Origin of the sequence: Microcoleus sp. N9_A1, assembly GCF_036701795.1 — a bacterium.
Classification (GTDB): Bacteria; Cyanobacteriota; Cyanobacteriia; order Cyanobacteriales; family Microcoleaceae; genus Microcoleus.
On sequence record NZ_JAUBRI010000056.1, the window covers coordinates 1 to 43,990 of the forward strand.

The window sequence follows — 43,990 nt, forward strand, 5'->3', positions numbered from 1 at the left end:
AATTAATTACGACATTGAAAGAGAAGAAAAAGCCGTCGTAGAACGACGGGGCTTCAGACCCCGCTTTTTGGTGAAATTTAAGATAGAATAAGATTGATTGAACCGCAGAGGGCGCAGAGGGCGCAGAGGGAGAAGGAAAAGGGCAAAGAAAGAGAGGGAATAGAAAGAGAACTTTATCTGGTTTAATACAAAGTGGTATAGACAACGCACTTTTAGTTTATTGCAAAATGGATTCTATTCAACTTACAGGAATTCGCTGTTACGGATATACGGGCTATCTGCCGGAAGAGCAAGTTTTGGGGCAGTGGTTTGAAGTGGATGTCACACTCTGGGTGGATTTATCGCAAGCGGGAAAAAGTGATGATATTCAACATACTCTTGATTACCGCAGCGCAATTACTCTGATTCAAAAGCTAGTCAAAGACTCGAAGTTTTTATTAATCGAACGCCTAGCAGATACTATTGCTCAAGCGCTTTTAGAACTACCGTTAGTCGAAAAAGTTAAACTACAACTCTCGAAACCTGCTGCCCCCATCCCTGATTTCGGGGGTAGAATTACTCTAGAAATTACTAGAAGTCATTAGTTCTTAGTTCTTAGTCCTTAGTCATCAGTCTTTAATCTGCATTAGTTTGTCGCTAATGACTGATGACTGATGACTGATGACTATTGATGAATTACCACTTCAGCAAATTAAATTCTTCCATGTCTACGGTATTGCGGTTGCGGTAAATCGCCAAAACAATTGCCAAACCGACTGCAGCCTCAGCAGCCGCTACCGTGAGTACAAACACCGTAAATACTTGACCTTTAATCTGTACGGAGTCAAGATAGTTAGAAAAACCCATCAGGTTGAGATTGACTGCATTTAGCATCAACTCGATCGACATCAACACCCGCACTGCATTTCGGCTGGTAATTAAACCGTAAATGCCAATACAGAAAAGTGCAGCAGCTAATAACAGGAAATACTGGAGTTGCAGTTGCATAAGTTTTTCTAGTTTTTCTCGATCTAAATTACTACAAAACAGGCAGATAGGGGAATTGCGAACAGAAACCGGGTTGATCGCCAGACGGTGCGCAGTGCGCACCCTACGAAGAAGTAAGTAGGTAAGCGCAAAAAACCATAGTATCTGGTAGGGGCGGGTTTAGCTAAAAATCTATGATACAAGCCAGAAGATGAAGGCAAAACCCGCCCGACTCATTTAATGTTTATTTGTACCCACCTACTTAGGTGCAAAGTACACATTACACTTACTTTGTTTCTGCTGAAGAAACATCGCCGGCAGAAACTAATTCGCGCGGGCGTTCTGGCAAACTAAAAGCTGGTGTTTCCGATTGCTTCATGGACAATTCATCCGGGAAGAAATCGCGGCGCGCCAAGACAATTGCTCCCACCATTGCCATTAACAAAAACACTGATGCTAACTCGAAAGGTAGCAAGTAGTCTGTAAAGAAGTGTTTGGCGATGGTGACAATTGAACTTTCGGCGGGTGCTCCCGTCGTTGTCACAATCGCCCAAGGAGTAGACACTACCATCGTACCCAACAGCGCAAACAAACCAGCACAAACCACTGCGGTTGCTACTTGACGTACCCAAGCGTTGGGAATTGTGCGGAACTCTTCTCGTTTGTTTACCAACATGATGGCGAACAAAATTAAGACGTTAACTGCGCCAACATAAATCAATACTTGCGCTGCTGCTACAAAATCCGCATTCAGCAACAGGTACAAACCGGCAATGCTGGTAAATACGCCGCACAGCAAAAATGCTGAGTAAACGATGTTGGAGAACAGGACTACTCCTAATGCTCCTCCAATCATCATTACTGACAGGATGCCAAATGAAACAAGTTGAACCCCTTCGGCTAGATTCACAATTTTAAATCCTCAATCATTAGTTTTCTATTGTTGGTTTTTACTCATTAGTTAGCAGTCATTAATTATTGGTTATTTCAATGACTGATGACTGCTGACTAATGACTAATTACTTACTTTTCGACAATTTCCTCTGGGCGGAGACCAGCACGGCGATCGGTGTAGGAAACTTCATGAGGGTCGATCACACCTTTCGGCAAATAAGCGAATTCCCGCAGCGGTGTCACCATCGGATCATCTGTAACCTTGTAGGGCAAACGTCCGAGAGCCACGCTATCATAATTCAACTCGTGACGCTCGTAAGCGGCTAACTCGTATTCTTCTGTCATCGACAAACAATTAGTCGGACAATATTCTACGCAGTTGCCGCAGAAGATACACACACCGAAATCGATACTGTAGTGCTTGAGTTGTTTCTTCTTAGTTTCTTTGTTAAATTCCCAATCCACCACAGGTAAATTGATCGGACACACCCTAACGCAGACTTCGCAGGAGATGCACTTGTCAAATTCAAAGTGAATTCTGCCCCGGAAACGTTCCGAAGGAATTAGTTTTTCGTAAGGATACTGCACCGTAATCGGCCGGCGTCTCATGTGGTCAAAAGTCACAGAAAGCCCTTGACCGATATACTTGGCAGCTTGAAGAGTTTCTTTGGCGTATTCGCCTACTTGATTGAGGAATTTTAGCATTGTGTTCTCTCTCTGTACTTAAGTTTTTGGTAATTACTAATTAATAATAGGTAATTGGTTAACAGCTTATTTGTGTTAGCTATTGCCTTTTACCTATTATCAATTAACCGCCAAAAGCAAAGGGAAAGGCAAGCTTCAAAGCTGCGGTTAATAGCAAATTAACTAAAGCAACGGGAAGCAAAAACTTCCATCCCAAATTTAGCAATTGGTCGATCCGAACTCGCGGCAGAGTCCAGCGCAGCAGAATTGCCAGAAACAGGAAAAAGTAGGCTTTCAGCATGGTCATGGTAATGCCCAGCAAGCCGGTAATTACCTGCAACCAAGGAGTTGTCTCGCTCAATCCGAGGGCATTACTGATAACTCCGACGGGAATCGGGCATTCCCAGCCGCCGAGGTACAAAACTGCTACTAGCAGGCAAGAAAGGACGAGGTTAACGTAGGAAGCGATGTAGTACAGAGCAAATTTCATGCCCGTGTACTCAGTCTGATATCCTGCTACCAATTCTTCTTCTGCTTCGGGAAGGTCGAAGGGCAACCGTTCGCATTCTGCGAGGGCTGCAATCCAAAAAATGAGGAAACCGGCGGGTTGTCGCCAGACGTTCCAGCCGAGGATGCCGTAGCTGGCTTGTTGCTGTACGATGTCGATCGTACTGAGGCTGTTGGACATCATCACCACTGCCAATACTGCCAAAGCTAGGGGAATTTCGTAGCTGAGGGATTGAGCGGCTGCTCTGAGTCCGCCGAGGAGGGCGTATTTGTTATTAGAAGCATAGCCCGACATCAGCAAGCCGATCGGCTGAATGCTAGAAAGAGCAATCCACAGAAATATTGCTGTCCCCATATCGGCGATGAGCATATGCTCTCCGAAGGGCACGATCAAGTACGACAGAAACACTGGAATCACGACAATGACCGGCCCGAGGGTGAACAGCAGCGCGTCAGCTTTTGCCGGTACAATGTCTTCTTTGAATACCAACTTCAGACCGTCGGCAACGGGTGCGAGCACTCCCAGAGGGCCGATAAATTCGGGGCCAATCCGCTGTTGAGCGGCGGCGGAAATTTTCCGTTCCAGCCAGACGCTAGTCAGTACCCCGAATACAGCACCGACAATCATCAGTACCATCGGCAAAGGTAGCCAAAGCACTTGGGCGATGTCCGCCGGTAAGCCCAAATCGATCAGGGCTTCTACGAAACTTCCTTGTAAGTCAATTCCTGGGTTCATGTTTCCAGCTTTTGAGCGATCGCCATATAATTTTTCACCTGTCCTTCGTAGGAGTAGGCTTAGAGAGCGGGGTTTTTGTAAAGATTTTTAATGCTTTACCGCCTAATAGTATATCGCCCGACAGCCTCGCAGAACGCACGGACGGGGTAAAGTTCTAATTATCTGAGATCCCAGTTTGGCTAATGGGTGGGTAACTTATGGTTGACTGTTGACTGTTGACTGTTGATGGTTGACGGTTGACGGTTGACGGTTGACTGTTGACTACCCGTGGTTGTTTAGTTCTAGACGAATAAATACCAAATAAACCTGGTTTTTATGCGTTTCTGCGTGCTGTAACGAAGTTTTCTCGCAAAAACCCGGTTTCTGACTACCCATGCGTCCAGGGACATATAGCCCAAACAAAAGGGCTCGCGAGTTAACTCGCGAGCCCTTTTAATTTTGTAAAGTGGCTTTCAAATGGCTTAAACCATTGATTTTACGTCACCTTTTTTATGGAACTGGGCAGAATCGAACTGCCGTCCAAAATGGGTATTTACCTTCCGATCGTTCACAGGTTTATCCCCTCTAATCCTTGGGGCGGGAACCATCTTTATCCCAAATGGGGGGATTTTCTAGTGATTGCTTTCCCGGCTAGACGACTAGAAACGTTTAGCTAGGGCATCCGTTGGGGGTTGTTATGCTGCCTTTAACGGAGTTAAGCTGCATACACTCTGAACCAAGCTAGAGAAGTTTTTAGGCTACAGCTACGGCTTTGCGAGCGAAAGGAACGATGTTGTTCGCATTTACTTTTTTGTTTGAGCCGATATTAACGAGAGTGGACTCCCTCTCGACCTGCATCACGGAGCAGCTTTCGCCACCCTGTCGAAACCATTACAGCCCCTCGTGTCCTCTTATCATAGCGAATATTTTGTTTAACGTCAATCGATTTTGGATTGAAGATTTTGGATTGGGGATTTTGGATTGGGGATTTTGCACAAGTGGTCGATCGATACATTCACCGCAGATTTCAGGCGGATAAACACTGATTGACGCAGATAATTTCAGTCTGACGCACCGAACTTAGGTCGATCGTCCTGGATTAATGCAAATTTTCGTCCCAAACGCCGATGTAAATCCGATCGCGCTCGTTGCGTTCGATCGTACCTGAGAGCGAACCCTTCCTAAATGTAAACTGATTTGTCCGGCGCTGCTGCACATCTCGGAACCCCTGCAAAATCTCCCGGCTTGCGCCGCCCACCATCCCGTTTAAGGCGGTTTTGACTACCAAATCGTCCACCGACGGGGCAAAAGAACCCTCTGTTTGCACTAATTTGTCGGAATCGCGATCGTAAATGTAGCCGAGAGTAATTCGGTTCGGCAATATTTCGTAAAGTGCGGTGCGAGTATTGGGCCAATAGCCCCGGCCTTGAGAGTCCGTGGGTTGTCCCAATTCCGCTAAAATCTGACTTTCCGGCGTACCAACGGCATATCCGGGGATTGCGGGATTCCTCCGATTGCTGGTTGTCGGTTGTTCGCTGGGTGCGGGCGATCGATCGGGCGGCAACTCTTTATCAACAAGTTTTTCCGTTGGTTCTTCTAGGGGTTGTGTCCCCGCGCCTTCCCCTGCCGTTGTTGGAGCTGGGGCTGGTGTTGGCGAGAAAGGAGTTTCTGCTGGGGCGGGAGCAGGAGTTTCTGCTGGGGCGGGAGTTTCCGCAGCAAGCGGCGGAGTTTCTCTGGGAGTTGGAGTTGGAGTTGGTGTGGGTGCGGGAATTGGTGCGGGACTCGATCGCGCGTCTGGATCTGCAGGGGCCGAAGTGCGATCGTCCTTCGCTACAGGTGCGGGTTCGGAAGGTTGCCGGTTGAGGAAAACCCTAGCAACACCGACCAAACCTGCAACTAACAGGGCGATCGCCACGAACCCCAAAATCCACCAAATCTTGCGGTTGCTGCCCCCAGAAGACACCACAGCAGGCGCTGTTCTCACATTTGCAGGCGACTGAGCGCCATGTCCCGGCATCACCGCCACCGTCGGCCCAGTGTCCGGCGACTGCCCGCGCAGCAGACCCAGCCACTCATCCACGCTACCAGGGCGATTTTGAGCTTCTACAGTCATCCCCCGCATCACTGCTTGACTGACAGTCGTACTTAACTCAGGCCGCAAGTCGCGGGGTGAAGGCATCGGCTGGCTGGTACGGAGAATTGCAGCCACTGGCACTTGTGCTGTCAGCAAAGTGTAAAGCGTCGCCCCCAGACCGTAAACATCTGTGGCGGGGGTATATTTTCCTTGGGCGAAATACTGTTCTGGCGGCGCGTAGCCGTCGGACACCATATTAGTGTGATTTTGGGTTGCACCTGCTGTAAACTCGCGGGCAATGCCGAAATCGATCAGCACGACTTCTTGGGTACCTTGGCGCAGGAGAATGTTTTGTGGCTTGACATCTCGATGCAGCAAGCCTTTTTGATGAACTGCTTTCAAAGCAGCGCCAATTTGAGTGATGTAGAGAATTGCTAGATTTTCTGGGAGGGGATTGTTTCCACCGACTACCTCGGCCAAATTCTGACCGGCTATGTAGTCCATTACCATGTAGGGCTGCCCGTCTTCGACAAAGAAGTCGCTGACGCGGACAATATTCGGATGGATGCAGGAAGCCAACCGCCTCGCTTCGTCTTGAAACTTGCGATCAAATTCGGCAAAATTTGGATCGCGCCGCAGAGATTCGTTGAGGGTTTTAATGACTACAGGCTGTCCTAAGTAGCGGTGATTGGCGCGGAAGGTAATCCCAAAGCCACCCCGTCCCAGTTCTTGTTCGAGGGTGTATTTTCCACCTTGTAAACTTTTGCCGATTAGCGCATCCATAGTTTCGGGCGATCGCACATCAAATAATATGGCTGATTATGGCACGTATGGTCGGCCTAGTTACCAGTCTCAAGGGCGATCGCAATCCTCGATCGGCGTTGCCATTCCTTCTCGAATCGATTCCCGCATTCCCGGTACTGAGAGAAGATACAGTGTTTCCTGTACCGATGCCCAGTCAGATTCAGACAATAACACTGCATTGCTAGTTTGTCCAAGGGCGATCAGTTGATGCGACTGACTCATGGATGCGATTAACTGCTGCAACTGCTGTTGAGCTTCTTTGATTGATTGCGATCGTAATCTTCCACCTGTCTAAATACACTTTTCTAATTCGATATGGGCTGGCTATAGACACTGCTACAACTGCCCTAGCAATCTATCGTAGTCTGTGTGCGAACCAACCCAAAACCAGATTACAGTGTCTCCATCTAACTGACCAACTGCTCGATAGTTTTTGCTAATTCGGGCCGAGTAGATTGGTAAGTCGGGATGCACTTTCTTGAAACGCAAGCTTGGATGACTTGGGTCTTCCTTGAACTGGCGATACGCCCCGCGTGTCTGCTGTTGAACTTGTTCGGGTAAATCAGCAAATAATTTACGGAACTCGGTTGTAGTGCTTGACTTCACAATGTTTCTGGATCGAGTTCTTGGGTTTTACCTGCATGATACTCAGCCATTGCGGTTGCTGCGAGTTTAGCAAGAGCATCGGGGGAACGGGAGAATGCTTTATCCCAGCGCATATCGTCTTCAAGTTCTTCCAGAATCATTGAAGCGAGGGCATCTTGCTCGCTGGCAGACAATGTTTTCAACTTCGCGATCGCACGTTCAAGTAACTCAGTCATGGCTACCACACTTTTACAATTAAAATGACATCCTATCCATCATCGCTTGTTTCAGGCAAGTTGAGCGTAGATCACTGATTGACATCTTGAGCCGCCATCATTGCATTGATGTGGGTAAATATACGATCTAATTCCCCAATGGCATCTAGTTCCGCTGCCTCTTCTGCTATTAGTTGATCTGCTTTTTTCTTCTCTAACAATTGTTCCATGCGCTGCTGGAGCGATTCACTAAATTTGAACAACTTCCACCGATCGACTTTTTCAATGCAAATTTCATGGATTAACGAGGAGGGTTTGTTGAGAATTGAAACCATTGTAGGCTCCCAGCTTCGGGTTTTAGGTAGTGACTAGATTATAGCTTTTATTCAATCTGCCATATTTAATGCTCCAACCGAGAGCCTTCAAATTACCGCCAAAACCAGTGACTTAAACAGCCAAACGGCGTTATAGTTCAAGTCGGATGATATTCATCCCTGCTTATTTGCCATCGCCATATCTTGCCTTCTTCAGGATCGTCCACCTCTGCAATGAACTTCATTCCCACTTTTTGCAACACGCTATTCGAGGCATTTTTTTCAGCTAAAGTGTGAGCGATGACTGCTTTCACCTCCTCGTGAGCGAAAGCATAATCGATCATTCCCTGTGCCACCTCAGTTGCAAATCCGCGATTCCAATATTCGGAAGCAATTTCATAACCTATCTCTATAGTCCCAGACTCATCAGGTGAGCCTTTGAAACCTCCGTTGCCGACAAGCACTTCATTTTTTGGATGAATAAAGAAGTAGTTGCGCCAGTCAGTTGGAGGCAGATTGGATTCGCAAGATTCGTCAGCAGGGAGGGAAAATGCTTCCGGGAAATGAGGCCAGCTATTAGGCACTACGACATTTAAAATTGCTGCAAGCTCGCTTTTACTTCGTAAGAAAGCTTCTATGTGAATCCTTTCGACGGCAAGTAGTTGAAGATTCTTAGTTTTAATCATTTTTCTACCTTGTTTAACAAGTATGAGATCACACTATAGACGCTATCGAAATGCTGTTCTCGGAACCCTAGCGAGTTGGTACGCGCCGCGACTGTCCAACAATTGATATTGATTTGGCTGCAATCCTAATTGCACAAATTTTTCTGGATATCCCAGCACCAAAATAGAGGGAAAAATTGGATTTTTAGCTTCCTGAATGTAGTTGATCGCCTTATTGACAGCTCGGTAGTAAGTCACCGGCTCTTCGGTGTAAAAAACCAGACTTGGTTTCCAGAAACCAACCATAATAAACTCTTCCCCCGGCAGTTTTTGTTGAACCGCAACCTGCGCTAACTGTCTCAGAGGTAACTGACGGTTGATATCCACCAATTTGTAGGCGGGAGTAAGACCAAAGATGATAAATGCTACTAAGCCGATGAAATTAGCAACCAAAATCCAGCGCTGTTTTCGCTTCCAGAGCAAAAGCCCGATCGCCAATGCAGCAGTTATCCAAATCGCACCGCCCACAATCAGCAATCCTGACTGCTGAAGTGCTTGGGGAAAATTGGGCATTGCCGGGTCGTCTCCCAGCCAGTTGTAGGAGTAGAAAGTTGCTCCGGCTACAATTAGTAAAAATACAACATTGAAAATGTATGTGACTAACAGCCCTCGCGGTAAAGAATTCGGTTTTTTTTCTAACTTTCCCGGCCTGTTTTTGGGTTCGTTACCTGCAATAATATCGCTCCACAGCAGCGTCACCAAAATGGCAGCGGCGGGCAGTAAAGGCAATACGTAACTGGGTAATTTGGTGACGGCGATCGTAAAAAAGCCAAAGATGCAGCCGAACCAAAATAGGGCAAATAAACTCAACTGAGCCGATCGCGGTTGACGGCGCCAGTAACTGCGCTGCCAAAAACGGGTACGGGCGATCGCCACCGGCAAATAAATCGACCAAGGTGCAAAACCAAGCAGCACTACAAAAAAGTAAAAATACCAAGGCGCTGAGTGCTTGTTGACTACTTCAGTAAAACGCTGAAAATTGTGATAGCCGAAAAAACTGTCAATATAAGTTTGACCGTTGTCTAAAATAACCAGAACGAACCAAGGCAGGGCGATCACCAGAATAATCAAGATTCCCGACACCGGACGCATTTCGCGCCAAAGTTGCCGAAAATTTCCTAAATACAGCCCGAAGCTGCCAATAATCAGCGCTGGTATGACAATTCCCACAGGCCCCTTAGCTAGAATTGCTAGGGCAATTAGTACGTAAAAAGTCAGATACCACTTATTGGGAAATCGGGAAGCGGAAACGGTAGAAAATTCTGCTTTTTCTCTCTGTTCTTCTAGGGTGTAACCGAGGAAAAATGCCAGAAGTGCCGAACACATACAGGCGACTAATAGCATATCTGAAACGCCAGTCCGCCCCCAGGCAATAGTTTGGGGATTTAAGGCGATTAGCGCCGCACCAATCCAAGGAGTAGAAAGAAAGAGGGGGGGAGTGGGAGAGGGGGAGAGGGGGGGAGTGGGAGAGGGGGAGAGGGGGAGAGTGGGGGAGAGGGGGGGAGAGGGGGAGTGGGGGGGAGTGGGAGAGGGGGAAAATATTCCCTCGGACTTCTCCGTTACATCCATTACATCCGTTACATCCGCTACAGAATCCGTTGCCGAACTTTCTTCTGTCTTCCATAAGGTATAGAATCCGAGGCAAGTCAGGGCGATCGCGCACAAAGCCGACGGCAGACGTACAGCCCACTCGTTAACTCCCAGAGTGCGGTAAGCCACCGCCATCAGCCAATAAATCAACGGCGGCTTGTCAAACCTGGTTTCGCCGTTAAAATAAGGAGTGATCCAATCCCCTGTCACAGTCATTTGACGGGCGGCTTCGGCAAACAGCGGTTCGGTTTCGTCAACTAAGCCGATGTTGCCGAGATTCCACAAAAAAGCTACGAAGCCGATCGCGCCCAGCCACAACAGCGACAGTAACAAAGGTGCTAACGGGCGGTGCCTGCGATATTCTGACAAATTTTTAATAACTTCCTTCACCCAAACTTCCTGCGATTTTAGATTTAAAATTTTAACTCGCATAGAAGTCTACCGAAAAATTGCCTGATCGAAACTTAGAATTCGATCGCACCCGGTTCAACTCAAATCTGCCACCATTCTCAACAAGACCTCAGAAACCGGGTTTCTCCACCAAAATCTCCACCCGCAACTCACCAAATCGACCTAATCAAATGCAAAATACGGATCGCTAAAAAGCTTGCTGTGTATGCCTTATTCTTTTTTACTTCTTCCTTCTACTTAAACCTTCACGGCTGCAAAACTAATTGCCATTCTCCGGCTGTGCTGTTCCAAGCGGGCGAAGGTGTCTCCCCAGCGACGTAAGGCCCCCAGTAGCGGCGAGAACCATCCTGAGCAAAAACCACCAGAATGTCTCCCCGTTTGACTTGTAACTTGCCCTCCGGCAGGGATAGCATTAGTCCCTTGTCGCCTCCTTCCCCCGGTGCAAAATCCCAGTGCGCCGGTTTGCCGTAGGGTTTCTCAGCTTGCCGTTTCGACAGCAGGGCCACTCGCACTGGGTGTTCGCTGCGGTTGCTGACGCGCAGAATGCCGGCGGCTTTAGTATTTGCAGGGATTGAGGAAAGCAATTCCTCCTCTGGATCTGGGGGGGTTGGTGTTGAGTCGGGTTTGGGCTCGCTGGCGGTGTCTGCAGAAGCTGTCGCGACCGGGGAAACGGGGGGTATTGGGGGGAGTGCGGTGGCTTGTGAGGGCCAATCGCTCGACTGATTTGAACCGTTGGAGATAGTGATTTCAAAACGTCGTAGAAACATTCCTGTAATTAGGACGATCGACACTCCAATTACGATCTGGTAAATTTTAAGTTTCATAAATTTTAGGCTTATAAGGATAGACGGCACCGGCAATTAGTCTTAACTATTTTTAATGTAAAACCAGGGTCTGCTGTGCCACAAGATACAGTTATACTTAATTACTTGAGCGTTCTCGGCTATAAGTCCGCGATCGCTCAATACCATTTTAGATGTTAAATTTGAGATTTTAGATGGCGACATACTGACACCGATAAGGATTTGAAGTTGGTCGTGAGGGTCATTTGTTTACTCACCCGTATAACTTTTAATACCAGTTGAAAAAAAGAGTGCCACTATAGGCCCGTACTCCCAACCCCAATATTCATCAGTCATTCCGCATCTCAAAGCTCAAATCTTAAATCTCAAATCGTATAACTTTTATGCAGAATACCCGAATTAACAGATTGCTTGACGTTCTGGGCGATAGCTTCGGAGGCTGGCTGAGCAATCCTTGGCGGCGGATTTCGCTCCTGATAATTAGCCTGCTGTTCGGCACTTTTTTGGGAACTGCTCTTTCGACGATCGCCGGACAATCTGCGGATTGGGATATTATCGCCGCAGCGCTGTTGGTATTGTGGACGGAATTGGTGAGCCTGCTGCTTTATCGTTGGCAGCGGCCAGGAACCAGTTATTTGTGGCTGGAAATGCTCCAAGCTCTGAAAATTGGTGTTACTTATAATTTATTTGTGGAGGCTTTTAAGCTTGGCTCTTAACAAGTGTTGACTTATAGGGGCTTTGCTTTCGAGTGTGCGCCCGATATTTTTAAACAGATGGATCGATCGAACTTAAATCCTGTAGAAATTTTAGAAGCATGGATAGCTGGCGATCGCCCGCTCAGGAAGATCAGCGCCGGCGAGTTAGAATTGCTGGCAATTTGGGAACTTGCCGATGATGTGCGATCCTCTTCGACGGCTTCGCTAACGCGCGCTTTTGGCATTACCCCTGACAATGTAGCCGATGTTGTCCGCCACAAAACAGATTTATTCTTGTCTCTGCTTGACGAATTGCATACTTTCCCGCTCAAATCAAGTGTTTTTCTCGAAACTTTGTGGAATCTGTGGCTGCCACTGGCGATGCAATTATCGACTGAAAAACAAAGTTTAAAGCGTCCTCTAATTCAAGGAATTTTAGGAGGACAAGGAACCGGAAAAACGACTTTATGCCAAGTTTTGAAGGTGATTTTGGGGAAAATGGGATATTCTACAGTCAGCCTTTCTTTAGACGATCTTTACAAGACGTATGCCGATCGCCAAAAACTCCAAAAAGCCGACCCGCGTTTGATTTGGCGCGGCCCCCCCGGCACTCACGATATTGACTTGGGAATCTCCGTTTTAGACAACTTGCGCGCTTCTCCAACTTCCGAATTAGCCGTAGTTGACCATCCAAAAATAGAAATTCCCCGGTTTGACAAATCTGCCTACGGAGGTGCAGGAGATCGAAGTCAACCCGAAATTATTCCCGGTGCGGATATTGTACTTTTTGAAGGTTGGTTTGTCGGCGTGAATCCAGTAGCTGATGCCAGATTAAACGAATTTTTGGCGGCTGCGCCATTTCCGATTTCCACAGAATGCGACTGTCAGTTTGCGCGCGATATGAATGCGAAGCTGCACGACTATCTGCCGCTGTGGAACCGATTAGATCGGTTGATGGTTTTGTATCCCCAAGATTATCGCATTTCTCAAGTGTGGCGCAATCAGGCGGAACAGGAAATGATGGCGGCGGGGAAGTCGGGAATGTCAGAAGCCGAAATTAATCGGTTTGTCGAATATTTCTGGAAAGCGCTGCATCCCGAGTTATTTATTAAGTCGATGGTTGAGGAGGGCGATCGCGTGGATTTAGTAATTGAAATTTTGGGCGATCGCACTGTCGGCAAAATTTGTCGGGCGATCGACTTAAAATTAAGCGATTAGGCATAGTTAAAATTAACACTTTAAGGACACAACAAAGTTGTGTCCCTACTGTATTCCAGCGTTTAAGGACACAACTTTGTTGTGATCCTACTGTATTGCAGCTTATCCTGCACTCACTTGAGAATTCAAGACTTATGCAAAAATTGGTTTTACGCGCGAATTATAGGGTAAGGCGCGCCATAAGCACCCTACAATACAGAGGTTTTGCATCGAGGATGAAGAATTTCTAAATTAACTGCCGGAAGTACCAAGATCGATCGCTTTCTGGATCAAATCGTCGGTAACATTGCCCGGTGTACCAGCAGGCGTAATGTCCTTAGCCATCGAACGAAAATCAGCGGGATTACCGCTTGTATCTGCTGGCTTTGCGATATCTTTAGGAGCGGGAATAGGAAATTTAGGTGCAGTTGCAGCGGCGGCAGCTTGAGCGCCGGCACCCGTGCGATCGATGTCACTCACGCTGAATTCTTTTGAAGCTTCGTAGTCTGCTGATACATCAACGGTCGGCAACTTTTGTTCTCCAGCTTCCGCGCTTTCGGTGATCTGCTGAGCGTCAAAGCTTTCAGTGTTATTTGGTTCTGTATTTATTTCCGACATAGCCGACTCCTTGCTAGTTTTATTTAACAATTCACTTTCTCAATCCTTACTTAAATCCCAGGCTTTTTCATCTACCCGCAGATGTATCTTTGGCTTCTATCTTAAGGATGATTTATTCTAGGATGGCGGCTCAAAATTACACCTGTTTCCGAAAATAATGCAACTTTAGGAAAGCTCCCAACCCATACATACTAAGCCATTCCCCATTGTTTAATCTCAAATCTAAAATCTCAAATCTAAAATCGTATTACCTCTCGGGGATGGTGACTTGTACTTACAAATCTTGATATTTGTATATTCTGGAAGCATTTTTAAGGAATTTTGTTTATGAACTCACCCGCCGCGACCAATCCTCACTCTCTCTCCAACGACACTCAAAACATCGTTCAGACAATCAACGGGTTGGGTACAGATGAAAAACTGGCGCTGCTCTACTTTGTTTATGAAAAAATGGGAGATTCAATTACACCAGCCGCTCCCACCGCCGCCGAACCAGAATTAGCTCCCATGCTGCTTGATGATTTTTACAAGCTTTCGGCTGACGAACAACTGAATATAATGCGAGGTATTGTCAACCGATCCGACACGCCGTATTCTCACGCTTACGGAGCTTTAACTGCTAACAATCAGTTGGTTGTTTGGTATGCTTGGGCTATTGGTATGGGAGAAACAATTGTCGATATCCCCGAAGGATATGAGGCAACTGAGGCTGTCAATGGCGTGTTGGGTCAAATTGAAGGTCTTGATTTTGAACAGCAAATTTCGGTGCTGCGCGACGTAGCTAATAATATGGGCTACACCGATGTTAAACCAATTGATACTCAGGCCCAAGTAGGGAAAACTTCTAGTCTTTAGATCAGACTCGGCGGTTCAAACCGCTGCTGAGAGTCAAACCCAGCCTGCGGATCGACTGAGCTTCGCCCAACGTCATCCGCAGACTGAAGAATAAAGGAGGGATTAAAACCAGATTTTATATAATTAGCGGACATAAATAAACCTCATTATGTCCGTCGGCTTGTATACTAAATCCGGTTTTAATACTTGCTTTTTTTTAGTTGCAATTAGTATAGTATGTCATGGCGAGCGATCGCGAAACAATCGCTCGCCATGACTATTACATCACTCTTGAGATCAGCAATTTGCTGTAAATATAATACCAGTTTAACAAAGTCTTGCTACAGTACATTTCAAAAGATGTAGGGGTAGTGCTAAGAGTGCATACCCCGGGCTCATGGGGGCAACCACGGGGGGTTTCCCCCTACAAGAATTACACAAATGATTTAGGATTGCTATATATAGCCCTATTTTTCAAAAGTGCTAGAAAAAAGGTTTTCAGTCATCCCGTGAGTTTTTTAGGGTAAACTTTTCGCGGGAATTCCATCCGAAATATCGAACCTTTTTTGGGTTGACTTTCGGCAGTAATTGTACCGTCGATCATCTTGGCTAAAGAAGCACAAATAGCTAGTCCTAAACCGGTGCCTGGATATTGGCGAGTTGTGCTTTGGTCGCCTTGGTGAAACTTGTCGAAAATGTGGGGAATATCCTTTTCACAGATGCCGATTCCTGTATCCCGAACGGTGATAGTTAGCCGATCGCAATTTAATTCCCGCACCTCAATGCAAATGCTGCCCTCATGTGTGAATTTAACCGCGTTGGAAACGAGATTGACCAAAATTTGCCGCAGGCGCAACTTGTCATTAACTATCAACTGATCCCGCAAGCAGACGCTGACGGACATTGCCACGTTCTTATCGGTGGCTTGATTTCCGAATTCGCGGGCGACATCCATTACTAAATGCCCTAAATGAAATTTTTCAATTTTTAATTCTGTGCGGCCACTCTCGATTTTGGAGAGGTCGAGGATATCGTTAATTAGCAGTAGCAGGTTTTTGCCGTTATGTAAAATGCGCCCCACCATTTCTGTTTGCTGGGCACTCAGCAGTTGTTTGTGCTGGCGCAGCAGCAATTGGGAAAAGCCGATAATCGAATTCATGGGAGTTCGCAATTCGTGGGACATGATGCCCAAAAATTGCGATTTTAACTTGGCTGCTTCTAGCAGTTGCAATTTTTGCTGTTGAATGCGCCGACCCTGATTTTCCAGCTCTTCCTGCTGGCGAATTAGCAGCTCGTTTTGCAAGTCTAAAAGCTGTTCCTGCTTTTTTAATTTTTCCATCGCCAGCGCGTTGTTAATCGCGATCGCAGCTTGTTTTCCCATCACCGCCAGCAGTTGCTGAGTATGCCCGTCAATCGCCCTGCTGTCTTTCCCGTTGCCGATGGCCAACACACCCAAACGCCCGCTTGGCCCCGACTCGATCGCCGCTGCACAAGCCGCCGCCGGCAGCAAGCCGTCGCCACACTCAGACCGACACAGTACAGATTCTCCAGTCGCAAATGCTTTCCACAGCAGCTTGTTTTGCACGTGCGGGGTTTTGCCCTCACCAAAGTTTTCCGTGCCCCCGACAGCGGTGAGTTTGAGGCCGCTGCAATCGTACTCCAGCAGAGCAACTAGGCAAAATTCCGCTCCTGCGATCGCCTCTACAGTCGCATCCGCAATGCCTTGCAACAACTGGCACAAGCTACCCACGCGCTGGCTCAACAGATTTGTAAATTGATCGATCGCGTGCAACTCGTGTTCCGCGTCCCTTACCGTCTGGGCTTCACACAAATTTTTTGGTGTAAAATTGTCTTCCGAGGGCCCTTGATGGCGCCAAACTTCTGGTTCTGCTTGGGGTTCGGCTTGAGTTTGTTTGATCGTGTCCATATCTATGTAGGTTCCCACCCACTCCAAAACTTCCTGACTGTCGGGGTTAGCAGGCGCTCCTCTGGCCAGGTTCCAGCGGTAAATGCCCTCTCGCGTCCGCAGACGAAATATAATTTCGTAACTTGACGGCGGGAACTTAGAACTGTGCGATCGCGCCAATAGACGAGGGCGGTCTTCTGGGTGGACCTGCGCCAGATAGCCGAAACCCAAAGCTGCTGCTGCTGGTACGCCCGTGTAATCCTCCCAGCGCTGATCTAAATAAGTCACCCAACCGTCGGCCTTTGTTTTCCAAACTATGTGAGGATTTGCCTCCCACAGGCGATCGTCCTGAGTTTCGCAGTCGCAAACTTGCGGTTGGGGGGATGTTACTTCAGATTCTTTGTGTAAGATTTCCGAGTCGGAAAACTCCGAGTGAAAAGACTTATTGCCGTGATAGTGAGTCATAACAGGTTGTATAAATAAGCATTAGACTTGAGCCCTAACACTGGCTAAAGACTCGTGCGGCTAGCTTTAGTGATTTTGACGGTCAAAGTGCATCAAAACTTTTTATACTTTAAATGTATCGAGGTAGTGGTATCTTTACCTCTATCAAGGGGCGGACAATAGCATAATTCAGTTAAACTGTTAAAGCATCGAGAGCTTACCTGTCCCGATCGGGTTCGTGCAAGCATCGCCGCAAAATAACTTAAAAATTAACTTGCATTCTTGGCCGCTACATGAGTATGCTTAAAAATGATGTGCGACCTGTAAAACCCTAAATCAGGACACATTCTCAAATTTGCTCAGTTAGGCTGAGTCAATTGACGATATTTTTAAGGTTTACTGGACTATTGGAAAAAAGATGAGTAAAATTCGCGTTGCTTTGATAGAAGACCATGACCTGACAAGAGTCGGCATCCGCACAGCTTTACAACAGCGTGACACTATAGAAGTTGTTGGCGATGCAGCTAACGCTACAGACGGATTGAAACTGCTTCAGTCTTCAAAACCTGACGTGGCAATTGTAGATATTGGCTTGCCGGATTTTGACGGTATTGAACTGACACAAAAGTTCAAAAAATCGATATCGGAGTCCGATCCGGATACAAAAGTTTTGATTCTGACTTTTCAGGACAATGAAGAAGAAGTTCTGGCTGCTTTTGCCGCCGGAGCTGACTCGTTCTGCATGAAAGATATCAGCTTCGATCAGTTGTTAGACGTAGTAAAAGTAACTCACGAAGGTAACTCTTGGATTGATCCGGCGATCGCCCGTATCGTCCTAAAACAAGCTCGCACTAAGGAACCCACGCCGGAAGAACCGAAAGCAGAGGGTAAAAGAGTCACAATTAAGGCTGCCGAACCCGAGTTTAGTCACATCATTGAGACTTACCCTTTAACCGAACGGGAATTAGAGGTTTTGGAACTGATCGTGCAGGGTTACAGCAATGCTGCAATCGCCGAAAAGCTTTACATTACTGTCGGTACAGTCAAAACTCACGTCCGCAATATTTTGAACAAGTTGTGTGCTGATGACCGCACTCAGGCTGCCGTTCTCGCCCTGCGTTCTGGCTTGGTTGGATGAAGCGTTATTCAGTTGACAGTTGACAGTTGACAGTTGACAGCGACCTCGGAGGGCGACCTCTACGTAGAAGGAATAGGATTGGAGTAATGAATAGTCTTCTTTTAATTTCTCCCTAAAATGAAGAGGCTTTCAACCAATTCTTTCTGGTTATTATCAGGCAAAAAGTAGTTAAAAGTAGGGCGCGTAGTGCGCGCCTTACGTAGCTCCTGTCGGGTGTGCAACGCGCACCTTACTGCCAAAAATATAGGCTGCAGTCTCACCATCGCCAGCCCGATAATTTTAAGTATTAAAAAGCTATATTTAAGTCCGCATCTATCCCAGTGCAGATATTTTAAATCATTATTTATCAGTAAATACACCTTAAGATAGATGTCAAATAATGATATAATTACTAATAGTTAGGATAAAGGAATCGAAAATTAGATAAATGGCGATCGAACTACCAATACTGACGCGATTTCACTTCACAAAATGCAGCGGTCCGGGCAAAACACCATACTTTTAGGAATAGTTAAGCCTTAAAGAAATTATATCCGCAGAGTGATGTTGAGTTCGCTTAAATTTGCGAAATTAAAAGTATTAACTGCTACTGAAATATTTTAGAAAGAGGTATTATGGCCGCCCCAATTGAATTCAAGTTATTTGCTCCCTACAACAAAGGAGCTGCCTTGATTGGCTCTTTTTCTAATTGGGAAGATATCCCGATGGAAAAGGACGAAGAAGGTTATTTCCGCACGCGAGTTGAGTTGGAGGATGGCGTTTATCAATACAAATTTCGCGTTCAGTCGAAAAGCTGGTTTGTGGAAGCAGATCAGTGGGTAGATGTGGTCGATCCCTACGCGACTGACATTGACGATCCTACTCAAAACGCCATTGTTCGGATCAAAGAGGGCGATCGCATTATCGATACCTACGTCTGGAAACACGACGATAAACCGCTACCGGCCGATCGGGAATTAGTGATTTATGAAATGCACGTTGCCGACTTTTCCGGCGGCGAAGCCGATCCCCTAGCCCGCGGCCAGTACAAGCACGTCGTCGAAAAACTCGATTACCTAGTCGAACTCGGCATCAACGCGATCGAACTCATGCCCCTCAAAGAATACCCAGGCGACTACAGTTGGGGCTACAACCCCCGCTACTTCTTGGCAGCCGAGTCCAGCTACGGAACCACAGAAGAACTCAAAAACTTGATAGACGAGTGTCACGGGCGCGGGATTCGCGTCATCATGGACGGGATTTACAACCACTCCGAATCATCCAGCCCCCTCACCCAAATCGATCACGATTATTGGTATCACCACGAACCCCGCGATCCAGACAACAATTGGGGCCCGGAATTTAACTACGAATTCTACGACGAAAATTTAGGAACTTTCCCGGCGCGCAGATTTGCTGGCGATACAGTCCGCTATTGGGTTCAAGAATATCATCTCGACGGCATTCGTTTCGACGCGGCGCGACAAATTGCTAACTACGATTTCATGCACTGGATAGTTCAAGAAGCCAAAAGTGTCGCCGGCCCCAAACCGTTTTACACCATTGCCGAATACATTCCCGAAAATCCCAGCATCACGAATTTAGACGGGCCGATGGACGGCTGCTGGCACGACAGTTTCTATCACTCCTTGATTCCACAACTCTGCGGCGACAATTTTGATTTAGAACGCCTCAAAGAGGTAATTGACTGCAAGCGGCAAGGTTTCTTGGGTGCTACGAATGTAGTCAATTATTTGAGTAATCACGATCACGATCGCGTTTTTGCCGAATTGGGTTCGCGCGGAATTTTGGATGAAGCCGCATTCAAACGGGCGAAGTTGGGAACCGTGCTGTTAATGACAGCAGTTGGCGTGCCGCTGATTTGGATGGGCGAAGAATTTGGTGAATACAAAGCCAAAACAATCGAGCAATCTAAAATTGACTGGACGCTGCTAGGAAATGACATGAATAAAGGTTTGTGGGAATACTACAAAGGCTTGATTCACCTACGCAAAAATAACCAAGCACTTTACACAGAAAACATCGATTTTTTCCACGAAGATCCAGAGTCGAAAGTGTTTGCTTACACTCGCTGGAACGATGAAGGTTCGAGAGTTGTAGTAGTGGCGAATATGTCGGAAAATTATCTGGCAGGTTACAGCGTTCCCCACTTCCCGGCCAACGGAACTTGGCACGAATGGACGGGGAATTATGATATTGAATCTGGCGATGACAATATTATGATTGACTTGCCAGAATACGAAGCAAAAGTGTTTGTTTGGCAGTAATATCATTTCCGGTTACACCTGAATGATGTTGACTGTTGACTGTTGACTGTTCACTGTGAGTCAACAGTCAACAATCACGGGCGGTGCAGTTAGAGAGTCGATATTATTTGCCAGATTGATTTTCTAAGCACAATTGGGTTATAGCCGCCGCCGGTATTGGTTTGCTAAAGAAGTAACCCTGACCCATATCGCACTGATGCGAGTGCAAAAACGCCAACTGTTCTGCTGTTTCCACTCCCTCAGCAATCACCTGTAAATTCAGGCCCTGTCCCAAGGCGATCGCCAGTTTCACAATAGTAGCACCGCTGCTGCCGTTCACCAAATCGGCCACGAAGGATTTGTCTATTTTTAAATTATTGAGCGGAAAGCTTTTCAGAGACCACAGCGAAGAATAACCGGTGCCAAAATCGTCCAGAGAAATTTTAATTCCCATTTCCTGCAACTGCTGCAATACCGACACCGTAAAACTCACATCTGTCATGGCAAGGCTCTCGGTAATTTCTATTTCTAAATACTCGGGATTTAACTTGGTTTCTGATAAAATTTCAGCGATGGTTTGTACCATATTAGCTTGCAGAAACTGCCGGGCTGATAAATTCACAGCTATCCGCATCGGCGGCAATCCCAGTAACTGCCACGCTCGATTTTGCAAGCAAGCAGTCCGCATCACCCATTCGTCCATTTGGCAGATTAATCCTGTTTCCTCAGCTAAGGGAATAAAGCGATCGGGAGAAATCAAACCGCGTTCGGGATGCTGCCAGCGAATCAGAGCTTCCATGCCGACTATTTGCCTGGTATTTAAGTTTATTTGCGGTTGATAGTGCAGCACAAACTCTGATTTGTTTAGAGCTTTGTAAAGCTGATTTTCTAAGTTAAGTTCCTCGGAGACTTTACTGCCGATCGCCCGCGTATAAAACTGATAATTATTCCGACCTTTCTGTTTAGCTTTATACATCGCAGCATCAGCATTTTTCAGCAAAGTTTCTGCATCTTCTCCGTCGTAAGGAGACAAAGCAATTCCCAAGCTCGCCTTAGTATAAAGTTCTACACCGTCAAAATCAAACGGAGTGCTTAAACTCTGGATAATCCGCTGGCAAATCTTAGTTGCCTCATCAGGGCTGTTGATATTGTGCAGCAGCAAAGTAAATTCATCGCCGCCCCAACGGGCAATCGAATCCCCCACGCGCAAACACTTAGTCAAACGCCGAGATACACCTTGCAGCAACAAATCGCCCACAGGGTGTCCGAGAGTATCATTAACATTTTTAAATCTGTCCAAATCAAGAAATATCACTGCCAGCATTTCTGCGTTTTGGTGAGCGCTAGCTAAAGCTAAAGACAGCCTTTCATTAAACAGCAATCTATTAGGTAAACCGGTTAATTGGTCGTGAGAAGCTTGATGTCGGATCATTGCCTCGACCCGCCTCTGCATTGCAGCCATGTACAGGTGAGTGCCTAAAGATTTTGCTAGCTTTTGTTCCTCGCTGCTCCACTTTAGAGTTTCGCCGATTTTGATTTCTTTCCAAGCTGCAAAGGACTTTCGGGGACGATCGCTCCTGGCGTCGGAACTGCAATAACCCGCCCACAAAATTTCGGTTTCTATAGGGCTACGAAAAACGGTGAGACAGCCGATGCACTGTTGGCCGTATTGCAGCGGTACTGCCAAAAATGATCGAATGGAAGCTTCCAAAAAATTGGCAGATACAGATTTGAGTTGAGGTTCTTTAGAAATATCGGAAATCGCGTACAAGTGGGGTACGATTAAGCTGGAAATATTTTTGTCAATTGAATTGTCATGCTGGGAATATAGATTTTGAAAAACATCTAATTGGCTGGTATCAGGAGTTTTTGCTCGATCGTCTTGGTTGACCAACCCCATAATCTGCTGCCAAAACGGGCTGAGTTCAAGGTCGATGTCCGGGGGCTGCTGGCCGCAGGTATAAAGTAAAGCCGGCCGATCGGCAAACTCGGCTGCAATGTACAGTCGCCCTCCCGAACCATGCAAATGCTTGACAGTTTGTTCGAGAACGGCTTGCCGAATTTCGTTTAGTTCTAGAGGAGAATGGAGCAAACTGGTAATTTGGTTGACAACGGCTTCGTCGCGCGCTTGCTGTCGAGCTTGACTGAGCAGAAAAGATTGGGCGATCGCAATTGAAAGTTGATCCACAAGCAACTGCACCATTTTCAATTCTCGATCGCTAAACCGTTTCGGTTGGCTGTGGTGAGAGACCAACAGCCCCCAAAGCTGATTTTGATGCAAAATCGGCACCGTCAGAGAAGAACGTGTCCCCATAGCCTTCAGATATTCAGCGTGACAGGGGTCTACAGGACGATAGGTAATATCTTCAACTGCTAACGTTTTGCCGGTTTCGACACAATCTAACCGATTAATTGTTTGATGCTTCAATTCCACATCTACAATCACTCGCTGCCGCGCTTTGAGAAACATTGCCCGGGCACTATTGGGAATGTCGCCTGCTGGAAAGCGCAAACCCAGCAGAGATGGCAAGTTGTCGCCGTTGATGGACTCAGCAATCACCTCACCGCTACCGTCGGCCTCAAAGCGATAAACTTTTACCCGATCGCTAGCTAAAAAACTGCGGATTTCTCGCGCCGTTGTCGTCAAAATCTCTTGCAGTTCTAAAGAGTTGCGGATGCGATTGGTAATTCGATTGAGTAAAATCTCTTGTTTTAGAGTCGATCGTGACATTTGTCTAACTTTTGTGCGGGCCATCCCTTTAGAGATCCAGAGCTGTAGACAGCATTTTTGCGAGCCACAGTCTTAACTCGCCCTGTATTATAGAATACAACACTTTCGCCATGTGTATTGGATTTAGCCAACCCGGGAGCTAGTAACTCGGTTTCTGGGGATATTTCTGGTTTCCCGACTCATTTTGCTTAGAAACCGGGTTTCTCACAGCAGTTACAAGGCAATTCATTCAGTTGACAGTTGACAGTTGACAGTTGACAGATGAGGGCGACCTCTACCTGGAAGTCCGAGGATTGGAGTAATGAATAGTCTGATTTTAATTGATCCCTACAAGGGTGGAGGCTTTAAACCAATTCTTTCTGGCAACGAGCGATCGGGCAAGTAGTGACTCCGAAAGTTCGATCGAGTTCGATCGGGACTCAAGTCCGAACGATCGAACCAATTGGAGAGTTACAACGCCAGAGGTATAGAGAAACCGGGTTGATGAGACAAGCTTCTGGCTCAAGAGCGCAGAATGCTGGTTCGTCAACCCGGCTTGTAAGTATTTATACCCGGAAATATCCTGTTAAGCCGACTCCCAAATTTTCAGAATTCTGTCCGGCAAAAAGCCAGCTATTTCCTGAATTCGTTCCTCAGACAACTCATCCTTCGTTGCCGAAAATACAGCCGCGATCGCAGTTTCCGGTTTTACTCCCGAAGGAAGTGCGCCTTCTAGTTCCACCCTCCGTGCAAACAAATTGCCATCGATCCCCCAAGGTGCAGGCTCGCCGGTCAAAGGTTGACGTATCCGGCTGAGCAATCCCACCAGCGGATTGGTATCTTTCCAGAGGTCTGCTATTTCTTGTTGCAGGGTTTTGTCATCCGTAGGCAAAACTTCTTTGTGCAATTCAGATTCCACGTGCTCGATGGCTTCTTTTGTCATCACATCGCGCATGACCCGGTACACTACTTCGGTAATGTCGCGGGCATCAAAAATATCCTCCAAGTGACCTTTTACCATCACTTTTTCCAAAAACGGCATATCCTTTGAAGCGATAGGAACTGCCGATCCTTCCTGGTGGAGCGACTTCGGAGGATTCGTCTCCATTTTCTGTAACAGTTTGCGGCCTTTTTCTGTTAAATCAGCTTGTTGAAATGCCACTAAAGGCGGCAATAACTCAGTTCCTCCGTAAGGTTCTCCACTAAACTCCGCTTTGATAAATTCCCTTTGGTTGAGGTAGTCCAAATGACCGAGCAATTCAGCTTCCGCCACCTCTCGACCGACATATTCTTCCGCTGCGTTCCTAATTTCCGACTCTCCCTTGGCGTTTCCGCTGGCAATCTTTTTGAGCAAAATGTAAGTCAGGTCGTCTCTGATTGGAATTGTCATCAAAACCTCCTAGGTTAATATCCGGTAAAGCTCATGTAAAAACAGATTTGTTTTACTGGCTTAAATTGTGATGATTACTACTTAAAAACATTGAAGTCTAAAGTAGAGTAATCAAGTATCTCTCAGCAGGTGGAAGTTATTAAAATTAAGTATCGGTTAGAATCTTCCTTTAGGTAGATCCCTGTATGGGAACCGAGGTCTAATGTGGTTAATATCCTAAAAAGCTGTCGCCACTCTTCAATGCTATTAAGCGAGGATGCTTTATTGGTAATATTTTCCGTATTTATTGCGTATTTTTACCAAGGCTGACGCACGAAGAGCCCCTCAGTTGGTAATTGGCGCTAGGAGAGGTAGAATTAAGCAGATGCTATGGGGTTAATCAACTGCGGTCGTTTTGCCCGCAGCTTGTAGCGATATTGTATCGGGTTAGACCAACAACTGGTCATGGGAGAGCTACAAATACGAGCCAATCTGTTTTAAGTGCCGCAGCGCCACTTGAAGAATGCCTCGGGGACAACTTTTTAGATCGTTTCGATCGGCATTTATGAACTACCCTCGTTGGAACAATAAATTGGAATCCTCGTCTTTCATTAGCGGTCAACCGCCGGTTGACAAGCGTCCTTTAGTGTTGGCTGTAGACGACAATCAGGACAACTTAGAACTGCTGACACAAATACTCGATTTATTCGGCTGCGAGTGCATGGGAGCCGTTGACGGGTACGCAGCTCTTTCAGCAGCAGTCGATCGACATCCCGACCTAATCGTACTCGACATTTGCTTGCCGGATATAGACGGTATGGAAGTAGTAAAGCGCGTCCTACAAAACCCCGAGATCAGACATATTCCGATTGTTGCTGTCACAGCACTAGCAAAACCAGAAGACCGCGCTCGAATTCTCCAAGCAGGCTGCGTGGAATACCTTTCCAAACCTTTTAACATCAAAGATTTAGAAAGAGTTGTCCGCCAGCACCTCAACTATCCAATGGTTTTGGTTGAGTTTTAGATTTATAATTAGAATCACGAACTTGAGGTACAGAGTCCAAAATTGCGATCGTTCCAGTGCGGCCAGTCTCCAAGGTCGCATCGCGGAGCAAATCAATGACTCCCACGCCCAAAACCTTTTGAATTAATTCTTTCAGTGGCAATTCCAGAACTGATTCTAATTGTGCTCGCACCTGCAAAGCCAAATCGTGCTGACCGTTCTGAGCCAGCAGTTTTTCTGGTTCAGTAAGCCCATTTTCGATAACAATTATCAATTTGTTATCCAAAAGATTGCAGAGCGCTTGACTCGTTTGGTGTCCGAGTTGAGAGCGGTACAAAGCTTGAATTCCCTGGGAAAGAGTCCGTTCTAATTTCCCGCGAGTAGGCTCTAAAGTTTCCCCTGTCATATTTTTTATTGAAACCATGATAGATAAAAAAGACTGTTAGCAGTTAACAGTTAGCAGTTAAGTTAACGGTTAACTCCTCACTACTAACTGTTAGAAATAACCGTCGCGTTAGCCGACAGTAACTTCATTAGTTTCCACCCCAGTTGCACCCTTAACACCTTTAGCAATTGTCACCAACTTGTTGACAATTTCCTGACTGGGAACTGTACCTTTGAGAACCACCGTAGTCCCAAGTTGAGCCACATAAACAGTCTCAATATCCGCAACATCTGGATTTGCATCGAAAGCCTGAGCCACCCGTTTAGCTAAGCCACTTTGATCGTATTCTCCATTCAAGCCCATGCGTTCCGGCGGGATTGTCTGAGCGCTCGCAGCAGGTTGAGCTTGAGCTTGAGATTGAGCTACAGGTGCTTGGTAAGCAGGAGCGTCAACAGTTTCTTGATTTTCAAGTTTTTCTAAACCAAACAATCTTTTTAACCAGCCCATAGAGTTTGTCCTCCGACAAAGTTTGTGTTAATTGACGTGTTAATTGACGTGTTAATTGACGGTTGGCAAGTCGCCCTGTAATTGTTATTCTCAATACCAGGAATTACGATCGCACTCTTGGATGCAGAAACCGAGTTTTTTTACAAAAAAGTATCGTTACAGCCATCCACCTAGGTAGAAAAACCCGGTTTGTTGAGCTTGGTGCGCCCGTCCTAAATACAATTTACTGTTGTACAACTGCGCCGATCATCTGCCTGGAGACATAATTCTCCCGCTCTCAAACAAATACTTGCGCTGACCATTCCGGCAAATCAAACTTAAACCCTTCTTCCCCAACTTCTACGATTTTGTTGTACATCCACTCGTGCCAAGTTCCCGCAGCCGGAAACTTAGGAATGCAGTTACCAGATAGATAAGTATCCGAAAAATTAGCGACAACTACTGCTCGCGTTCCCTCATCGCTCCAGCGGTAGAAAGCCAGCACTTTGGCTTCGGGATTTTCGTGGATAAATTCAATATTTTCGGTATAAAGTGCCGGCAAATGTTGCCGCAGCCGAATCACGTGTGTGTAGTATTCCAACAACTCATGATTTGGCTGATTTTTCAACAAAGACAATTGCAGTTTATTCGGCTGGTTTGAACTTTTCCGAGTGGATTGTCCAAACTCTTCGCTCATCCACAGCATCGGTATTCCTACTGCTGTCACTAACAAAACTGCTCCTAATTTAGCGCGTTTAAAAGCCGCTTATTGATCGATATCCCGAAATCTGGCTTCGGCCAGCAAGTGATCACGGTTGTGACTGGCTAAATAATTGAGCACATTAGTTGTGTTTTGATAGCCTTGTCGTTTGGCATCCAAAACTTGCTTAAGCTTTTCGATATCGAAAGTCTTCACCCCCAGATTTTCTATGGCAAAAATGCGAAAACTTTCGTGCCAGCACCCGTCCATCTGCCCGTCTGCTGCGACGAGTTCGGAAAGTTCAGGAATGTGTTCTGCTATGTTGTAAAATGGCTTATTATCGGCGGTTTTTTTCGCTTCACGAGTTATCCAGTGTAAGCTATTCAGCATTTAAATTGTATATCAAAAAACAATCAAAGTTTTGTGGGGTGTCCCGCCCGCCTCGAATATGCAATTTAAATGCGCGACAGCTTAGTGCGGTTAATTTCAGTCGCTTAGGGGTCATTGACTTCTACCCATTCGTCCGGTTCAAAACATGGACTTTGCGACTGAACTCGGAATTTGTAATGATAAATACCGTTTTCTAACTTAATGTTAGTCCGGAAATAACCTTGGTCATCTTTTTCTAAGGGAATTTCTGCCCATTTGGAAAAGGAGCCGAGCAGTTTAGCTGCTTTGTTGTTGGAAGCGAAGAGTTTGAATTCAATTCCAGCGGCTATTAATACCTTGTTTGCAGAACTTATAAGTGTGATTAGTATTGATTTTTACCATTTTGCAAATCTGTCGCCATCGTTCTTAAGAGTTAAACCTGTAACTCTTATGTTGTCAGGTACTTGGGCGCGCAGCCGGAGGATTTAGTAGTAGACACCCTAGCGATTGAGTAAGGTGCGCCGCTAAGCACCCGGAGGCCAGATTTAAATCAATCAAAAATGTAGTTAAAGTAACTAAAAAATATTAAGGGCTGTTTATGAAAAGTAATTTAACTTTTGATAACTAGATAAATCGTGGTGAATATTTAAAATTTGTAACTAAAGAAACATTTTTTACACTCCAGGAATAATACCGTAGAAAGATGTCATTTTATGCGGAAACAGCGACGATCAGCTTGTAATTATAAGGCAAGGGAAACCAGAAACATGAATCCTTTATTCAACTGGGTTTTCCTGGGACTTTAAGCCAAGTTTGAGCCGAGAATAGCAATTATTATTTTTGCTTATGTCTTGGCAGCACTTGTTTTATAGTTTTTGATCGGCAAACTTTGTAGAACCAAAATCAGCTTTAACGACTGCTGCTACCTCAGTAATTGGTAATTGGTGAAAATCTCATTCGTCCCTGTTACCCGTTAGATATTCCGAGCAGTGGCTCTAAGGCTCTAAAAGTTTAATGTGGGATGTTGGCGAATTACCGTTACTGTAAAACTCTGGAGTGTTAAAAATGCTAAAACAAATGTGTTGGTTGCCCAGACTCGGAGGCAATGGAGAAAAGATATTGCACTTGCGTACCGATGCCCGTCAGGCGTGGCGGCCTTATACAGCTTTTCCGCAATACGCTGCACCCGACTACCGGGAACCGGGCGGTTCTAACGGATGGGCAACCTTTCAGAAGCTGAGAGTTCAAGGGTGGAATTTAATATCGACTGAAGAAGGGCAGCAGTCGAGTTTTGGCGAACAGAAAAGTGCTTAAAAAATCTGAAACCACAGCAATAAAAGAAGAGGTAAAATCCTCTTCTTTTTATTAGTTTTGGAGACAGAAACTGGGCTTTTAACCATCCTACTTGGTAGAAGGGGTAAGGTGTGCAGTGCTCACCTTACATAATTTTAAGATGTTTGCCAGTTGCAAGTAAATTAGGCGATCGCCCTTTCTTTCTCTGCTGTAGTTGCTACGTTATGGAGCACCGGCTGGCGAGTTTTTAAGTTAAACCGGTATCCGTGGGGGAGGATGTGCAGCTTGGCACCGCAAATCGCCAAAGCCTCATCCTTCAAAAGTCCATCTAAATTGTCGTGGAGTTTTTCCGACTCGTCGATGACAGTTACAGCGTTTTCGCCAATGACTTCAAACTCGTCACCGCTGACTAAAATAGCTGTATTTTCGTCAATACCAAATCCCAACACGGCAGGTTGCAGCAAGAGTGCGGAAACTAAACGTCCCAGACGACCTCGCTGGGCGAAATGCTGGTCGATGACCACACCGGGAAGGAAACCCATTCCCGGGCCCATTGCTACCACCTCAACGCGGGGATTTGTCTCGGAGTCTCCTTCAATAATCATCATGTCTGGCATCATCGCCGCGCCGGCACTGGTGCCACTAATGATAATCCCTTCAGAGTAGCGTTTGTGCATAGCTGCGTCGAGTTTGGTGTCTTTCAAGCAGTTAATAATCCGCGCTTGCTCTCCGCCGGTAAAGAATATGCCAGTGGCTTGTTCGATCGCTTCTAAATAATCTGGATTGTTGGCATCTTCTGGTCTCTGGGTGTCAACAACTCGCACATCTTCAGCGCCGAGTCGCTCAAACACTCGGATGTAATTATCTCCTACTTCTCCCGGCAGGCTTGTCGCAGCAGTCATGACAACAATGCGGGCTTTAGTGCCTCCGGCGCACCGCAAGAATTCCCGCAGAATTTTGCAGTCCCCGTCTTTGTCTTCCGCCCCACCAATAATTAGCAACTTCCCCTGACTTTCGTTGCTCGCCATATTATCTCCACTTTTAATTTATTAAATTTCAATAAAACATAAAATTCCTTTTTCCGAAAACTGCCAAAAGGTATATATAGATACAAAAAAATCTCAGACTTCTACCCCTCCAGCACGCACACAGCAAGGGTGATGTGGGTATTTACCAGAAAGAATTGGTTTAAAGCCCCAACCCTTGTAGGGAGAAATTAAAAGAAGACTATTCATTACTCCAATCCTCGGACTTCCAGGTAGAGGTCGCACTCATCTGTCAACTGTCAACTGTCAACTGTCAACTGTCAACTGTCAACTGAATCATCCTCGATGATCGACCAAAAAAACTTACCCCCCCTAACAGGAGATAGGAGGGGTCAAGAAATGAGCTTAAATTACAGGGCTGACGCGCGCGCGGTGATCAATCCGGTTTCTGATCCGATTCTTTGCTAATCCTCCTCTAATTGCTCGTAGAAATCAGATTGATGAGCGTCAGTCCTTAATTAGTCCGATCGCCCGTTAGTGCGATCGCTCGATCAAATTGCTCAATATGGTACTAGCCCGTTCTAAAGGTAGGTGTCTGGGTTTGCCGTTCCAGACAATCTGATATTCGTTGCTGTTTTGACCATCGCCGTAGCCAGAAATTAGTTTCCGGTGAAATGCTTCCTCAGCTAAGTGGTGAACTTTGTCCCTGAGAGCAGTTTGTGCGATCTTCATAATTTGCTGCCTCTTAAATTTTCTTTCACTGTCATAAACAATTATAAGTACACAGTGTACCTCTCCAAAGTTATAGTTTTTTTTGGGGAGGGGGAAAGAAGTAGTCATTAGTCATAAGTGCTTAGTTATGAATGCTTAGTCATGAATGCTTAGTCATGAATGCTTAGTCGGATCTTTAAGGAAGAAGGAATATTTTCCCACTCTCACCCTCTCCCCCTCTCCCCATCTCCCCTACTATCCCACTCCCCGTCTGCCGCGATGCTGAAGGCAGAATTGGTCAGAGTGTTTGTATCAACTGCTGCCATATCTATGCCTGCGGGTAGTATCTAATGCACCGGCAAGAGAGTTAACGTGAAAAATTAACGAAAAGGAGGTTAGAAAATGCTGCAAGAAAAAAGCACCGAAACAGCCCGGGTCAATGCTAGAAAAACCGATGTTTTTGATGTTTTCAACTTCAAACACTATATCGGGCCCAACCCTTATTTAGACACCGCGGCTTTAGTTTTTGATTTAGCGGTAACGGACGCGAGCGAACCTTTGCCGATCGCACATTACCATAAAATTATTGGCGATCGCTACCCGCAACTGCTGCACGAAACTTTCTCGAACCACGCTCAACTGTTCGGTCGTACCGCCTCAGAAGTAGCAAAACTCGACATGGGCTTACACTTCCAACACTGGAACATCAAGCCATTTTCTCAGTTTCACAGAATTAGCATAGAAGCACTTCACGCCCGCAGCGCCAGAGCCGTAGTTTACGCAGTTTGGGATTGGTTTGAAGCCATCAATCAAAATCAAGACTTTCCCTTGGAAGCACAAATGGGCGCGCTGCAAAATATGTTCCGGCAGTCAGTTTACGGAGGCCCGACAGTTTATTCGTTAATGCGATCGGCATCCCAAAAAGGCATTCCCGCATTTTATTTGTGGGATGAAGGACTAATGCAATATGGGTACGGCAAAAAACTCGTTCGCGGCTCTGCAACTACCTTTGATTCTGACAGCCACTTAGACTCAGATTTTACCACGCGCAAAGACGATTGTAAAGCTTTTCTCGCTACATTAGGATTTCCTGTTCCCAAAGGCGATATCGTCTCTACAGAAAACGGAACTCTGGCAGTTGCTAGAGAAATTGGCTACCCAGTTGCTATCAAACCAGTAGTCGGTCATAAAGGAATTGGCGTAACAGCAGATGTCCGAGATGGTGAGGAATTGCAGGCAGCTTTTAAAAGAGCAGTTAAGGCTATTCCCGAAACAGACCCGGTGCGAGTAATTGTGGAAAACAGCATCAAAGGATCGGATTTTAGGCTGCTATGCGTTGACGGCAAATTTGTTTCTGCAACTGAACGCCGGCCCGCGTCGGTAGCAGGTGATGGCGACTCAACAATTCGCGAATTGATCCGCCGTGAAAACCGCAAACCAGAACGTTTGGATACGCCAACTTCGGCGATGAGCAAAATTCAGTCCGACGAAGCGATGGAAATGTATCTGGAAGAACAAGGGCTGTCATTGGATAGTGTCCTAGAGCGCGATCGCACTGTGTCTCTACGCAAAGTCGCTAATCTTTCCGCAGGCGGCGTCAGCATCGACGCTACCCGCAATATTCACCCAGATAACATTGTTTTGGCTCAAGATATCGCCCTACATTTTCGATTAACTTGTTTGGGGGTTGATGTGGTAACAGAAACTCTCGCCAAATCTTGGAAAACAGGCAATTTTGGGATTATCGAGATCAATGCCGCGCCGGGAATTTTTATGCACCTCAACCCCGCTGTCGGAGAAGGTGTTGATGTGCCTTCGCATATTATCGAAACTTTCTTTGACTCTGGAAAATCCGCCAGAATTCCGATTATTACTTTCAACCGAATTTCGGTGCACGAACTGCAAGAAACAATCGACCACATTCTGTTGCAGCATCCCGATTGGACAATCGGTGCTGTTTGTCGCGGTGGACTTTTTGTTAACCGTTCTGAAAAAGTTTTGAATAAGAATTACCATCTGAACTTGCAAAGTTTGCTGCGGAATCCCAAGCTCGATTTGTTAATTGCTGAATATCCCGAAGATATTTTGGAAGCTGAGGGAATGTTTTATCGGGGCAGCAATATGGTGGTGCTGGACAATCCGGGAGAAACTGAGATGATGTTGGTCAGAGAAAGCACCGATCAGGATACTGTTGTGCTGAGGGAAGGAAGTAGTGTTTCTATTCGTCGCCAGGGGTTGATCGAACAGTATACTCTGGGAGATGAGGAACCGTTTACACGGGTTTATTTGAAGGAAATAGGGACTGTTTTGTAAGCGGCGGATTGCTACTTGGGTAAGATCGCAGCGCACCCTAAATTTAACAGTTAGTCAGGTGCGGATTGACTTAGGTAAGGTGGGCTGTGGCGCACCCGGAGCTTAACAGTTGACAGTAGACAGTTGACTTCGGAGTGCGATTTTTTTAGGCAGGGGATTTAAGCCCCAGCCTAAAAACAATCCACCTAAAGGTGGGGGCTTAAATCCCCTGTGCTTCGGTTAACAGTTGGGTTTTACTCGCCGTGACAATTTATAATTGTAGCAAGGCCAGATTACCAATTATTAACTACGATGTCTTTACAATCTATTAGCATTCCGCCCACAACCGATCGCAAACCTGTCGCTTTAATTGTCGCTTTGCACGGATGGGGTGCTAATGCTCGGGATTTGACTTCTTTAGCACCGGCTTTCAATTTGCCGGATTATCAGTTTGTGTTTCCCGATGCTCCGTTTCCCCATCCGCAGGTAATGGGCGGCAAAGCGTGGTATGACCTGGCCAACAAAGATGCTCAGGGATTGATAGAAAGCAGGCAATTGCTGAAGGAATTGTTGCTGTCTTTGGAAAGCAGCACGGGGGTGCCTTTGTCTCGGACGATTTTAGGGGGCTTTTCTCAAGGCGGAGCGATGACTCTGGATGTGGGCTTGACTTTGCCCGTAGCGGGTTTAATTTGTCTGAGCGGTTATTTGCACTCGTCGATTTCGCCGGTTGCTGGGAGTGCTTTGCCGCCTGTTTTAATCGTGCACGGTACTCAAGATACCATTGTTCCCGTTAGTGCTGCGGTGCGATCGCGCGACAGTTTGACTGCTTGGGGATCTCAGGTGCAGTATCGAGAATTTAACATGGGACACGAGATTCTGCCGGAAGTTGTAGATGTAATGCGAAGTTTTGTTGTAGAAACTGTGTCGAAATGTGATTAAAGGCTTAGTATATAGTATGGCGGAAGTCTAGGGCAGGGGTAAAAAACATGAAAACTTTAACCAAAGCATCGCGCGATATTGCTGTACTTACTTCTCAGGACGTGGCAGAATTGGCTGTCCGTTTGGAGGTTGACGATTATACTGATCCTTTTGAGGGGTTGAATGATTGGCATTTGTTGCGATCGCTTGCCTTTCAGCGGCCGGAGATGGTTGAACCTTATCTCCACCTTCTGGATATGGAAGCCTACGACGAAGCATAGGCTTGAAAATCTAGCTTAAAAATTTCGACGGAATTGAGGAAGAAGTTAGCAGCATTTTTTGTTGCGGATTGAACAGATGAATTATAGATTGTTGTCTGTTTTAATCTCAACTTCTTTCTTGATTTTTTTTTTATGATAAAATACACCTCTTGGATAAATATTTGATTGATACGGAAACCGCAGATGCAAGGCGGATAAACACAGATAAACGCAGATAATTTCAAGAATTGAGAGCGAATGAGTGCAATCTTGTCTAATGACCAATACGGTTTAGTTAGCACTGTTTATTGCGCGGAGATCCCCCTAAATCCCCCTTAAGAAGGGGGACTTTGAGAGCTTCTTGTTCCCCCCTTCTTAAGGGGTGTGCCAGGGAGATCGGACTTAACTGAATTGTATTGGTCTAATGACATGAAAGGTAGGCGGATTTTAATCGGTGTTAGTGGCGGGATTGCTGCTTATAAAGTTTGTGAAGTAATTTCAACTTTGGCGAAGGCTGGAGCTGATGTTAAAGTGATTGTTACTGATGCGGCCCTTGAGTTTGTAACGCCTTTGACTTTTGCTACTCTTTCCCGCCATCCTGCTTTTACGGACAAAGATTTTTGGCAAGCAAATCACGGTCGCCCGCTGCACATTCAACTGGGAGAATGGGCGGAAGTTTTTGCGATCGCTCCTTTGACTGCTAATACTTTGGCGAAGTTGGCGGGGGGTTTTGCTGATAATTTGCTGACTAATACTGTTTTGGCTTCTACTTGCCCTATTTTGCTGGCACCGGCGATGAATACGGATATGTGGGAACAGCCTGCGGTGCAGCGGAATTGGCGGGAAGTGTTGACTTATCGGCGCTATCACGCGGCGAATCCGGGGGCGGGAATGCTGGCGTGCGATCGCGCGGGTGTTGGCCGGATGGCAGAACCTGGTGAGATTTTGCCTCATATTGAGTCGCTTTTGTATACGAAGGGCGATCGAGATTTAGCGGCCAAACGGGTGTTAATCAGCGCGGGAGGAACGCGGGAACACTTAGATCCGGTGAGGTTTATCGGCAATCCTTCGACGGGCAAAATGGGCGTAGCTTTGGCGCAAGCTGCACAGCATCGAGGGGCGACTGTGACGCTGGTACATAGTATCACTGGCGAATTACCTCTGTCAGGCGTGCGGGCGATCGCCGTTACGAGTGCCCAAGAAATGCGGCAGGCGATGCTGGAATGCTTTCACGATGCGGATTTGACGGTGATGGCGGCGGCGGTGGCGGATGTGAAACCGGCTGATTATAGTAGTGAGAAATTGCCGAAGCGATCGCTCCCGAATGCTTTACCGTTAGCACCAGTAGCGGATATTGTGGCAGAGTTGGGGAACCTAAAACAGCCGCACCAAAAACTCATTGGGTTTGCTGCACAAACTGGGGATATTGTCAAGCCTGCACTGGAGAAATTGCGGGCGAAGAAGCTGGATGTAATTGCCGCAAACCCGATCGATCAAATAGGTGCAGGTTTCGGCAGCAATACCAATCAAGCAATATTAATTAATGCCGCCGGAAAGCAAGTAGAAATAGCACCTTGCAGCAAGCTAGAAATGGCTCACCGATTGTTAGATTTTGTGATGGAGGGGTGATATGATGCTCGGTGAATTAACGACAATATTTGTAGGGGCGGGTTAACCAAAAATCTTTGATTCACATTCAAAATATCTATAAACCCGCCCTGACTGATGCACAGAATGCGATCGGTGCGGTGAATTAACGACAATATTTGTAGGGGCGGGTTAACCAAAAATCTTTGATTCACATTCAGAATATCTATAAACCCGCCCCTACTACCGATGCACAGAATGCGATCGACCTGCAACTTCTTATAAATTAGCAGGTTCTGGGGATAACTCTAATTCCCCAATTTCCGTTGATTCCGACTCAGCCGACAACTCAGTATCTGCGACAGTAATTTCTAGTTTAAATCCTAATGCTTCGAGCAGTTCTACCAAACTGTAAATTTCCGGACCGCCGCTTTCAGTCAGCATCTTGTCGAGTTTTTCGTGATGTTCTTTTGCTGACTCCGAAAGAGCATCCATCCTGATTCGAGCCTCAATTACCTTTCTGATGGCATTTCTCAAAAGTGCGGGTTCAGGGTCTTTTTCTTCCAAGATAGCCCCGATAAAACCAGCAGCGTGTTCGGCATCTTTGAGAGATTCAATTAGGGACTCCCGGTAGCTATCGCTGGTAGGCATTTTCATTTCTTTCATAGTCGGCAGAATACTCCTTCGCTTTGAGAATATCTTGTTCTTGGGTACTTTTATCCCCACTACAGAGGAGAAGTACAATTGTCTCTCCTACTTGTCTAAAATAAATCCGGTAGCCCGGGCCGTAGTTGATCCTGAGTTCAAAAACTCCTTGTCCGACTGACTTATAATCCCCCAGATTGCCGAGACTAACTCGCTCAAGCCTTGCATCAACCTTAACTTGGGCTTTGCCATCTCGTAGGGCGTAGTACCACTCTAAGAAAGGAATTCTGCCATCAGGTCGGATGTAACGTCGAATCTCCCTCGGTTGTACTTCCATAATTTTATCGCAGTCGATCGGCAATTTCTATCGTAGGGCGATCGGTAGTACATTCAGCAGACAACTCAATATCAGCTATATTAATTCCTAGTTTAAATCCTAATGCTTCGAGCAGTGCTACCAAACTATAGATTTCCGAACCTGCACTTTCGGTCAACATCTTGTCAAGCTTTTCCCATTGAAGTTGAGCTGACTCTGATAAACTGTTGAACTTTAGCCGAGAATCTACAACGTCTTTGAGTACCATTTGGAGCAATTTAGGTTCATCTCTGGCTTCTGTCAATGTCACCTCGATATAACCTGCTGCTTCTTGGGCATTTCTCAGAGATTCGATCAGAAATTCTTGGTAACTCCTACTCGTTGGTGCTTTCACGTCTTTCATAGTCTCTCCAATATTGAATAGCTTTGCCAATATCTCGCTCTTGAGTGCTCTTATCTCCACCTATTAGCAGAAGTACAATTGTTAGCCAGACTTGTCCAAAGTAAAGCCGATATCCAGGGCCAAAGTCAATTTTGAGTTCAAAAACTCCTTCTCCGACGGACTTACAATCTCCTAGATTACCAGTCATGACTCGCTTAAGCCTTAACCGAATCCTATTTTTGCCTGTGGTATCCCGGAGCGAGTTATACCAATCTTCAAAAGGATTTGTCCCATCTGCTCTCAGGTAGTTGCGAATTTCCCTGGGTTGTATCTCCATAATTTTATCGTAATTGATTGACAATTCCTATCGTAAGTGCGATGACAGTGCATTAAGTGGGCAAATCATACTTAAGACAGAGGCATTCTACCGACAAAATAGTAAACCTTGTTTGAGGAAACAAAGTTTAAATCAAACAGGGGATTGTGAATGAACTTTAAATCGATCGCAAAAACCAATCTACTATTCGGTAGCCTGATAATTAGCCTCGGATTGCAAGCACTTCCAGCAGCAGCGCAATCAGTCACCGACGCGCAAGTTTCCGCCCTTGTAGAAGCGCTGCGACAAGCCGCCCCGCCACAAGCCGCAAATGACGGAATGTACAGTCAGTGGCAAGTTTTACCGAACAATATTTCCCGCTGGGCAAAATTCTGTACCAAACAAGATTTAACACCCCAACAATTTGAGGCCGACGCGACAAAAGCCAAATCAATTGTTACCTGTATCGCGGGCGATTTGCTGCGCGACGAATACAAAGCTAGCGGCAACAATGAAACAGCCGCTGTACGCCGCGCCGCTTGCTGGTGGATGACTGGGGAATCCGCAGCTTGCAAAAGCGGCGCAACTGCTACTTATGCGGATAAAGTTCTCAGCGTTTACCAGCAGCAGCGCGCTAAAAAGTAAAGTTTGTGCAGGCGGAATTTAGATTTTTTTGACTGCTGATGGACGCAGATGGTTTTGTGCTGATGGACAGATAAGAGCGATTTGATATCAAATTCAATTATCCTATAAGCGCCAAAGATTCTTGAGAACATTAATCAGCTCTTTCTGTCGTCGAGCGATTACTTCTGGCGTCCATTCCTGTTCCCGCAGCACTTGGGTAGTAAGTGCAAAGGGTGAAACGCCCGTTTTAGTAGTGAAATACTTCTGTTTTTTCACATCAAAATCATAATTTTTTGCCTGAGTGTTTTTCGCACCAGATAGTAAAACTAAGTTGCCAAGACGATGTACATATTGATCGCGCTCTTCCTGACTAGGAAACCACTTCATCCACTCACTATTAGCCCCGGGATTTTGGGGAAGTACGTGCTCGACAGTAATTTTGGAGAAGTTGTAAGATGCTTCACCTTCTGACAGAGCAGCATCTAAGCGCAGCAAAACATAAAGACGAATTTTTTGGATTAGGTAAAGGTCACTATCGAGGACTCTAAGGATATTGTTTGACTCTTCAGAAGTAAACTGGAGCGGTGAATTAGAATTGAATAAATCTTCCTCTTGTTCAATAGCAGTAAGCAATCTGCTGTAACGTTCAATCCGTTCATTTATATTGGCGCGGACAATCATTAAACCTGCCGCTATGCGGTCTAAATCTGTAAAAAAACGCACCAAATTATCCGGGTTATTACGGTTACGAGATAGGTAGAGAATCGCAGGTGGTATCCAGTCAAAATTATCAATTTTGTTTAACCATTTAAATAGTTGATTTATTTCCTCGGCACGCCGCTCGCTTTCATAGGTTAAGTTTTGAATTTCGGAAAAAGCCTTAGCATAAGGATCTAAAATTTCATCAATGAATTGCTGAGACCCTGCTGCAGGATTGATGTTTTCCTGAAACTCTTTAAGGATACTCTTGCTAAGTTTTTTCTTTTCCTTAATCATCCGAATATGAGAAAACAAGTCTTTGAATAACTCGCGTCCCAGATTCTCCTCGGTATCTTCCCACTTTTTAGTATATTTTTCTTTTTGCCCTTCTGGTATTTTTCCAATAATGTCCGCTTTCAAGATATCAGTTAGGGAGAGATCCAATCCCCTGTTGTTCAACACAGAAAATATCCGATATGCAGAGTCAAAGTCAGGCGTAGAAACCACTACCAAGAAGCACTGGGTAATGAGGAACTGGGCAAGACGTATACGGTGGGATTCCGCGATAGTCTGCAAACGTTGCAAGAATAAATGTGCATTTTCTTTAATAAGCTTCTGAGTATCCATCAGCTCAGCATTGTTCAATTTTTTGAGCTTGTTAATACCACCTTCATTTTGAATATATTCCTTGAAAAAGTCTGCATCTCGCTCGCGCAAAGTCAGACGGTAACGATTATCTATACCCGCGATTAAGCTGCCTTTTTGATATAGATAAGTGGTCAAGTCATTGGCGTGTTCTGTTGGCAATGATGCCCTGAGAGCAGCTAGTAGTATGGTGAGAGTTGTTAGACGTTGCTGACCATCTACAATTTCAGCATCTGGCGGCCCAGATTTGATCAAAACAATGCTGCCTAGAAAGTACGGGTTGAGTTTATCAATCGTGTCGTTACCATCTCCCAATGATGTTAGCAGGTCTTCCAGCAGTTCCCCAGCTTGCTCATTTGTCCAAGCATAAGGACGCTGGTAGAGGGGAATGGTGAACATAAAGTCATCGCTAAAGATTTTTCTAATGGGGTGTTCCTCACCCTTGATGCTGACACGGTTCATGCTGGAGTCCTGTGTTAGGTGTGGTTGGTAATTGCTTCTCGAAAGTCAATTTTCTCTGTTACAAGAATACCATGCTCAAGCTTGGAAGAGCTAACTCTCAACTTAGCCTGTGCAGACGGGTTTCATTCGTCCCGCCGTAGGTTTCAATCTGCGACTGAATTACCCATTTTCCGCCTGGTTTCTCATCAACTTTTGCACACTCCCCAACGCCCGATTTAATTCATAACTCTTTCTTTCCGAATTATGCAAAAAAGCCTGCTGTTCTTCTTCAATCATTAACACATCCTGCCGCACCAAACCATCTAATAATTTTTGAGCGGCACCGAATAAACTATCTTTGATAAACCTACGAAACCTAACAGGCAATTTATGCAGCCGCCAAAACGCATTTAATGAGGTAAAATGAATTAAATAAGCGCGAGTTGCCGTCTCGCTTACCGGACAAACCAAGCAGTAAATCTTAAAATCGCTTCCCAAACTTGAAACCCAGTGCGGGTAAACGTAACTCACCTCTAGCGGTTCCGGGTGCAGCTTCCGCAGAGATTTAAAAAACAACTGGGAAATTGACCATATTTTATCTATTTTGTAATAACTTTGTGCCTGATAGCAAGCTGTTACTTGATGCTCGTCTTCTGTTAAAGTATCTAATACTGGATTTGCCCAAGCTTGCCAATCATCGTGCAAGTGTCCGTGGTACATATCCATCAAGTTTTCAATTAAAAATGAATAGTGTGCCTGACAGTCGATGACTGAAACTGTGGCAATATAATTGAGATGTTCCCACTCTGGTAAGTCTAATAAATCTATTTTTGTGGCTTGGGTTGCGTCGCCGGGAAACAGCCAGATAAAACCGTTTTGTTCCTTGACTGGATAGGAGCGAATTTTGCAGTTAGGTAGCTTTTGATTTTCTGCTAAATAATCGACTTCGGCGCATTCTCCCCTTGCATTTAACCGCCATCCGTGGTAAGCGCATTCGATTAAATCGCCTTTAATTTTGCCGTGGCTGAGTTTGACTTGTCGGTGCGGGCACCTGTCTTCTAAAGCGTTGATTTTTCCTGCACTGTCGCGGAAAAGCACGATCGCCCGATGCCACAATATCACAGGTAGTGGCTGAGTTTGCACCTCTGTACTGCGGGCGATCGCATACCACCGATCGAGATTAATGCCCAACTCGCGGATGTGAGTTTTTTGTTCTCTTCCAGATACCAATTTTATCGCGTTGTTTTGCATTACAAATGTTCCCAGATTACGCCCATAAAACAACCCAATTTTACAAAATAACAGCCCGGAAAGCAATGACCGTAAATTTTTCTAAATCTCCGTTCTGACAAATACCTATCGCTAGCTAAATGCTTCAACCACCCAGGCGACAATCGAAATTTTAATAATCTTGAAGCATTGCGAAATCCGTAGGTGGAACAGTCGGGAATAAAATCTCTTGCTGCACCTAATATGTAGCTTATTGTAGCAGGTGTTTCGACTTCCGAAATATTATCTAAAAAGACGATTTTTCCCTGGGGATTTAACAATTTTTTAATTGCATCTAGGGCGGCGGGGAGGTTGGGCAGGTGGTGGAAAGTGGCAGCACTAACTATTAAATCAAATTGGCGATCGAGGGCTAATTGACTGGCATCCATTTGGATGTATTCGATATTGGGTGCTGACCGTTTTTGACGGGCGATTGCCAGCATTTTTGCAGAGAAATCCACGGCGACTACATGATCGTAATACTGGGCTAATTCAAAAGCAAGAATTCCCGAACCGCAGCCAATATCTAATGCTGCACCTTTGCTAGCCGATAGGTTTTTAATAAAGAAATCCTTCTGGCTTTGCAAGGTGGCGGCGAAATCGTATTCTGTTGCAAAAGCATCAAACATTACAGATTTATTGCGAATTTTGCAGTTACTCTTCAGCATCTATTATTGCTTTATACTGATTAAATAATATTTTAACCGCAGATGCACCCAGCTCAACGCAGATATTTTTTTTGTTTCCAAGCTCTGCCTTTTCCCCTCATGGAAACCACACCCACAAACTGTAACTCATCTTAAAAAAAGAATGCAACTGCAGGAAAGCTCCAAACCCTACTTGAATCAGTCATTCCCATTTCTTCACATCTAAAATCTAAAATCTAAGGAATCAGAATTAAATAACCTGCTATGCGTGATTTTCTTGTGGGATGGGCCAGAAAGCCCGTCTATAAGGGACGGGCTTTCTGGCCCATCCCACAGGCTTATGCAAATTATTTAATTCACGATCCTAAAATCTAAAATGGTATGGCTGGGGGCTGGTTTCACCGAGAATAGCAGCCGATAATTGACGATTTATAAAACCCGCCCCGCTGCAAACCTTAGATTTTTAATACGCCTTCGGGATTTACCGTCAAGAGCGATCGCCTCTGCAAACCCTCCTGATATAAAATAGCATTAGCGGCCAACAAACCGCTGCTCACTGCCCTTTCCATTAAACCGCAAGGAAACGGCATTTTTACCCAATCTCCCGCAAACAAAAGATTGGGTACAGCGCAGCAAGTCTCCGGTCTTTCGGCATAACTACCGGGCGGATATCCAGAGAAATTCTTTTGATTTACCAATTCCCGGTGCAGCATATTTGCCTCTTTTAATTCCGGCACAATTTCGTACAATTCTTGCTCAAAAGTCGCCAGCAAAACTTCCTGATTCGGAAATTCCTTCTCCTTGTAACAATAAGCGTGCAGTTCCACAACACTACCACCAGTTTTTTGATTCCACTCGATGAACTGATCCTGAATTTTGTGGTAAAGCGTGATGCTGTCAGTCAGTTTGTACCCGGAAAGCGAACTGAAATTGCTGTGTTCCCAGGGAAATTCGCGATCGAACCAAAAACGCCCAACCGCAAACGGATCGGCTATTTTCAAGCTCTCAATCCGGCTCTGCACCTGCGGATTCACCTCACCGCTGGCCAAACTAAACAAATGCTGCATCCCCGGAACATCTGCCGCAAAAACATAGTAATCAGCATTCAATGTTTCTCCCAAATTCTGCGGCTGCGACTTGTTCGCGGCGGCGGCCAACTGTACCTCATCTGCTTTTTCAGCGACTACCTTAAATCGAGGCAAATCCCGCTGAGCCGGCCCGCTCACAACTCGCCCTTCGGCATCAAAAACTGCCCCGTGACAAGGACAGTGAAATTGACCGTCGTTCTGTTTCTGAACTGTGCAGCCTTGGTGAGTGCAGCTCAGAGAAATTGCTTCTTTTCCTCCGGGTGCGCTGGCAAATACGCTGTCTCCAGCGCCGAAATATTCGGTAAAGTTGCTGTCAGTTAATAGCGTGTTTCGTTTCACCCAAAAAGGAACTTTACTTTGCACGCCTCCCGACTGGTAAGTCAAAGAATCAATCTGACCGTTTTCCCAGTGTATGTTACTAACTGCGACATCTGTTAATACTTTGCCACCTTTACTTTCAATGGCTTTGGCAATCGGCTGCACCAAACTCGTGCCCATATCTTGCCGCGTGCCGTTGAAGGCCAAACCCTCTGGATTTCCGAAAAAATAAAAGTGGAAAAATTGCATTAATTCTCCCGCGCTCAATTCGTCGGGAGCGTTGAGGCTGGATTTGGCAAAAGGCAGAAAATACAAGTCATAAAGTCCGCGCGGAAATTCACCTCTTACCCAGTCTGCAACTGATATATTGTCGAGGCGATCGAAAGTTTTTTGCGTTTGAAAACCGCCGATTTCTCGAAACACTTGCCAGTGAGCTGGTTTTGTCAGATTGATTCCCCACTTGAGCCGATTTGGGGAAGATATCCCCAAATCAACTATATTCCAGGGAAAAGCTGAATGGTTGGGACGGAAAACTTCGGGTTTGTATTTGCCGTCTCTAAACAGAACGGCGTAGGATTCTAAAGATACAAAGTTATCAGTAATTTCTAGTTCTTCAACCACACTTTTAAGGTTGTAGTATTGCGGAAAAAAACCGTGGAAACCGTGTTCCATCATAAAAGTTTCGTTCCCGACTTGTATCGGCCAACTAGCAATTTTGCCACCGAGTTGGGGCGATTTGTCGAGCAATGTTACGGCGAAACCTCGCTGGGAGAGTTCGTAAGCACAGGCGAGCCCGGCTAAGCCGCCCCCGACAACTGCAACGGTTTTGCGGTTATTCAGCATTCGCGGCAAGTCAAGAGAATCTTGCACAAAAATGGTGGGCTCTGGCTTGGAAAATCGAGAGTAGCCCAGCAGCCCGCCGGCGGCACCGACTCCGAGGAATTTGAGGGCGGTTCTTCGAGAAATTGGTTGGGATTGTGGTGGATTGGTTAATTGACTCATCAGCGGTACGCGATAACGGGCTTTAAACACAAGGACGCCATAAGGCATATATCATAGACTCAAAGCAGGATATGTGAAGAAATACTAATACCATTTTTCTAAAGTTATGCTAGAGTTACATGAAAAGTAAAGGAGAACATTAAAATGTCTGGGCGTCCTCATAT

44 protein-coding genes and 1 other RNA gene are annotated in these 43,990 nt (G+C 45.8%); 13 read left to right on the forward strand and 32 right to left on the reverse strand.

Annotation, left to right across the window (positions count from 1 at the left end):
* Nucleotides 1-227: 227 nt before the first annotated feature.
* The gene (gene folB, locus QUA58_RS22520; protein ID WP_333254431.1) at nucleotides 228-584 is read left to right on the forward strand and encodes a dihydroneopterin aldolase; all 357 of its coding nucleotides are present in this window, start codon (nucleotides 228-230) and stop codon (nucleotides 582-584) included.
* 91 nt (nucleotides 585-675) lie between these two features.
* On the opposite strand, the gene nuoK is transcribed toward folB, so the two are convergent.
* From nuoK to QUA58_RS22585, 13 genes are all read right to left on the reverse strand, one after another.
* On the reverse strand, nucleotides 676-981 hold the full coding sequence (gene nuoK, locus QUA58_RS22525; protein ID WP_333396122.1) for an NADH-quinone oxidoreductase subunit NuoK: 306 nt from the start codon (nucleotides 979-981) through the stop codon (nucleotides 676-678).
* Nucleotides 982-1,252: 271 nt separating this feature from the next.
* The gene (locus QUA58_RS22530; protein ID WP_333254429.1) at nucleotides 1,253-1,876 is read right to left on the reverse strand and encodes an NADH-quinone oxidoreductase subunit J; all 624 of its coding nucleotides are present in this window, start codon (nucleotides 1,874-1,876) and stop codon (nucleotides 1,253-1,255) included.
* A gap of 113 nt (nucleotides 1,877-1,989) precedes the next feature.
* Complete coding sequence (ndhI, locus tag QUA58_RS22535) at nucleotides 1,990-2,565, reverse strand: NAD(P)H-quinone oxidoreductase subunit I (protein ID WP_333254427.1); 576 nt, start codon at nucleotides 2,563-2,565, stop codon at nucleotides 1,990-1,992.
* A 103-nt stretch (nucleotides 2,566-2,668) separates the two neighbouring features.
* Entirely contained in the window at nucleotides 2,669-3,787 is a 1,119-nt protein-coding gene (gene nuoH, locus QUA58_RS22540) for an NADH-quinone oxidoreductase subunit NuoH (RefSeq protein WP_333254425.1), read from the reverse strand.
* 489 nt (nucleotides 3,788-4,276) lie between these two features.
* Nucleotides 4,277-4,667, reverse strand: a transfer-messenger RNA (tmRNA) gene (gene ssrA / locus QUA58_RS22545).
* Nucleotides 4,668-4,865: 198 nt separating this feature from the next.
* Nucleotides 4,866-6,623 carry a serine/threonine-protein kinase gene (locus QUA58_RS22550; protein WP_333396074.1) on the reverse strand — a complete coding sequence of 586 codons (1,758 nt, stop codon included), beginning with the start codon at nucleotides 6,621-6,623 and terminating at the stop codon, nucleotides 4,866-4,868.
* A 69-nt stretch (nucleotides 6,624-6,692) separates the two neighbouring features.
* Nucleotides 6,693-6,908 (reverse strand): type II toxin-antitoxin system Phd/YefM family antitoxin, encoded by a 216-nt coding sequence (locus QUA58_RS22555; protein WP_333396124.1) that lies wholly within the window; start codon nucleotides 6,906-6,908, stop codon nucleotides 6,693-6,695.
* A gap of 72 nt (nucleotides 6,909-6,980) precedes the next feature.
* Nucleotides 6,981-7,250, reverse strand: coding sequence for a ParE family toxin-like protein (locus QUA58_RS22560; RefSeq protein WP_333396076.1), 270 nt, complete (start codon nucleotides 7,248-7,250; stop codon nucleotides 6,981-6,983).
* Nucleotides 7,247-7,465 carry a hypothetical protein gene (locus QUA58_RS22565; protein ID WP_333396078.1) on the reverse strand — a complete coding sequence of 73 codons (219 nt, stop codon included), beginning with the start codon at nucleotides 7,463-7,465 and terminating at the stop codon, nucleotides 7,247-7,249. Before QUA58_RS22565 ends, QUA58_RS22560 begins: the two co-directional genes overlap by 4 nt.
* Nucleotides 7,466-7,536: 71 nt before the next feature.
* A complete protein-coding gene (locus QUA58_RS22570; RefSeq protein WP_333396080.1) occupies nucleotides 7,537-7,779 on the reverse strand; it encodes a hypothetical protein in 243 nt (80 codons plus the stop codon).
* A gap of 137 nt (nucleotides 7,780-7,916) precedes the next feature.
* Nucleotides 7,917-8,444, reverse strand: a complete 528-nt coding sequence (locus QUA58_RS22575) for a GNAT family N-acetyltransferase (protein WP_333254410.1) — start codon at nucleotides 8,442-8,444, stop codon at nucleotides 7,917-7,919.
* Between the two features lie 42 nt (nucleotides 8,445-8,486).
* Nucleotides 8,487-10,505, reverse strand: a complete 2,019-nt coding sequence (locus QUA58_RS22580; protein WP_333396081.1) for a glycosyltransferase family 39 protein — start codon at nucleotides 10,503-10,505, stop codon at nucleotides 8,487-8,489.
* A 224-nt stretch (nucleotides 10,506-10,729) separates the two neighbouring features.
* Nucleotides 10,730-11,308 carry a hypothetical protein gene (locus QUA58_RS22585; RefSeq protein WP_333254405.1) on the reverse strand — a complete coding sequence of 193 codons (579 nt, stop codon included), beginning with the start codon at nucleotides 11,306-11,308 and terminating at the stop codon, nucleotides 10,730-10,732.
* 362 nt (nucleotides 11,309-11,670) lie between these two features.
* Between QUA58_RS22585 and QUA58_RS22590 the strand changes: the two genes are divergently transcribed.
* Both QUA58_RS22590 and QUA58_RS22595 read left to right on the forward strand, forming a co-directional pair.
* The gene (locus tag QUA58_RS22590; RefSeq protein ID WP_333396083.1) at nucleotides 11,671-12,003 is read left to right on the forward strand and encodes a DUF565 domain-containing protein; all 333 of its coding nucleotides are present in this window, start codon (nucleotides 11,671-11,673) and stop codon (nucleotides 12,001-12,003) included.
* 57 nt (nucleotides 12,004-12,060) lie between these two features.
* Complete coding sequence (locus QUA58_RS22595) at nucleotides 12,061-13,200, forward strand: glycerate kinase (protein WP_333396086.1); 1,140 nt, start codon at nucleotides 12,061-12,063, stop codon at nucleotides 13,198-13,200.
* Nucleotides 13,201-13,431: 231 nt separating this feature from the next.
* On the opposite strand, the gene QUA58_RS22600 is transcribed toward QUA58_RS22595, so the two are convergent.
* Nucleotides 13,432-13,797, reverse strand: a complete 366-nt coding sequence (locus QUA58_RS22600; protein WP_333254400.1) for a hypothetical protein — start codon at nucleotides 13,795-13,797, stop codon at nucleotides 13,432-13,434.
* Nucleotides 13,798-14,124: 327 nt separating this feature from the next.
* Between QUA58_RS22600 and QUA58_RS22605 the strand changes: the two genes are divergently transcribed.
* Complete coding sequence (locus QUA58_RS22605; protein WP_333254398.1) at nucleotides 14,125-14,652, forward strand: orange carotenoid protein N-terminal domain-containing protein; 528 nt, start codon at nucleotides 14,125-14,127, stop codon at nucleotides 14,650-14,652.
* A gap of 481 nt (nucleotides 14,653-15,133) precedes the next feature.
* Here QUA58_RS22605 and QUA58_RS22610 read toward each other — a convergent pair whose 3' ends face one another.
* Nucleotides 15,134-17,002: a PAS domain-containing sensor histidine kinase gene (locus tag QUA58_RS22610; RefSeq protein WP_333396088.1), complete on the reverse strand. Its 1,869-nt coding sequence runs from the start codon at nucleotides 17,000-17,002 to the stop codon at nucleotides 15,134-15,136.
* Nucleotides 17,003-17,399: 397 nt separating this feature from the next.
* Here QUA58_RS22610 and QUA58_RS22615 point away from each other — a divergent pair, with 397 nt between their 5' ends.
* Entirely contained in the window at nucleotides 17,400-18,119 is a 720-nt protein-coding gene (locus QUA58_RS22615) for a response regulator transcription factor (protein ID WP_333254395.1), read from the forward strand.
* A gap of 614 nt (nucleotides 18,120-18,733) precedes the next feature.
* A complete protein-coding gene (locus QUA58_RS22620) occupies nucleotides 18,734-20,386 on the forward strand; it encodes an alpha-amylase family glycosyl hydrolase (RefSeq protein WP_333396091.1) in 1,653 nt (550 codons plus the stop codon).
* Between the two features lie 103 nt (nucleotides 20,387-20,489).
* Here QUA58_RS22620 and QUA58_RS22625 read toward each other — a convergent pair whose 3' ends face one another.
* Both QUA58_RS22625 and QUA58_RS22630 read right to left on the reverse strand, forming a co-directional pair.
* Nucleotides 20,490-23,120 (reverse strand): EAL domain-containing protein, encoded by a 2,631-nt coding sequence (locus QUA58_RS22625; RefSeq protein ID WP_445301895.1) that lies wholly within the window; start codon nucleotides 23,118-23,120, stop codon nucleotides 20,490-20,492.
* Between the two features lie 541 nt (nucleotides 23,121-23,661).
* On the reverse strand, nucleotides 23,662-24,465 hold the full coding sequence (locus tag QUA58_RS22630; RefSeq protein ID WP_333396094.1) for a DUF2267 domain-containing protein: 804 nt from the start codon (nucleotides 24,463-24,465) through the stop codon (nucleotides 23,662-23,664).
* 544 nt (nucleotides 24,466-25,009) lie between these two features.
* On the opposite strand from QUA58_RS22630, the gene QUA58_RS22635 reads away from it, so the two are divergent.
* Nucleotides 25,010-25,468: a response regulator gene (locus QUA58_RS22635; protein ID WP_333396095.1), complete on the forward strand. Its 459-nt coding sequence runs from the start codon at nucleotides 25,010-25,012 to the stop codon at nucleotides 25,466-25,468.
* On the opposite strand, the gene QUA58_RS22640 is transcribed toward QUA58_RS22635, so the two are convergent.
* From QUA58_RS22640 to QUA58_RS22660, 5 genes are all read right to left on the reverse strand, one after another.
* Nucleotides 25,437-25,853 carry a DUF2294 domain-containing protein gene (locus QUA58_RS22640; protein WP_333396098.1) on the reverse strand — a complete coding sequence of 139 codons (417 nt, stop codon included), beginning with the start codon at nucleotides 25,851-25,853 and terminating at the stop codon, nucleotides 25,437-25,439. The two genes, QUA58_RS22635 and QUA58_RS22640, sit on opposite strands and share 32 nt — an antisense overlap.
* 108 nt (nucleotides 25,854-25,961) lie before the next feature.
* Complete coding sequence (locus tag QUA58_RS22645) at nucleotides 25,962-26,339, reverse strand: BON domain-containing protein (RefSeq protein WP_333042016.1); 378 nt, start codon at nucleotides 26,337-26,339, stop codon at nucleotides 25,962-25,964.
* 277 nt (nucleotides 26,340-26,616) lie between these two features.
* Nucleotides 26,617-27,045 carry an alpha amylase C-terminal domain-containing protein gene (locus tag QUA58_RS22650; protein WP_333396101.1) on the reverse strand — a complete coding sequence of 143 codons (429 nt, stop codon included), beginning with the start codon at nucleotides 27,043-27,045 and terminating at the stop codon, nucleotides 26,617-26,619.
* 39 nt (nucleotides 27,046-27,084) lie between these two features.
* Nucleotides 27,085-27,408 (reverse strand): hypothetical protein, encoded by a 324-nt coding sequence (locus tag QUA58_RS22655; protein ID WP_333254379.1) that lies wholly within the window; start codon nucleotides 27,406-27,408, stop codon nucleotides 27,085-27,087.
* Between the two features lie 104 nt (nucleotides 27,409-27,512).
* Nucleotides 27,513-27,776 carry a glycogen-binding domain-containing protein gene (locus QUA58_RS22660; protein ID WP_333312524.1) on the reverse strand — a complete coding sequence of 88 codons (264 nt, stop codon included), beginning with the start codon at nucleotides 27,774-27,776 and terminating at the stop codon, nucleotides 27,513-27,515.
* 676 nt (nucleotides 27,777-28,452) lie between these two features.
* Between QUA58_RS22660 and QUA58_RS22665 the strand changes: the two genes are divergently transcribed.
* Nucleotides 28,453-28,701, forward strand: a complete 249-nt coding sequence (locus tag QUA58_RS22665; RefSeq protein ID WP_333254377.1) for a hypothetical protein — start codon at nucleotides 28,453-28,455, stop codon at nucleotides 28,699-28,701.
* Between the two features lie 161 nt (nucleotides 28,702-28,862).
* On the opposite strand, the gene QUA58_RS22670 is transcribed toward QUA58_RS22665, so the two are convergent.
* Both QUA58_RS22670 and QUA58_RS22675 read right to left on the reverse strand, forming a co-directional pair.
* Nucleotides 28,863-29,708, reverse strand: a complete 846-nt coding sequence (locus QUA58_RS22670) for a cyanophycinase (RefSeq protein WP_333254375.1) — start codon at nucleotides 29,706-29,708, stop codon at nucleotides 28,863-28,865.
* Between the two features lie 492 nt (nucleotides 29,709-30,200).
* The gene (locus QUA58_RS22675) at nucleotides 30,201-30,398 is read right to left on the reverse strand and encodes a hypothetical protein (RefSeq protein ID WP_006632734.1); all 198 of its coding nucleotides are present in this window, start codon (nucleotides 30,396-30,398) and stop codon (nucleotides 30,201-30,203) included.
* A gap of 381 nt (nucleotides 30,399-30,779) precedes the next feature.
* Between QUA58_RS22675 and QUA58_RS22680 the strand changes: the two genes are divergently transcribed.
* The 4 genes from QUA58_RS22680 (at nucleotide 30,780) to coaBC (ending at nucleotide 35,476) form a co-directional block, all read left to right on the forward strand.
* Nucleotides 30,780-32,690 carry an ATP-binding protein gene (locus QUA58_RS22680; protein WP_333254373.1) on the forward strand — a complete coding sequence of 637 codons (1,911 nt, stop codon included), beginning with the start codon at nucleotides 30,780-30,782 and terminating at the stop codon, nucleotides 32,688-32,690.
* 291 nt (nucleotides 32,691-32,981) lie between these two features.
* Complete coding sequence (locus tag QUA58_RS22685) at nucleotides 32,982-33,608, forward strand: alpha/beta hydrolase (RefSeq protein ID WP_333254371.1); 627 nt, start codon at nucleotides 32,982-32,984, stop codon at nucleotides 33,606-33,608.
* A 47-nt stretch (nucleotides 33,609-33,655) separates the two neighbouring features.
* Nucleotides 33,656-33,868 carry a protein IsiD gene (gene isiD, locus QUA58_RS22690; protein ID WP_106150386.1) on the forward strand — a complete coding sequence of 71 codons (213 nt, stop codon included), beginning with the start codon at nucleotides 33,656-33,658 and terminating at the stop codon, nucleotides 33,866-33,868.
* 408 nt (nucleotides 33,869-34,276) lie between these two features.
* Complete coding sequence (coaBC, locus tag QUA58_RS22695; RefSeq protein ID WP_333254368.1) at nucleotides 34,277-35,476, forward strand: bifunctional phosphopantothenoylcysteine decarboxylase/phosphopantothenate--cysteine ligase CoaBC; 1,200 nt, start codon at nucleotides 34,277-34,279, stop codon at nucleotides 35,474-35,476.
* A gap of 237 nt (nucleotides 35,477-35,713) precedes the next feature.
* Here coaBC and QUA58_RS22700 read toward each other — a convergent pair whose 3' ends face one another.
* From QUA58_RS22700 to QUA58_RS22715, 4 genes are read right to left on the reverse strand one after another with little or no spacing between them, the layout of a single operon-like run.
* Nucleotides 35,714-36,085 carry a transcriptional regulator gene (locus QUA58_RS22700; protein WP_333396103.1) on the reverse strand — a complete coding sequence of 124 codons (372 nt, stop codon included), beginning with the start codon at nucleotides 36,083-36,085 and terminating at the stop codon, nucleotides 35,714-35,716.
* Nucleotides 36,069-36,416, reverse strand: a complete 348-nt coding sequence (locus QUA58_RS22705; protein WP_333396106.1) for a type II toxin-antitoxin system RelE/ParE family toxin — start codon at nucleotides 36,414-36,416, stop codon at nucleotides 36,069-36,071. The genes QUA58_RS22700 and QUA58_RS22705 overlap by 17 nt, the downstream gene beginning before the upstream one ends.
* Nucleotides 36,417-36,420: 4 nt before the next feature.
* Entirely contained in the window at nucleotides 36,421-36,798 is a 378-nt protein-coding gene (locus QUA58_RS22710) for a transcriptional regulator (protein WP_333396109.1), read from the reverse strand.
* Nucleotides 36,770-37,114, reverse strand: coding sequence for a type II toxin-antitoxin system RelE/ParE family toxin (locus QUA58_RS22715; RefSeq protein WP_333396112.1), 345 nt, complete (start codon nucleotides 37,112-37,114; stop codon nucleotides 36,770-36,772). The genes QUA58_RS22710 and QUA58_RS22715 overlap by 29 nt, the downstream gene beginning before the upstream one ends.
* Before the next feature lie 150 nt (nucleotides 37,115-37,264).
* Between QUA58_RS22715 and QUA58_RS22720 the strand changes: the two genes are divergently transcribed.
* Nucleotides 37,265-37,738, forward strand: coding sequence for a hypothetical protein (locus QUA58_RS22720; RefSeq protein ID WP_333396114.1), 474 nt, complete (start codon nucleotides 37,265-37,267; stop codon nucleotides 37,736-37,738).
* Nucleotides 37,739-37,840: 102 nt separating this feature from the next.
* Here the strand turns inward: QUA58_RS22720 and QUA58_RS22725 are convergent, their stop codons facing one another.
* The 4 genes from QUA58_RS22725 to QUA58_RS22740 all read right to left on the reverse strand — a co-directional run bounded on the left by QUA58_RS22725 (nucleotide 37,841) and on the right by QUA58_RS22740 (nucleotide 43,874).
* The gene (locus QUA58_RS22725) at nucleotides 37,841-39,523 is read right to left on the reverse strand and encodes a DUF262 domain-containing HNH endonuclease family protein (RefSeq protein WP_333396117.1); all 1,683 of its coding nucleotides are present in this window, start codon (nucleotides 39,521-39,523) and stop codon (nucleotides 37,841-37,843) included.
* A 159-nt stretch (nucleotides 39,524-39,682) separates the two neighbouring features.
* On the reverse strand, nucleotides 39,683-40,753 hold the full coding sequence (locus tag QUA58_RS22730; protein ID WP_333396119.1) for an aromatic ring-hydroxylating dioxygenase subunit alpha: 1,071 nt from the start codon (nucleotides 40,751-40,753) through the stop codon (nucleotides 39,683-39,685).
* On the reverse strand, nucleotides 40,753-41,439 hold the full coding sequence (locus QUA58_RS22735; RefSeq protein WP_333254351.1) for a class I SAM-dependent methyltransferase: 687 nt from the start codon (nucleotides 41,437-41,439) through the stop codon (nucleotides 40,753-40,755). Before QUA58_RS22735 ends, QUA58_RS22730 begins: the two co-directional genes overlap by 1 nt.
* 434 nt (nucleotides 41,440-41,873) lie before the next feature.
* On the reverse strand, nucleotides 41,874-43,874 hold the full coding sequence (locus QUA58_RS22740) for an FAD-dependent oxidoreductase (RefSeq protein ID WP_445301896.1): 2,001 nt from the start codon (nucleotides 43,872-43,874) through the stop codon (nucleotides 41,874-41,876).
* Between the last annotated feature and the right edge of the window lie 116 nt (nucleotides 43,875-43,990).

Coding starts and splice junctions, on each gene's coding strand:
- QUA58_RS22610 (WP_333396088.1), bottom strand. CDS start 17,002: ATGACTCACTATCACGGCAATAAGTCTTTTCACTCGGAGTTTTCCGAC.
- QUA58_RS22580 (WP_333396081.1), bottom strand. CDS start 10,505: ATGCGAGTTAAAATTTTAAATCTAAAATCGCAGGAAGTTTGGGTGAAG.
- QUA58_RS22715 (WP_333396112.1), bottom strand. CDS start 37,114: ATGGAGATACAACCCAGGGAAATTCGCAACTACCTGAGAGCAGATGGG.
- QUA58_RS22605 (WP_333254398.1), top strand. CDS start 14,125: ATGAACTCACCCGCCGCGACCAATCCTCACTCTCTCTCCAACGACACT.
- QUA58_RS22720 (WP_333396114.1), top strand. CDS start 37,265: ATGAACTTTAAATCGATCGCAAAAACCAATCTACTATTCGGTAGCCTG.
- QUA58_RS22655 (WP_333254379.1), bottom strand. CDS start 27,408: ATGCTGAATAGCTTACACTGGATAACTCGTGAAGCGAAAAAAACCGCC.
- QUA58_RS22550 (WP_333396074.1), bottom strand. CDS start 6,623: ATGGATGCGCTAATCGGCAAAAGTTTACAAGGTGGAAAATACACCCTC.
- QUA58_RS22585 (WP_333254405.1), bottom strand. CDS start 11,308: ATGAAACTTAAAATTTACCAGATCGTAATTGGAGTGTCGATCGTCCTA.
- QUA58_RS22740 (WP_445301896.1), bottom strand. CDS start 43,874: ATGCCTTATGGCGTCCTTGTGTTTAAAGCCCGTTATCGCGTACCGCTG.
- QUA58_RS22645 (WP_333042016.1), bottom strand. CDS start 26,339: ATGGGCTGGTTAAAAAGATTGTTTGGTTTAGAAAAACTTGAAAATCAA.
- QUA58_RS22630 (WP_333396094.1), bottom strand. CDS start 24,465: ATGACAATTCCAATCAGAGACGACCTGACTTACATTTTGCTCAAAAAG.
- QUA58_RS22640 (WP_333396098.1), bottom strand. CDS start 25,853: ATGACAGGGGAAACTTTAGAGCCTACTCGCGGGAAATTAGAACGGACT.
- ndhI (WP_333254427.1), bottom strand. CDS start 2,565: ATGCTAAAATTCCTCAATCAAGTAGGCGAATACGCCAAAGAAACTCTT.
- isiD (WP_106150386.1), top strand. CDS start 33,656: ATGAAAACTTTAACCAAAGCATCGCGCGATATTGCTGTACTTACTTCT.
- QUA58_RS22635 (WP_333396095.1), top strand. CDS start 25,010: ATGAACTACCCTCGTTGGAACAATAAATTGGAATCCTCGTCTTTCATT.
- QUA58_RS22710 (WP_333396109.1), bottom strand. CDS start 36,798: ATGAAAGACGTGAAAGCACCAACGAGTAGGAGTTACCAAGAATTTCTG.
- QUA58_RS22620 (WP_333396091.1), top strand. CDS start 18,734: ATGGCCGCCCCAATTGAATTCAAGTTATTTGCTCCCTACAACAAAGGA.
- QUA58_RS22705 (WP_333396106.1), bottom strand. CDS start 36,416: ATGGAAGTACAACCGAGGGAGATTCGACGTTACATCCGACCTGATGGC.
- QUA58_RS22700 (WP_333396103.1), bottom strand. CDS start 36,085: ATGCCTACCAGCGATAGCTACCGGGAGTCCCTAATTGAATCTCTCAAA.
- QUA58_RS22670 (WP_333254375.1), bottom strand. CDS start 29,708: ATGGCGAGCAACGAAAGTCAGGGGAAGTTGCTAATTATTGGTGGGGCG.
- QUA58_RS22625 (WP_445301895.1), bottom strand. CDS start 23,120: ATGGCCCGCACAAAAGTTAGACAAATGTCACGATCGACTCTAAAACAA.
- QUA58_RS22725 (WP_333396117.1), bottom strand. CDS start 39,523: ATGAACCGTGTCAGCATCAAGGGTGAGGAACACCCCATTAGAAAAATC.
- folB (WP_333254431.1), top strand. CDS start 228: ATGGATTCTATTCAACTTACAGGAATTCGCTGTTACGGATATACGGGC.
- QUA58_RS22730 (WP_333396119.1), bottom strand. CDS start 40,753: ATGCAAAACAACGCGATAAAATTGGTATCTGGAAGAGAACAAAAAACT.
- QUA58_RS22685 (WP_333254371.1), top strand. CDS start 32,982: ATGTCTTTACAATCTATTAGCATTCCGCCCACAACCGATCGCAAACCT.
- QUA58_RS22600 (WP_333254400.1), bottom strand. CDS start 13,797: ATGTCGGAAATAAATACAGAACCAAATAACACTGAAAGCTTTGACGCT.
- QUA58_RS22675 (WP_006632734.1), bottom strand. CDS start 30,398: ATGAAGATCGCACAAACTGCTCTCAGGGACAAAGTTCACCACTTAGCT.
- QUA58_RS22565 (WP_333396078.1), bottom strand. CDS start 7,465: ATGACTGAGTTACTTGAACGTGCGATCGCGAAGTTGAAAACATTGTCT.
- QUA58_RS22615 (WP_333254395.1), top strand. CDS start 17,400: ATGAGTAAAATTCGCGTTGCTTTGATAGAAGACCATGACCTGACAAGA.
- QUA58_RS22590 (WP_333396083.1), top strand. CDS start 11,671: ATGCAGAATACCCGAATTAACAGATTGCTTGACGTTCTGGGCGATAGC.
- QUA58_RS22680 (WP_333254373.1), top strand. CDS start 30,780: ATGCTGCAAGAAAAAAGCACCGAAACAGCCCGGGTCAATGCTAGAAAA.
- coaBC (WP_333254368.1), top strand. CDS start 34,277: ATGAAAGGTAGGCGGATTTTAATCGGTGTTAGTGGCGGGATTGCTGCT.
- QUA58_RS22595 (WP_333396086.1), top strand. CDS start 12,061: ATGGATCGATCGAACTTAAATCCTGTAGAAATTTTAGAAGCATGGATA.
- QUA58_RS22735 (WP_333254351.1), bottom strand. CDS start 41,439: ATGCTGAAGAGTAACTGCAAAATTCGCAATAAATCTGTAATGTTTGAT.
- QUA58_RS22665 (WP_333254377.1), top strand. CDS start 28,453: ATGCTAAAACAAATGTGTTGGTTGCCCAGACTCGGAGGCAATGGAGAA.
- QUA58_RS22570 (WP_333396080.1), bottom strand. CDS start 7,779: ATGGTTTCAATTCTCAACAAACCCTCCTCGTTAATCCATGAAATTTGC.
- QUA58_RS22575 (WP_333254410.1), bottom strand. CDS start 8,444: ATGATTAAAACTAAGAATCTTCAACTACTTGCCGTCGAAAGGATTCAC.
- nuoH (WP_333254425.1), bottom strand. CDS start 3,787: ATGAACCCAGGAATTGACTTACAAGGAAGTTTCGTAGAAGCCCTGATC.